The organism is Kitasatospora sp. NPDC088548, from assembly GCF_044753005.1.
Taxonomy (GTDB): domain Bacteria; phylum Actinomycetota; class Actinomycetes; order Streptomycetales; family Streptomycetaceae; genus Kitasatospora.
Genome location: NZ_JBIVMI010000008.1, coordinates 135,286 through 192,956, shown reverse-complemented (window position 1 = coordinate 192,956; position 57,671 = coordinate 135,286). Strand labels below are relative to the sequence as shown.

46 protein-coding genes, 1 tRNA gene and 2 pseudogenes (1 of these 49 running past the window's edge) are annotated in these 57,671 nt (G+C 70.7%); 13 read left to right on the top strand and 36 right to left on the bottom strand.

What is annotated here, in order from left to right:
• Positions 1 to 2,033, bottom strand: the 5' end (the start) of a protein-coding gene (locus tag ACIP82_RS13500) for an amino acid adenylation domain-containing protein (protein ID WP_400653510.1). Its footprint begins 7,603 nt before the window's first position; only the first 2,033 of its 9,636 coding nucleotides appear in the window; it begins with the start codon at positions 2,031 to 2,033; the stop codon falls past the left edge of the window.
• A 195-nt stretch (positions 2,034 to 2,228) separates the two neighbouring features.
• On the bottom strand, positions 2,229 to 3,143 hold the full coding sequence (locus ACIP82_RS13495) for a sterol desaturase family protein (RefSeq protein WP_400653508.1): 915 nt from the start codon (positions 3,141 to 3,143) through the stop codon (positions 2,229 to 2,231).
• A 263-nt stretch (positions 3,144 to 3,406) separates the two neighbouring features.
• Here ACIP82_RS13495 and ACIP82_RS13490 point away from each other — a divergent pair, with 263 nt between their 5' ends.
• The gene (locus ACIP82_RS13490; protein WP_363604138.1) at positions 3,407 to 4,171 is read left to right on the top strand and encodes a DUF4097 family beta strand repeat-containing protein; all 765 of its coding nucleotides are present in this window, start codon (positions 3,407 to 3,409) and stop codon (positions 4,169 to 4,171) included.
• A gap of 25 nt (positions 4,172 to 4,196) precedes the next feature.
• Here ACIP82_RS13490 and ACIP82_RS13485 read toward each other — a convergent pair.
• From ACIP82_RS13485 to ACIP82_RS13475, 3 genes and pseudogenes are all read right to left on the bottom strand, one after another.
• A pseudogene (locus ACIP82_RS13485) lies at positions 4,197 to 4,679 on the bottom strand (HNH endonuclease); the annotation flags it as partial.
• 42 nt (positions 4,680 to 4,721) lie between these two features.
• Entirely contained in the window at positions 4,722 to 5,624 is a 903-nt protein-coding gene (locus ACIP82_RS13480) for a phosphotransferase (protein ID WP_400653505.1), read from the bottom strand.
• 35 nt (positions 5,625 to 5,659) lie between these two features.
• Complete coding sequence (locus tag ACIP82_RS13475; protein WP_400653503.1) at positions 5,660 to 6,334, bottom strand: ATP-binding protein; 675 nt, start codon at positions 6,332 to 6,334, stop codon at positions 5,660 to 5,662.
• 17 nt (positions 6,335 to 6,351) lie between these two features.
• Here ACIP82_RS13475 and ACIP82_RS13470 point away from each other — a divergent pair, with 17 nt between their 5' ends.
• From ACIP82_RS13470 to ACIP82_RS13455, 4 genes are all read left to right on the top strand, one after another.
• Entirely contained in the window at positions 6,352 to 6,498 is a 147-nt protein-coding gene (locus ACIP82_RS13470) for a hypothetical protein (RefSeq protein WP_400653501.1), read from the top strand.
• Between the two features lie 362 nt (positions 6,499 to 6,860).
• The gene (locus ACIP82_RS13465) at positions 6,861 to 8,135 is read left to right on the top strand and encodes a helix-turn-helix domain-containing protein (RefSeq protein WP_400653499.1); all 1,275 of its coding nucleotides are present in this window, start codon (positions 6,861 to 6,863) and stop codon (positions 8,133 to 8,135) included.
• Positions 8,132 to 8,683 (top strand): flavoprotein, encoded by a 552-nt coding sequence (locus ACIP82_RS13460; protein ID WP_400653497.1) that lies wholly within the window; start codon positions 8,132 to 8,134, stop codon positions 8,681 to 8,683. The genes ACIP82_RS13465 and ACIP82_RS13460 overlap by 4 nt, the downstream gene beginning before the upstream one ends.
• A 3-nt stretch (positions 8,684 to 8,686) precedes the next feature.
• The gene (locus ACIP82_RS13455; protein WP_400653495.1) at positions 8,687 to 9,097 is read left to right on the top strand and encodes an NUDIX hydrolase; all 411 of its coding nucleotides are present in this window, start codon (positions 8,687 to 8,689) and stop codon (positions 9,095 to 9,097) included.
• 1,057 nt (positions 9,098 to 10,154) lie between these two features.
• Here the strand turns inward: ACIP82_RS13455 and ACIP82_RS13450 are convergent.
• The 3 genes from ACIP82_RS13450 to ACIP82_RS13440 all read right to left on the bottom strand — a co-directional run bounded on the left by ACIP82_RS13450 (position 10,155) and on the right by ACIP82_RS13440 (position 16,699).
• Complete coding sequence (locus ACIP82_RS13450; RefSeq protein WP_400653493.1) at positions 10,155 to 12,221, bottom strand: AIPR family protein; 2,067 nt, start codon at positions 12,219 to 12,221, stop codon at positions 10,155 to 10,157.
• 160 nt (positions 12,222 to 12,381) lie between these two features.
• Complete coding sequence (locus ACIP82_RS13445; protein ID WP_400653491.1) at positions 12,382 to 13,164, bottom strand: M48 family metallopeptidase; 783 nt, start codon at positions 13,162 to 13,164, stop codon at positions 12,382 to 12,384.
• A 4-nt stretch (positions 13,165 to 13,168) separates the two neighbouring features.
• On the bottom strand, positions 13,169 to 16,699 hold the full coding sequence (locus tag ACIP82_RS13440; RefSeq protein WP_400653489.1) for a type I restriction endonuclease subunit R: 3,531 nt from the start codon (positions 16,697 to 16,699) through the stop codon (positions 13,169 to 13,171).
• A 279-nt stretch (positions 16,700 to 16,978) separates the two neighbouring features.
• Between ACIP82_RS13440 and ACIP82_RS13435 the strand changes: the two genes are divergently transcribed.
• From ACIP82_RS13435 to ACIP82_RS13415, 5 genes are all read left to right on the top strand, one after another.
• On the top strand, positions 16,979 to 17,143 hold the full coding sequence (locus ACIP82_RS13435; protein WP_400653488.1) for a hypothetical protein: 165 nt from the start codon (positions 16,979 to 16,981) through the stop codon (positions 17,141 to 17,143).
• Between the two features lie 81 nt (positions 17,144 to 17,224).
• Positions 17,225 to 17,608 carry a hypothetical protein gene (locus ACIP82_RS13430; protein WP_363576929.1) on the top strand — a complete coding sequence of 128 codons (384 nt, stop codon included), beginning with the start codon at positions 17,225 to 17,227 and terminating at the stop codon, positions 17,606 to 17,608.
• 20 nt (positions 17,609 to 17,628) lie between these two features.
• Complete coding sequence (locus ACIP82_RS13425; protein WP_400653486.1) at positions 17,629 to 18,633, top strand: IS3 family transposase; 1,005 nt, start codon at positions 17,629 to 17,631, stop codon at positions 18,631 to 18,633.
• A 50-nt stretch (positions 18,634 to 18,683) separates the two neighbouring features.
• Entirely contained in the window at positions 18,684 to 18,920 is a 237-nt protein-coding gene (locus tag ACIP82_RS13420) for a DUF397 domain-containing protein (RefSeq protein WP_400653485.1), read from the top strand.
• Positions 18,905 to 19,366: a DUF4279 domain-containing protein gene (locus tag ACIP82_RS13415; protein WP_400653483.1), complete on the top strand. Its 462-nt coding sequence runs from the start codon at positions 18,905 to 18,907 to the stop codon at positions 19,364 to 19,366. The genes ACIP82_RS13420 and ACIP82_RS13415 overlap by 16 nt, the downstream gene beginning before the upstream one ends.
• A 14-nt stretch (positions 19,367 to 19,380) precedes the next feature.
• Here the strand turns inward: ACIP82_RS13415 and ACIP82_RS13410 are convergent, their stop codons facing one another.
• The 20 genes from ACIP82_RS13410 to bldG all read right to left on the bottom strand — a co-directional run bounded on the left by ACIP82_RS13410 (position 19,381) and on the right by bldG (position 44,842).
• Positions 19,381 to 19,980 carry a transposase gene (locus ACIP82_RS13410; protein WP_400653481.1) on the bottom strand — a complete coding sequence of 200 codons (600 nt, stop codon included), beginning with the start codon at positions 19,978 to 19,980 and terminating at the stop codon, positions 19,381 to 19,383.
• Positions 19,905 to 20,444, bottom strand: coding sequence for a winged helix-turn-helix domain-containing protein (locus ACIP82_RS13405; protein WP_400653479.1), 540 nt, complete (start codon positions 20,442 to 20,444; stop codon positions 19,905 to 19,907). Before ACIP82_RS13405 ends, ACIP82_RS13410 begins: the two co-directional genes overlap by 76 nt.
• A 165-nt stretch (positions 20,445 to 20,609) precedes the next feature.
• Positions 20,610 to 21,152 carry a transposase gene (locus ACIP82_RS13400; RefSeq protein ID WP_400653477.1) on the bottom strand — a complete coding sequence of 181 codons (543 nt, stop codon included), beginning with the start codon at positions 21,150 to 21,152 and terminating at the stop codon, positions 20,610 to 20,612.
• A complete protein-coding gene (locus ACIP82_RS13395) occupies positions 21,077 to 21,616 on the bottom strand; it encodes a winged helix-turn-helix domain-containing protein (RefSeq protein WP_400653475.1) in 540 nt (179 codons plus the stop codon). Before ACIP82_RS13395 ends, ACIP82_RS13400 begins: the two co-directional genes overlap by 76 nt.
• A gap of 138 nt (positions 21,617 to 21,754) precedes the next feature.
• A complete protein-coding gene (locus tag ACIP82_RS13390; RefSeq protein WP_400653473.1) occupies positions 21,755 to 22,963 on the bottom strand; it encodes a restriction endonuclease subunit S in 1,209 nt (402 codons plus the stop codon).
• Positions 22,953 to 25,553 carry an N-6 DNA methylase gene (locus ACIP82_RS13385; RefSeq protein WP_400653471.1) on the bottom strand — a complete coding sequence of 867 codons (2,601 nt, stop codon included), beginning with the start codon at positions 25,551 to 25,553 and terminating at the stop codon, positions 22,953 to 22,955. The genes ACIP82_RS13390 and ACIP82_RS13385 overlap by 11 nt, the downstream gene beginning before the upstream one ends.
• A gap of 91 nt (positions 25,554 to 25,644) precedes the next feature.
• Entirely contained in the window at positions 25,645 to 26,310 is a 666-nt protein-coding gene (locus tag ACIP82_RS13380; RefSeq protein ID WP_400653469.1) for an RloB family protein, read from the bottom strand.
• Positions 26,310 to 27,566 (bottom strand): ATP/GTP-binding protein, encoded by a 1,257-nt coding sequence (locus ACIP82_RS13375; protein WP_400653467.1) that lies wholly within the window; start codon positions 27,564 to 27,566, stop codon positions 26,310 to 26,312. The genes ACIP82_RS13380 and ACIP82_RS13375 overlap by 1 nt, the downstream gene beginning before the upstream one ends.
• A gap of 440 nt (positions 27,567 to 28,006) precedes the next feature.
• Positions 28,007 to 28,083, bottom strand: a tRNA-Thr gene (locus tag ACIP82_RS13370).
• A gap of 81 nt (positions 28,084 to 28,164) precedes the next feature.
• Complete coding sequence (gene leuE / locus ACIP82_RS13365) at positions 28,165 to 28,821, bottom strand: leucine efflux protein LeuE (RefSeq protein ID WP_400653465.1); 657 nt, start codon at positions 28,819 to 28,821, stop codon at positions 28,165 to 28,167.
• A gap of 86 nt (positions 28,822 to 28,907) precedes the next feature.
• Positions 28,908 to 30,611, bottom strand: coding sequence for an alpha/beta hydrolase (locus ACIP82_RS13360; RefSeq protein ID WP_400653463.1), 1,704 nt, complete (start codon positions 30,609 to 30,611; stop codon positions 28,908 to 28,910).
• 143 nt (positions 30,612 to 30,754) lie between these two features.
• Entirely contained in the window at positions 30,755 to 31,921 is a 1,167-nt protein-coding gene (locus ACIP82_RS13355; RefSeq protein ID WP_363604118.1) for a hypothetical protein, read from the bottom strand.
• Positions 31,922 to 32,175: 254 nt separating this feature from the next.
• Positions 32,176 to 33,387, bottom strand: coding sequence for a DNA polymerase III subunit delta' (locus ACIP82_RS13350; protein WP_363604117.1), 1,212 nt, complete (start codon positions 33,385 to 33,387; stop codon positions 32,176 to 32,178).
• Positions 33,388 to 33,545: 158 nt separating this feature from the next.
• The gene (gene tmk, locus ACIP82_RS13345) at positions 33,546 to 36,887 is read right to left on the bottom strand and encodes a dTMP kinase (protein WP_400653461.1); all 3,342 of its coding nucleotides are present in this window, start codon (positions 36,885 to 36,887) and stop codon (positions 33,546 to 33,548) included.
• A gap of 146 nt (positions 36,888 to 37,033) precedes the next feature.
• Positions 37,034 to 39,922, bottom strand: coding sequence for a type I DNA topoisomerase (topA, locus tag ACIP82_RS13340; RefSeq protein WP_400653459.1), 2,889 nt, complete (start codon positions 39,920 to 39,922; stop codon positions 37,034 to 37,036).
• Between the two features lie 440 nt (positions 39,923 to 40,362).
• Positions 40,363 to 40,824, bottom strand: coding sequence for a DUF3592 domain-containing protein (locus ACIP82_RS13335; RefSeq protein ID WP_400653458.1), 462 nt, complete (start codon positions 40,822 to 40,824; stop codon positions 40,363 to 40,365).
• 176 nt (positions 40,825 to 41,000) lie between these two features.
• Positions 41,001 to 42,533: a methyltransferase gene (locus tag ACIP82_RS13330; protein WP_363604111.1), complete on the bottom strand. Its 1,533-nt coding sequence runs from the start codon at positions 42,531 to 42,533 to the stop codon at positions 41,001 to 41,003.
• A 200-nt stretch (positions 42,534 to 42,733) separates the two neighbouring features.
• Positions 42,734 to 43,486: a small secreted protein gene (locus ACIP82_RS13325; protein WP_400653456.1), complete on the bottom strand. Its 753-nt coding sequence runs from the start codon at positions 43,484 to 43,486 to the stop codon at positions 42,734 to 42,736.
• A 436-nt stretch (positions 43,487 to 43,922) separates the two neighbouring features.
• Positions 43,923 to 44,342, bottom strand: coding sequence for an ATP-binding protein (locus ACIP82_RS13320; RefSeq protein ID WP_363604108.1), 420 nt, complete (start codon positions 44,340 to 44,342; stop codon positions 43,923 to 43,925).
• A gap of 158 nt (positions 44,343 to 44,500) precedes the next feature.
• Positions 44,501 to 44,842: an anti-sigma factor antagonist BldG gene (gene bldG, locus ACIP82_RS13315; protein WP_148644090.1), complete on the bottom strand. Its 342-nt coding sequence runs from the start codon at positions 44,840 to 44,842 to the stop codon at positions 44,501 to 44,503.
• 222 nt (positions 44,843 to 45,064) lie between these two features.
• Between bldG and ACIP82_RS13310 the strand changes: the two genes are divergently transcribed.
• Positions 45,065 to 47,485, top strand: coding sequence for a DEAD/DEAH box helicase (locus ACIP82_RS13310; RefSeq protein WP_400653454.1), 2,421 nt, complete (start codon positions 45,065 to 45,067; stop codon positions 47,483 to 47,485).
• 141 nt (positions 47,486 to 47,626) lie between these two features.
• Here ACIP82_RS13310 and ACIP82_RS13305 read toward each other — a convergent pair.
• The 7 genes and pseudogenes from ACIP82_RS13305 to ssd all read right to left on the bottom strand — a co-directional run.
• Positions 47,627 to 48,010: pseudogene (locus tag ACIP82_RS13305) on the bottom strand (Rv3654c family TadE-like protein); the annotation flags it as partial.
• Positions 47,998 to 48,471, bottom strand: coding sequence for a TadE family type IV pilus minor pilin (locus tag ACIP82_RS13300; protein WP_400653452.1), 474 nt, complete (start codon positions 48,469 to 48,471; stop codon positions 47,998 to 48,000). The gene ACIP82_RS13300 and the pseudogene ACIP82_RS13305, both read right to left, overlap by 13 nt.
• A gap of 10 nt (positions 48,472 to 48,481) precedes the next feature.
• Positions 48,482 to 48,694: a DUF4244 domain-containing protein gene (locus ACIP82_RS13295; RefSeq protein ID WP_363604203.1), complete on the bottom strand. Its 213-nt coding sequence runs from the start codon at positions 48,692 to 48,694 to the stop codon at positions 48,482 to 48,484.
• Positions 48,695 to 48,854: 160 nt separating this feature from the next.
• Positions 48,855 to 49,448 carry a type II secretion system F family protein gene (locus ACIP82_RS13290; protein WP_400653450.1) on the bottom strand — a complete coding sequence of 198 codons (594 nt, stop codon included), beginning with the start codon at positions 49,446 to 49,448 and terminating at the stop codon, positions 48,855 to 48,857.
• Between the two features lie 248 nt (positions 49,449 to 49,696).
• A complete protein-coding gene (locus ACIP82_RS13285) occupies positions 49,697 to 50,437 on the bottom strand; it encodes a type II secretion system F family protein (RefSeq protein ID WP_400653448.1) in 741 nt (246 codons plus the stop codon).
• A gap of 499 nt (positions 50,438 to 50,936) precedes the next feature.
• Positions 50,937 to 52,106, bottom strand: a complete 1,170-nt coding sequence (locus ACIP82_RS13280; protein ID WP_400653559.1) for a TadA family conjugal transfer-associated ATPase — start codon at positions 52,104 to 52,106, stop codon at positions 50,937 to 50,939.
• A 173-nt stretch (positions 52,107 to 52,279) separates the two neighbouring features.
• The gene (ssd, locus tag ACIP82_RS13275; protein ID WP_400653446.1) at positions 52,280 to 53,404 is read right to left on the bottom strand and encodes a septum site-determining protein Ssd; all 1,125 of its coding nucleotides are present in this window, start codon (positions 53,402 to 53,404) and stop codon (positions 52,280 to 52,282) included.
• A gap of 691 nt (positions 53,405 to 54,095) precedes the next feature.
• Between ssd and ACIP82_RS13270 the strand changes: the two genes are divergently transcribed.
• Positions 54,096 to 54,995 (top strand): HAD family hydrolase, encoded by a 900-nt coding sequence (locus tag ACIP82_RS13270; RefSeq protein ID WP_400653444.1) that lies wholly within the window; start codon positions 54,096 to 54,098, stop codon positions 54,993 to 54,995.
• 412 nt (positions 54,996 to 55,407) lie between these two features.
• On the opposite strand, the gene ACIP82_RS13265 is transcribed toward ACIP82_RS13270, so the two are convergent.
• The gene (locus tag ACIP82_RS13265) at positions 55,408 to 56,301 is read right to left on the bottom strand and encodes an oxidoreductase (protein ID WP_363604099.1); all 894 of its coding nucleotides are present in this window, start codon (positions 56,299 to 56,301) and stop codon (positions 55,408 to 55,410) included.
• Positions 56,302 to 56,527: 226 nt separating this feature from the next.
• On the opposite strand from ACIP82_RS13265, the gene ACIP82_RS13260 reads away from it, so the two are divergent.
• Positions 56,528 to 57,520: an ATP-binding protein gene (locus tag ACIP82_RS13260; RefSeq protein WP_400653442.1), complete on the top strand. Its 993-nt coding sequence runs from the start codon at positions 56,528 to 56,530 to the stop codon at positions 57,518 to 57,520.
• Positions 57,521 to 57,671 lie beyond the last annotated feature (151 nt).

The following is a 57,671-nucleotide window of genomic DNA, read 5'->3' as shown; positions in this document are numbered from 1 at the left end:
AGCGACCAGCCGGCGAGTTCGGCGAGGTGCTCGGCGCAGCGCTCGACGGCCTCGCGGTAGACCGGCTCAGTCTCGAACAGCCGGCGGCCCATCGCCCACCACTGCGGGCCCATGCCGGTGAAGACCCAGGCGAGTCGGCGGTGCCGGGCCTCACGGCGCTGGTCGGCCAGCACCCGGGGGTGCGGCTCGCCGCGCCGGTAGGCGGCGAGCGCCTCGTCCAGCGACGTGCGGGAGTCGTACACCACGGAGAGCCGGGCGTCGAGGTGCTGGCGGCGGTGGGCCAGGGTGTGGCCGAGGTCGGCCAGGGCGACGGGGGTGCCGCCGTAGCCGCCGGCCAGCTCGGTCTGGATGCCGGCGGCCAGCTCGGGCAGGGCGGCGGCGTCGCGGGCGGTGAGCGGCAGGACGGTGCAGCCGGTGGGCCGGTCCTCTCCGGACCGCTCGGCTGTGAGCCGGTCGTCGGTGGGCCGCTCGGCCGTGGGCTGCCCGGCCGTGGGCTGCCCGGCGGTGGACTGGTCGGCGGTGGGCTGGTCGGTCGGCTCGGGGGCGGCCTCCAGCAGGACGTGGGCGTTGGTGCCGCCGAAGCCGAAGGAGTTGACCCCGGCTCTGGCGGGGCCCTCGTGGGCGGGCCAGGGGGTGGGCTCGACCGGGATCCGGTACGGCAGGGTGGCCGGGTCGATCGCCGGGTTGAGCCGCTCCAGGTTGATGTGCGGCGGGATCACCCGGTGCTTGAGCGCCAGCGCGGACTTGATCAGCCCGGCCAGGCCGGAGGTCGACTCGGTGTGCCCGATGTTGGTCTTGACCGAGCCGACGTAGCAGATGTCGCCCGGGCGGCGGCCGACCGCGAGCGCGCGGGCGAGGGCGTTGGCCTCGATCGGGTCGCCCACGGGGGTGGAGGTGCCGTGCGCCTCGACGTACTGGAGGCTGCCGGGGACGATGCCGGCCTCGGCGCAGACCCGCTCGATCAGGGCGACCTGGGCGTCCGGGTTGGGCACGGTGATGCCGTTGGTGCGGCCGTCCTGGTTGACGCCGCTGCCGATGATGACGGCGTGGACCGGGTCGCCGTCGCGCAGTGCCTCCGAGAGCCGCTTGAGCGCGACCACGGCGACGCCCTCGGCCCGGACGTAGCCGTCCGCCGAGGCGTCGAAGGTGCGGGAGCGGCCGTGCGGGGAGAGGAAGCCGCCCTTGGTCTCGGCGATGGTGTACTGCGGCGCGATGTGCAGCAGGGTGCCACCGGCCAGCGCGAGGTCCGTCTCACCGCGCAGCAGGCTCTGGGCGGCCAGGTGGACGGCGACCAGGGAGGAGCTGCAGGCGGTGTCGAGGGAGACGCTGGGGCCGCGGAAGTCGAAGCAGTGCGAGATCCGGTTCGACACCATTGTCATCATGGTGCCGGTGGCGGTGTGGGCGGCCAGGGTCTCGAAGGAGAGGTCCGAGAACTGGACGATCTTGTAGTCCAGGGTGAACGCGCCGACGTAGACGCCGACATCGCGGCCGGCCAGCTCGCCCGGCTTCTGCCCGCCGTCCTCCAGCGCCTCCCAGGCGACCTCCAGCAGCTTCCGCTGCTGCGGGTCCATGTGGTCGGCCTCCCGGCCGCTGATCCCGAAGAACGCCGGGTCGAACTCGTCGAAGCCGTCGATGTAGCCGCCCCGGCCGCCCACCAGCCGGCCGGGCTTCGCCTTGTCCCGGCTGCCCAGGGTGGCCACGTCGTAGCGGCTGCGCGGGGTCGGCGTGAGGCAGTCCTTGCCGTCGACCAGGTTCCGCCAGAACGACCGGTGGTCATTGGCTCCGCCCGGCAGCCGGCAGCCGATCCCGATGATCGCGATCTTCTCCGGCTCGCCGGTGGAGACCGCGGAGGAGGCGGGGCCGGTGGGAGCGGCGGTGACGGCGGTGGCGATGACGGGAGTGGGAGTGGGAGTGGCCAGGGCGGCGGGAGTGGCCAAGGTGGCGGAGGCGGAAGGGCCCGAGGTGTCGGGGCGGCCGGTGGGGTCTGGGGAATCAGCGGGGCCGGGGGATGCCGCAAGGCATGAGTCCGTCATGGTCGAGTCCTTGTGTCGCTGCGTTTCGCGCGCGCGGAAGAGCCGTGGGAGGCCACGCGGGCATGGGGACGGAGGCCGCGCTCCGCTCCCGGACGGGCCGAGGGCCGGCCGGAGAACCGGAGAAGAGGGCCAGGAGAGAGGCAGAAAGGAGGCAGGGAAGGCGCGGACGAAGGGACGGTTCGGGGTGCGGCGCGGTCAGGCCGGCGCGTCGTCGGCCCGCGCCGGGCGTCTCCAGGGCTGGAGATGACTGGCGATCACCGCTTCCGTCCGGGGGAAGTCGGACGGGTACTGCAGCCCCACCACGATCGGCCGACGGCCGGGGTGCCAGGTGAAGCTGCCGAAGGCGTGGTCCCAGACGGAGAGATCGGAGCCGTAGTGTCCGGCCTCGGCCAGGTCGACGCTGTGGTGCAGCCTGTGCTGCTCGGGCCCGGCGAAGACGTGGTTGAGCAGGCCGATCCGGACATCGATGTTGGCGTGGACGAAGTAGCCCTGGGCCACCACGAACAGGCCCACCACGAACACCGACTCCGCGGAGAAGCCGGCCAGCGCGAGCGACAGCTGGACGACGCCCTGGGTGAGCAGCACGTCGACGATGTGGTTGACGCCGTTGTTGGCGACGTTCACCTTCTCCGGCACGTGGTGCACCCCGTGCAGCCGCCAGAGCCACGGATTGGTGTGGCACCAGCGGTGGACCAGATAGTTGGCGAGCGAGCCGAGCAGCATCGCCGCCGGGATCTCGGCCCAGAGCGGCAGTGCCGGATGCGGCGGTGCCAGCCAGCCGACGAGGGCCTGCACCGGCACCTGAGACAACCCCCCGCCGATCATTGTGAGGACGAAATAGACGCCGTACCAACCCCATTCACCGGCGCTCGGCTGCCACTCCGGCTCGTAGGGGATCATCCATTCGAGTAGGGTCAGATATCCGATGGTGCCGACCAGGAAGATCTGGCTCGCCCGGCCGAGATCCCATCGCCAGCGCAGGGCTGCGACCGATATCGACACAAGTATGATCAGCAGGATCGGGTACGCGACATGCCGCAGCACCGCTCGTAGCTGCCCGCCCATGGCGACCCCCTTCGCGATCCACCACCGAACGATCACCGAAAGCATTCGTTCTGATACTAACGGTGGCTGGAAGATGATGCGAGGGATTTCCGAAAAGAATCACAAACAACGGTAATTGTCTGATGATAAGCGGGCGCATTATTCGTCAGATAATGCCCCCTGAAAGTCTTTTACAAGAATAGTCAGATGACCGGCCCGCTCGGATCGGGCGCCCGGCAGCAGCCAGCGACTGCCGGACAGCGAGACACCGGCCGATCTCTCCCGAACGGCAGATGTCGACGCCCCGGGCCGGCCGCAAGCATGGCGGCATGAAGAAGCCGACCGCCATACCGGCCTGGGTGGCCGCACTCCCGGCCCTGGCCGCCGCCCTCACCGGCTGCGGTGTCACCGACGACCTGGCCGCCCAACCCCGCAGCGATTCCCAGGACTTCGCCGTCCACGGCGATCAGTTCACCGTCGAGACCGACCAGGACGTGACACTGCTGCCCGCCGACGGGAAGGCCGTCAGGGTCGACCGCCACCTGACCGGCCGGGCCGCCCAGGACGGCAACGCCACCTGGGTACTGGACGGCACCACCCTCAGACTCTCCGCCACCTGCAGCGGCATCGCACTCAACTGCCAGGCCGACCACACCGTCCACGTCCCGCGGAACATGGCCGTGACCGTCCGGGGCACCGGCCCGGCAGGCGTCACCGCCAAGGGGATCGACGGCAGACTCGATGTGACGACCGGGCAGGGCGGCGTGGACATCGACACCGCCTCCGGGCCACTGCGCGTGCGCACCCGCTCGGGCCACATCACCGCGAACGGCCTGACCTCTCCCGAGGTCGACGCGGCCAATGACCACGGCAGCGTGAAGCTCGCCTTCCGCACCACGCCCACCGCCGTCAGCGCCGGTTCCACCACCGGCAGCATCACGGTGTCCGTACCCAAGGACGGCACCCGGTACCGCGTCTCGGCCGCCGCCGGCTCCTCCCGCCCCCACGTCGACGTGGACCAGGACCCGGGCTCCCCCCGCACCATCACCGCCACCTCAAAGGTCGGCGTCGTCCGCGTCAACACGAAAGACTGACCGCCGGAACCCGATCCCCCACCCCTCACCCGACGGCCCGCGCCGCACCGTGGAACACCTGCCGAACGTGCCACTCCCGATGCCGGCCCGCGACCGCCGGAAGGCCCGGCTGCGGCCCGATCACCGACCGCCCGGCGAGCGCCAGCACCTGCTGCCGGCTGGCCTCGCCCCGCCCGACGAACCGCCGGGAGACCAGGATCCGGTGGTCCTCCCCCAACCCCATGACCCCCTTGTCGAAGAGCTTGTGGTGCAGCGAGCAGAGACAGAGTCCGTTGTCGACGGTGTCCGGCCCGTCGTACGACCACCAGCGCACATGCGCGGCCTCCAGCCCGACCACACTCCCGCCGAGCGCCCCGTCGTACCCGCAGAACGCACACTGGAACTCGTAGGCGGTCAGTATCAGTTCACGCATCCGCCGATCACGCTGCCGCCGCGAGCCCCCGCCCCCACCACCGGGCACCCCGGTCTCGACCCCCTCCAGATCGAGCCCGACCGCCTCGCACAGCTCGACTCCATCAGGTAGTCACGGTCGCGGACGGTGGGGACCGGCCTACCGGTGTTCAGCGGTGAACCGTTCCAGAGTGGGGAAGGTGCCGGTGTCGATCGTGTTGGACGACTCATACTGATCAAGTCCCATCGTGAAAAGGGTGCGGCGGTACTGCCACTTGATGTGCTTGTCGTGCCGTGTGGGGTCGGTGGGCCGCATGAGGGCGAGGAAGAAGAAGCACTTGACGAGCAGGAAGTCGCCCAAGTGCTCGCTCACCCGCTGACCGATCAGGGATGCGGTGGTCTCGTCTAGCGCTGCGGTGTAGGCGGCGCGCTGTTCCGGGGTGATGCTGTAGCCCTTGCCGCCGCCCTTGAAGGCCACGATGTCAAGCGCGGGGTAGACGTCGTAGCCGAGCGGGACCGGTCCGTGGTGCTGCCAGTCGATGACCCCGGCATGGAGGACGTTGGGCAGTCCGTAGTCCAGGTGCCCGTGCACCATCGGGAGCCGGGCCAGCCGACCGAGGGCGTGCCTGACCGCCTCGTGGACGCGCGGGGTGTCGAAGTCCGGGTTCTCCTCGAAGACCTCGGCCGCGAAGGCTGCCTTCTCGAACCACGGCGCAGCAGGGAGGGGGTGCCTCGCCTGGGCCTGCAGGAGCTTCGACGCGACGGCAGCCGCCGTGCTGATCACCTGGTAGCTGACCTGACCGTCCCGCCCGGCGTCGGCCAGCGCCTCCTCGTGCAGCGAGGTGTCGCCGATGGCGCGCTCGACGACGAAATAGCGCCCGTCCTCCGAGCCGCTGTCGACGATCTCCGGCACCGGGTAGCCGAGGCCGGCGGCCAGCTGCTGGAACTCGGCCTCCGCCCGCAGATCCTCGCCACCGGTCCGCTTGTAGAGCAGGCCATCGGCCGACCTCCACACCGCGCCTTGAGTGGCGGTTCTGTCCTTCACGAACTCCCAGTCGCTCATCCATCCATCCTTCCGTAGTGCCGAGTTGGCGTGGATCAGATACGGCGGTGTCGGGCAGGTCGCTCGGGGTTAGGCCGGCCGCCCTCGGGGGAAAGGGCGACCGGCCCCGTCACCGCCCGGCCGGTGTGCCTGCATCCGTACGGGCGGAGTCGGTAGGCACGCGGCGAGCGGTGCTGCGAGAACCACCTGTACGCGCGGGCGCTTGGCCAGGCGGGCGCGTGGGGACGGGGCCTGGGACGGTCGGTGCGGACGAGGCTCGCGATGAGTGCCGCCCTGCGGGCCGAGCGAGGCTGCTCGGGTACCGCGACAGCGGGCACCGCCAGTTCAGCCCAGACCTTCTTGCCATGGGTCGTCGGCTCCGCGCCCCAGGTCTCCGACAGGCCCTCGATGAGCAACATGCCTCGACCGGTGGTCAGTTCGTCGTTGCCGAAGTTGGCGGCCCCGGTGGGCATCCGGCGCGACGGGTCGTAGACCTCGATCACCACCCGGTCGCCGTCCGGGGAGAGGTAGATGCCGACCAGCAGTCTTCCTGGCGCGTGAATGACCGCGTTGGCGAGCAGCTCGTCGGCGACCAGCGCGATGTCGCCCAACGAAGTCGGGTCGATCCCCCACGAGCGGGCGACTCGGACGACGGCGTCCCGGGCCGGCGGGACGTGGTCGCGCCTGGTGCCGATGAACGAAATACGTCGGGCGTGAGTGGAGGCGATCACTGGTCACCATCGCAGGCTTGGACCGCGTCGACAACGCTGTTGCACGGCCAGGGGCCGCAGCCGTCGCTGCACCGGCCATCCTCGAACTGGTGGCGGTCGAGGACCTCTCGGGCGTGGCTGCTGGCGGTGGCGAGGCGCTCGCGACGCGCGGCGGCGCGGCCTGAGGGGCTCGCGGTTGTGTTCGACGCCCGGCCGTCTTCCAAAGCGCGAGGAACGGCCACTGCGTCCCGCTGGTGCGCGGTGTCGCCCCTCTGTGCGTCCGAGCGGAGGGTCATCGGCACTTCTCCTCAGCCACTGGGTGGAGCCGCGCATGCGAGAGTCCGCAGATGGGCCTCGGTCATGCGGGAGCGGGGAATCGCGACCTGCGAGGGTGGCGAGCTGCTGACGACCAGACAACTCCGTCTCGATGCACCATGGTTAGGGCATGGGCTCCGCGTGCGTGATCCATGCAGATCGTGCATGCCGGGTTGTCCTGGTGTGGCTACGCTCGGCTCACCAGGCAGGATCAGCATTGGCAGGGGAAGCCATGTCGCAGACGGCCAAAGGACACTCCGCAGCGGGCGGGATCGGAGAGGTGATCCGCCGCGCACGGGTGTTGAGCGGGCGGTCGCAGGCGGACGTGGCCACCGAACTGGGCTACCACCAGTCGAAGATCAGCCGGTTGGAGAGCGGCAAGGGGACGCAGGACATCGACGTCCTGCGCGCTGTCGCAGCCGTGCTCGACATCCCGCTGGGAAGCCTCGGCCTGTCCTCCCATAGCAGTGCGGACAGCAGGACGGACGACATGCACCGTCGCAACTTCCTGGCCGCGAGCGTCGCCGCGCTCGCGACCCCGATGCCCCGCCCCCGCGTGGGGATGGAGCTGGTCCAGGCGCTGCTGCCCGGACCCGTTCCAGCCGAGCACGCGCCACAACCCCAGGCCGCACTCACGGCCCGGCTCGCCCAGGCCCGGAGGCTCTTCTACACCTGCCGGTACGCCGAACTCGAAGGCGCGCTGCCGTCGCTGATCGTCGACCTTCGCCAGGCCCAGGACGCCTCCCGCGGCGGCGATCAGGCCCTGTCCGGCCTCCTCGCGACGGCGTACCAGACTGCGGTCAGCCTGCTGCTCAAGCTCGGTGACCACGGCAACGCCTGGCTGGCGGTCGGCCGTGCCATGGCCGAAGCCGAACGGAGCGCCGACCCCGTCGTGATGGCCTCCAGCGTCCGCGTCCAGGCGCACGTCCTCGCGCGCGACCGGCACACCGCGCCCGCCGTCACCCTCATCCGGCACACTGCCGACCAGCTCTCCGGCAGCTACGACCGACGCCCGCCCGAGTACCTCGCCGCATTTGGGCTCATGCTCCTTCGCGGCGTTACGGCGGCGAGCGCCGGCGGCGACCGTGCAACCACCGCCGAGTTCCTCGCCGAGGCTCATGAGGTCGCGCGCTACGTCGACCTCGACGGCCCCGAAGCCTGGGCGAACTTCAGTCCGGCCAACGTCGCACTTCACTCGGTGAGCGCCTCGGTCGTCCTGGGCGACGCCGGAGCGGCGCTGGAAGCCGCCCGGCCCCTGATGCACAGGCGCATCCCGGTCCCCGAGCGCCGGGCAGCACTGTGGGTGGAGGCTGCACGGGCCTACAGCCAGCAGAGCAGACTGGCCGAGGGATACAAAGCGCTCAGGATCGCGGAGAGCTGTGCCTCGGAGGACATCCGCCGACGGCCCAGCGTGCTCGAGCTGGCCGATGACATGGCCGCTCGCGACCGGCGCGGCGCCGTCCCGGAGCTTCGCCGTTTCTGCCAGGAGTTGGGAGTCCAGGTTTGACCGAGCACCGCGAGCCGTTCCTCTACGTCGTCGTCTGCGCGTCGGGCATCGCCGACGGAGTGGGCGAACTGATCACCGCTGCCCATGCCGAGGGCTGGGGAGTCGGCGTGATCGCGACCCCGAACGGGCTCGGATTCATAGACCAGGAAGCCGTCGAAGCCCAGACCGGCTACCCGATCCGCTCCGCCTGGCGCACGCCGAGCATCCCCCAGCCGCTGCCCCCGGCCGACGCCATCGCCGTCGCCCCGGCCACCTTCAACACCATCAACAAGTGGGCCGCCGGCATCTCCGACACCCTCGCACTCGGCATCCTTTGCGAGGCGTACGGCCTCGGCATCCCCGTGGCCGTCCAGCCCTACGTCAACTCCGCCCAGGCTGCCCACCCCGCGTACGGGGAGAGCCTGGCCCGGCTCCGGTCGATGGGCGTCCTGATCGGTGACTACGTCCCCCACAAGCCCAAGGCCGGCGGGGGCCGCGACAAGTACAACTGGACCCACGTCCTCGACCTGCTCCGCCCCGTGGCGGCCTCAGTGACGGGGAGGGAGTAGCCGATGCTCCCGGCTTCGGACGGACCGCCAGGTGTCGCTGCCGCGGTCGTGATCCGAGAGGGTCGGGTGCTGATGGTCCGGCGCCGGGTCAGCGAGGGCCAGCTCTTGTGGCAGTTCCCAGCGGGCAAGATCGAGCCCGGCGAGTCTCCCGAGGAAGCGGCTGTCCGCGAGACCGCGGAGGAGACGGGGATGAACGTGGCTGCCATCAAGGTCCTCGGCGAGCGCGTTCACCCAGAAACTGGCCGGTGGATGTCGTACACGGTCTGCGAGATCATCAGCGGCGCCGCTGCCGTCGGTGACCCACGAGAACTGAACGCACTGGCGTGGGTGGCGCTTCCAGAGATCCCCGAGTACGTGCCGTACGGGATCTTCGAGCCGGTGCAGGCATATCTGAACGCCACGCTCAAGAACTGACGGAGCCCCTGCGGGCGGCCATCAGCTGGTGGCCGCCCGCAGCGCTGTCGGCGCTCGGGCGAGGCCCGGCGTATCTGCTTCTCCTTGCCGGGTTGGCGTTCGGCGGGTGCGGTTGTTGGCAGCCTTGGTGTCGGTCGGCACGGCGGGTGTCGTGAGTGCGGTCGTCGTGGTGGCGCGACGGCCGCTGCGAGTGAGCGCAATGCGGGCGCGTTGGTCGATGCGGTCGTTGGTGGCGTGGTGCAGGCACCAGAAGAGGACTTCGACGGGGTCGGTCGGCGCCGGTCAGCTCCCATTGCTGGGCGGCTTCGGTGAGGGCTCGGCAGGGCGATTGGCCAGCGGAATTCGACCTGGGCGAGGACGGTGGCCTGCACATGGGCGGCGAAGCGGTCAGTCGTCCTGCGCGCGAGGGTGCGGCGGCTCGCAGTTCGGCTCGGGCGTGGGTAGGGGTGGTGAGGGCGGAGAAGTACCAGCGTCCTGCCCGAGATCGCCAAGGATGCCGCCGAGGCCGCCGCGAAGCTCGCCCCTCTCCAGCGGAAGGCCGCGAAGAAGGAGAAGTCCAAGGCCAAGAAGGCCAGGGGTTGGACCGAGATCAACACCCGTGCTCACGCATCGCTCACGCAAGCGGTCCTGTGAAGCGTCGCTGACGCCTGCCCGCATGCCCGAAAGGCCCAGGTCGCGGGCTATATGACCTGGGCCTTCACTGAGCCGCCTATGGGATTCGAACCCATGACCTACGCATTACGAGATCATGAGCAATCGTGTTAGGTGGCGCCGCGCCGTACCGTCTCGTGACGTTCTGGCTGATCAGCGCATGCGCGGCGGGTTGGACTGTGCCACCCCGTGCTGCACCGTCCAAAGGCGTCCGTCCACCGGCTGTCCACCGGAGGCATCCGGTAGGGACTCGACGATGGCTTGGAGCGTCTTTGTCGATCCCATACAAGAGGCCGTGCTGTTGACACCCCCTGCGGTCTACGACCGGCTGCCCATAGCCAGAGCAGCCCTACCGCACAGACCTCGCCAGCCCGGCGCTGTGTCTGGGCAGCCAGCCCGGCCAGGCTCAGTCGGACTCGGCGTTACCATCCTGCAGAGCGAAGGCCAGGGCCGCCAGAGTGACACCCTCCGATGTCTGCCAGCGGGCCGTCCCCTGATTGGAAACCGGTCGTTCATCCCATCTCGCTTGCCCCCACATCAGGGTGACCAGCCCTGAAGGCGAGTACCGGCGGCCATCCACCTCCCAGAGCAACGGCTTCGTCCGGTCGTTGACCCAGGTGGCGCGGGGACGCCGGTCATCCTCCGCCAGCCACTCAGCCAGGGCCTCTTGCTCGATGGGGTTCATCGGCACGAAGCGCAGCGGCGCCCCTTCCTTGATCGCCTGGTGATCGACCAACGTGGGCACGGCATTGGGCCGCCGCCGCTTCCGCGCTTGGGCCTGCTTACCGTATCGGTCGGCCAGTTCGCCCGCAGCCCCGCCCGCGCCACCGAGTGCGGCAACCTTCGCAGCGAGTTCTCGGCACTTGTCAGGATCGCTGAGGAGTCCTTGGACCCGGGACGTATAGCCCTTTTCGAGTACGTCGACCAGCGCGGCGAGCTGCGCCCCGACGGCCGCCGGCACCTGGGGCAGGACATCGTTCTCCCAGTCAATGTCCGGTTCGTCAATCCGATCCGTGCCCAACTGGCGGAACACCAAGTGGCACATCAGATAGGTGCCGTGCTCCAGAACAGCAGCCGGGAGCTTCTCATACGCTGGCCGCAGCCGGTGCAGCTCATCGCGAACCAGACGCATCGTCACAACAGAGCGCCATACCTGGAACGCGCTCGGCTGCGGTCGAAAGAGGATGTCGTAGGTCTCCTTGCGACCTCGGTCCCACAAAGTGTCCAGTGAACTGGCCGTCCTGCCCGCGTACTCAGCATTCGGGTGAGCGCACGCAAGAGCGGCCGCTGCCTCGTCCAGCGAGCATCCCGTCTCGGGTGAGGGACTCAGTTCACCACGCTTCACCGAGTACGACTTACCCAGTTCGGCCCGTAGATCGGCACGAATCTCCGCCTGAACCGGGTCCAGTGCAGCGAAGTCACGCGGCCCCACCTGGTTCTGCCGGTTGGTGGCCCGGGTGGTACGCGAGGAGAAATCACTCGCGCCACCAGTCACGATCACCCGGACGCCTACTCGCGCTGTCGCAGGATCATCGGAGGACTCGAGCGCTCGTTGGACCGCCCTGACGGTCTGAGCACCGTTAACGACGCTCGCCCCTGTGAGCTGAAGAGTCACCGGTCCGCCACGTGGGTTGCGCAACGAGCTGTACTGCGGATCCACCGTGTCACAGAGAACGGTGATTCCGTTGTTGAAGTACCAGAACAGCGAGGGTTCGTCCGTTAGCGTCGCAACCAGCTCTTCATTCGTGAGTGTGCCGCTCAACGGGTTTCGAATATTGAGTTCGAAGAGCCGGGCGCCGTGAGTGTCCAGCCAGTCAGCAACCTTCTCCGCTTGGACCACTCCCTGGAACGCCTGGTGAGGTACGTCGAGCGAGAACCACGGATCCATCTGCACCGACATGGCCACGGGCGCAGGCGCGGCGTCCGCACGCGCCCAGTTCCACACGTCCGAGGCGTGCAGGAAGCGATGATCGACCCTGTCGCCATGGGTATTGAACTCGCGCTCCCCGTTGCCCAGTTCATTGAGGACTTCCCTGGAGGGCGGCTCGGCACCCATCAGAACGGTGACCAGCGTGACCCCGACCGCCCGCTCGCTCATTGCCTCCTTGGCCTGCTCGGCCAGCAGCTGGCCGCGCGGGTTGAACTGACTGCTCTCTTCCCCGTCGATGAGCCTCAGCCCGGCAAACATCTTGAGGATGGCATCGGTTCGAGCCGTCGCCCGCCCCTGGTCGCTCCACTTCGCCTGCACCAGGTATACATGCGGAGGTGTGCCCGTGACGGCGATGGCGTCAATGCCTTGGTCGTCCCGCCCATCGATGACCGCTTCCGCTGCATCCGCGTTCTGCCAGCCAGTGACCATGCGCACTGCCAGGGCTGCCAGGGCTCGGGATCGGAATGCCTTTTGACGCTGATCCTCGGAATTGCTTTCGAAGTCGGACATGTCGATAAGCCCGTCGAATGCCGCGTGCAGCATCCGCCCAACCTGTCGAACTGCTGTGAGGTCGCCGTTGTTTGTCCTGCCCATGCCCACCCCAAACGTGCCTATCCCGGTTTGCTCCGCTCGACCGTAGCGCAGACGCGGACATCATCGTGATCGAAGTGAAGGATCCAGCACCGCCACCGAGTATCCCCTGCTAAACCACGTCCCCCATCCACATGCGCCGCCCCAGTTCATCGAGCTCCGCGCGACGGGACTCATATTCGGGGAGGGCCGACTTCAGCAGTCGCCAGTAGTCTGGCCCGTGCCCAGGGATCCGCACATGCGCAAGCTCATGGGCAATGACGTAGTTCACCAGGTGCATCGGTAGTTGGAAGAGAGACCAACCGAGGCTCATACGACCCGGCCCGTTGTTCTTCGGCTCGGGCCGATACATGCCCCACCGCCTGCCGAGATCGCGTACGTCCACCACCGGCGGGGTCACAGACATCCGAGCTGCCCAGGGCTGTAACCTCCCTGCCGCCCAGGTGTGGCCAGCCCGGCAGTACCAGTCGACCAGCGCCGCCCGTCCACAGACCGGGTCTTCGGCCTGTTCCCTGCCCATGACCAGGCGCCCGGCGATCAAGCGCACTCTGCCATTGGCGGGTGGGTCCGCCACGATCGCCAGCCGGTAGGTCCGTCCCAGGTAGCGGAAGACCTCGCCCTCGATCAGCCGCTTCGCGGGATTCAGCGGGCGGGTCCGCTCACGCACGCCGACCTTGGCCACCAGCCAGGCCTGGTGCTCGCGGACGAACCTCTCCCCGTCCTCTGCCGGCCGACCCTCGGGCGCATGCAGCGTCAGTCCGGCGTCCGCCTCCACCGTCAGCGCGAACCGCTTACGACGCGCGCTGACCCGCACCCGCAGCGCCAGGTCGTCCACGGTGAGCCGATCCCCTTCGGCAAGGGCCGGGAGAACGCGGTTGTCAGCGAGAGCGGTCACCGGCCTATTCTCCCCGCAACCTGCCCAGGAACTGCCGCCGGTTGCCCGCCGCATACGCCGCGAGTCCCTGCGCGATGTCCCGCAGGGGCGCCCAGTCCGCGCTGGCGGGCCGTAGGCCGCCCTTGATCAGCTGATTCTGGATGCTGTTCGCCAGTGTGTCGAGGTCCTGGTGCTGTCCCTGGAACGATGCCTTGACCATGATCTGCGCGGCCGTGTCGCACACCACGTCGACAAGTGGCCGGGTAGCCCCGTCCCTCTGCACGACTCCAGGGCTTTCCCCGATCAGTTGGTTCAGCAGCCGGTACACCCGCTGTTCCAGCGGGCTGAGCCCGGCAATCTCCGGGTCTTCCTCGTCCTCTCGCCGAGCTTGCTCGATCAGTGGGCCGAACACCTCGATCTGTTCCTCGAAGCGTCCTGCCAGCTCCCGCAGGATCTCCTCTAGCCGCTCCGAGAGCCGGGTGTACTTCTCCGGGTCCTCCCGCTTGACCCGCTCCTCCAAGTGGAAGCGGAGCGCGTGTCCCATCTCCGCCGCGGCCTCGCGCGGCGGCAGAGCACTTACCACGCCGTCGAAGACGGGCGAAGCGAGCGAGACCGGCGCGATGACCTGCTCGATCTCCGGACCCTCCAGGTGATCAGCGATCATCGCTCGGACCTTGCGCCCGTAGTGCCGCAGAGTGAAGGTGCCACCGGGCGCGTCCCGGTAGAGCCTGCGGATGCGCTTCTGGAGCATCCCCCAACGCCGGGCGTCGGCGACGTAGTCCAAGGCGTGCTCATGTGGCAGAACGCGTTCCAGTACGGCGAGGAACTGGTGCAGCACCTCGTCGTACCCGAACCTCGCCGCTTCGTCCTCGAAGGCCAGCGCGGCAGAGCGGAGCCGCGCGATATCGGCGAGATCCGCCTCCGTGACACCGTGCGCACGCAGGTAGGCGCGCACTGCCTGCGCCGCCGGCCCGAGGCCGCCGATCTCCTCCGACAGGCTTCGCATCGTGTCGTCGACATCGGCCTGCTGGTAGGCGGCCAGCGCGCCGGACAGGTGCTCGAAGACGCCGTGGTAGTCGACGACATAGCCAACGTCCTTGCCTGGCATCGGCCGATTGACCCGGGCGACGGCCTGGAGGAGCTCGGCATCACGGATCGGCCGGTCCAGGTAGAGCACCTGCTCGCGCGGGGCGTCGAAACCCGTGAGCAGCATGGACTTCACGATGAGGAAGGCGATCGGGCTCTCGGGGTGCACAGGATCAGGTACGGTCGTCGGCTGGCCCTGCAACTGCTCGGCAGCCTCCTGGGACCAGGGGTTGTCCCCGACGACGCTGTTCTCCGGTACATCCGGCGCCGGTACGTGGAAGGGAGTGATCGAGACCCACTCCGGCTCGGGTGGCAGGTGGGGGAAGGCCTGGTGGAAACGCTCGATGTACGCCTTCTGCCGGTCCCTATCCGTCCAGTGCAGCCACTGGCGGCGCTTGCGCTCCGCACCGGGGGAGATGATCGGCACGAAGTCGATGCGGCGCAGCAGGGAACGGTATTGGTAGGCCTGGTGGAGGTAGCGCAGTCGGCGGGGCAGTTTCTCCGGCGGGAGACCGGCCACCGACTCCGGGTCGAATCCGGCGAGCTCAGTCAGGAGGGAGTCCCGTGCCAGTCGCAGCGCGTGGTGGTACTCGACAACTGCCTTCCGGCTGACCGCCGCGACCTGGGCCTTGAAGCCGCCGCCCGGCAGCACCCAGGTCACCCAGTGCTCCAACATGTCCTCGGCCTTCGCGCGGATCATAGGCTGGGTTTCGGCGACATCGCGCGCGGTGGGCGAGCGGCGGAGGGCCCTGCGCTCGTCATCCGTGAGGTCGCGGACGAGGTCCGCGAAGTTTCGGTCGAGGCCGTCCTTGTCGAAGACCTTGCCCTTGCCAGTACGGCCTTCGTACCGAATGCGTACGACGACCCCGTCGTACTCGGCTTCCGCCATTCGGTAGGTGTCGAGGAACCCGCCGAAGATCCGACGGGTGTCCTGCAGCCGGCCCGTCATGATCGGCGTGCCCGTGAAACCGATCTTCACCGCCCTGGGAATGGCCTTGCGCAGGGCGGCGTGCAGCGTGTTGGTGTGCGAGCGGTGGGCCTCATCGACCAGTACCAGGATGTCGGACGAGTTGTTGCACTCAGGGAAGTTCACCGCTGGAGGCTGAGTGTCGGCTTGCTGCCCCGCGCCGGCCCGCTCGGCGTCCTGGTACTCCTCCGCCAGGTCTCGGTCGTCCTCGTCGTCCGCCGCCTCAGCGGCGAAGGTGAGGCCGGTCCCGTACTTCTGGATCATCGCGAAGACGACCCGCCGCCCGCCGTCCCTCAGCAGCCCCTCCATCTGAGTGCGGGTCTCGGCCGTCTCGACGTCGGACTCGCTCAGCTTCAGGGTCTTGGAGAGCTGGTCCTGCAACTGGGTACGGTCAGTGACGACCACAACCATAAACTCGCTGAGCCGGTGGTGCAGATGGATCCGGCGCACGAGAAAGCTCATGGTCAGGCTTTTGCCGGAGCCCTGCGTGTGCCAAATGATCCCGCCGCGCTCGTCGTCAGCCACGGAGCCACCGCGCATCCTCCCGGTGAGCAGCTTGTGTATGGCTTTCTCCGTCGCCCGGTACTGCTGGTGCCGGGCGACGGCCTTGACCGTCCGGGTTCCCCCGGATTCGGTCTCGACTGGAAGCGGGATGACGTAATGGCGGATGACGTTCAGGAGCGCGGCAGGGCGCAGAACGACCCCGATGAGCTTGTGCCGCTCGTTCAGCTTGCCGGTTTTGCCCGAGAGTTCTGCCCTGAGGGTTGTCTCACTTTCCGGCTCGATGCTCCGCCAAGGGTGAAAGTGGTCGGGTGTGGAGGTGACGGTGCCCAGATACGCGCTCTCGCCAGTCGCGGCGACCAGCAGCTGCACGGTCCGGAAGAGCTCCGGGACACCGGCGGGCACGAACAGAGTGGCGTCGTCGCGTTCGTCGTCGGCGACGGGGTCGCCGGCGTAGTGCCGCAGATCGAGCACTGCGCTGCGGATCGGGTCGGCATGGTCGGGGCTCTTGCACTCAACAGCGACGAGCGGGATGCCGTTCACGAACAGGACGATGTCGAGGACCGACACCTCCCCGGACCGATTTCTGACACGGAGTTGGTCGACGACAGTGAAGTCGTTGAGCTCGACCCGCTCCTCGTGCCATTCGATGTACTGCACCGTGGCCGAGGCGCCGCCATGCGCGGCGGACGGGCCGGTGAGGACGTACCCGCTGAGCAGCAGGTCGGTGGCATCGAGGTTGGCTTGCGCGACGCCCTTCCCGAGGGAGACGGACGCCAGCTCCGTGACGGACCGCTTGACGTCGGTCCCGTCCATCCACGGCTCGCGGTCCGCCGCCCGGACGTTGACCCGCCGCAGGGCCGCTTCCAGCTCGTTCACGAGCAGAGGCGTCTCGGCGTCGAGCGTACCAATCTCCGTACCGGGGACGTGCCGCCATCCCATCGCCTGGAGCTGCGCGACGACGGGCCGCTCCACCTCATCCCGCTCGGTCTGCACTGCCATCCCCCGCGCCTTCCCACCGATCATCGCCCAGTTGATCCATTCTGCGCCATGGGAGCGGTGCGGCGGGAGTGATCAAACGATCGGGAGTACGGCGGGTCGGCGGGTCAAGCTCCGGCGGTTACGGTTCACTCGCCTCGTGGCCGTCGTAGGCGGGTACGGTAAGGTAGACGCCCTGACTCTCCGCGATCCGGTGCCCGTCACGCAGCGACTCTGTCAGGCTGGCGGTGAGGTAGCGGCGCTACGCCGGGTGGACTGACGGTCGGCGATTATGTTGGCAGCGTGGCCGACCGGTTCAGCGGCCACGCGGAGCTGAATGTGCCCGATCTTGTGGGTGGTCCGGGAGACCCGGCCGGTCCCACCGCCGACGAGGTAGCCGCTACCCATCCCGAGCGCTTCATCACTGAGCGGCTGGCACAAGTCATCCTTCAGCGGCTCCCCGGCTGACCCCTCTCTGTCAGCCTTGGGTGAGACATCCCGCTTTGTCGGGTTAGCCTGAGAGGGCCCGAGGTAGGAGTTTCGCCCCTGATGACCAGCACCAATCCGTCCGCAGCCGACCCGGCTCCCAGGCCGAAGCGCCGCACGTTCAGTCCCGAGTACAAACTGCGGATCGTCGCCGAGTACGACGCCGCGCCCGAGGGCGAGAAGGGTGCGGTCCTGCGCCGCGAGCGCCTGTACCACTCGCACGTCACCGAGTGGCGGGCCGCACGCGATGCCGGGGCCCTGGAGAACCTGGCCGACCACCGCACGAGCCCGGCCCGCCCGAAGAAGTCCGCCGCCGAGGTCGAGAACGAGAAGCTGCGTCGACAGGTGGAACGGCTGGAGAAGGAGCTCGCCCGGAACAAGGCCGCGTTGGAGGTCCTGGGAAAAGCGTCGGCGCTCTTGGAAATGATCTCCGAGAGCGCGGACTGAGGCACGCCGCCGATCCCGTTGTGGACGAGGCGTTCACCGGCGTCGAAGACGAGCTGGGCACCACGGCCGCGTGCCGGCTGACCGGCCGCTCCCGGGCCACCCACTACCGCAGGCTCAAGCCGCCGCCCGTGCGCGGGCCCAGGCCGCCGCAGGTCCAGCCGTCGGCCCTGACAGCCGAAGAGCGTGATGCGGTATTGGAGTTGATGAACAGCCCCGAGTACGCGGAGCTGGCGCCCGCGCAGATCTGGGCCCGTGAGCTGGACACCGGGCGCTACCACTGCTCGGTCTCCACGATGTACCGGATCCTGCGCGAGCGGGGGCAGTCCGGTGAGCGCCGCCGCCAGGCCACCCACCCGGCCAAAACGGTGCCCGAACTGGTCGCCGACGGACCCTCCCAGGTCTTCACCTGGGACATCACCAAAGCTGCCGGCCCCAGCAAGGGCATCTGGTACCACGCCTACGTCATCATCGACATCTTCAGCCGCTACATCGTGGGCCACACCGTCGAGCCGGCCGAATCCGCGGAACGGGCCGAGGAGTTGATCCGCGAGACCATCGCGTGCAACGGCATCGCCCCCGACACCGTGCACGCCGACCGCGGCACCTCGATGACCAGCAAGAAGGTCTCCCAGCTGCTGATCGACCTCGGCGTCACCAGAAGCCACTCGCGCCCGAAGGTCTCCAACGACAACCCCTACAGCGAGGCCCAGTTCAAGACCACCAAGTACATGGCCGACTACCCCGAACGGTTCGACTCCCTGGCCCACGCCCGCGAATGGTTCGACGCCTTCACCTCGTACTACAACCACGAGCACCGGCACTCGGGCATCGGACTTCACACCCCCGCCAGCGTCCACTTCGGGACGGCGGAGGAGATCCGCGACCAGCGCGCCGTCACCCTCGCCGAGGCCTACGCGCGGCACCCCGAACGCTTCGGCCGCCGCCCCAGACCACCCCAGATCCCCAAGACCGCGTGGATCAACGACCCCGCCAAGCGCCGCGAACCCACACCACAAACCTCATAGCGTCACGACCGTCTCACTGGACTTGAAATCTTCCGGACAGCTGCGTCGAAGTGTTGGACGGCTACCCGTCGGGCGTCCCCGTCCGGGACGCCAAGGACCTGCACGACCCTGCACTGATCTTTCCAGCGGATTCTTGGTCATCGATTGTTGCATCCGTCAAGACTACTGAACTTGAACTGGTGGTGTCGGGTGGGCGAGGGCAGGCTTCGCCTGATGGGGCGCTCGGAAGAACTCGCTGGCTTTGGACGGTGCTGGCTGCGATCGTGAGGATGTGCCAGATGATCTGACGATGCAGCCGCCGATGCCGGATACGAAGTGGTCAGCCGGGTCGTTGCGGATCACAAGCCGCACGATCAGTGCCGCCGACATCTCGGCTCGGCTCGGGATCATCCCAGATCAGCAGTTCGAGCAGGGGAGCCTGACGAGCCCACGCAGTCCGAACAGCCTCCGGCGGGAGGCGAGCGTGTGGATCCGAGGGAGCGGTCTGGGGAACGACCGCTGGCTGGATGAACATGTTGCGGCCCTGCTGAGCTTGGTCGACGGGCACCGTGAAGAGCTGCTGCGGCTATCAGCCGACTGCGATCTAGTGTTGTTTCTCGGCTTCGGGAGTGAGGACGGTCAAGGGGGCTGTGTCTTGCCAGCGCGCATGCTCGCGGAGATCGGCGCTCTGGGAGTCGATGTGATTCTGGATCTTTATCCGCCGGCACCGGAGGTTGCGGCCATCGAGATGTGACCGCCGCAGCCCAATCAGCCGTCCAAGGCGAGGCCGGTGCCGGCGAGGCACCCATCGACCAGGTGCGGGCGATATTGGATCTGCTTGAGCTTGTGCTTGACGGCTCGGGTGAGCTGACCGAGGTTGGCTGCGGCGAGGTTGCCGATGTCGCGCTTGACCAGCGACCAGATGCCCTCCTGCGGGTTGAGGTCCGGGGCGTACGTGGGCAGTTGGAGGACTGTCAGCCAGTGCGCGTTGGCCTCGAAAAACTCCGTGAGCGGCGGCACAAGGTGGATGCGGGCGTTGTCCCAGATGAGGACGATCGGTCCACCGAGCTGGATTCGGGCGCGGACGATCAGATCCCGGAAGTCGCGCCAGGTGAAGCCCTTCGGCTTGCCCTTGCGGCCCCGGTACTCGCGGATCCCGTAGATCAGTCGGGAGCGTTCGCCCGACTTGTAGCAGGCCATGCCCGCCATCGAGACCCGGCCGGAACCGCTACCACGCACGCGGACGACCGGTGTTCGCCCGACGCGGCCCCAGGTCCTGGCGCGCGGCGGCGTCATCGACTGCCCGGCCTCGTCCTCGAAGACGATCCAGGCGCCGCGACCCGCCGCAATGCTTTTACCTGCGGCCACACCTCCTTCCTCCACAACTCCACCGCCGCGTCGTCGCGCTCGATCGCCCGCCGGGCCGGCTGCTGCCATGACCAGCCGTGCCGTTTCAGCAGCCGCCACGTGCCCTCCACCGTGTAGCTCACCTGGAACAGGCGCCCGATCAGCGCCTTCACCCGGGCCAACGTCCATCGCTGATCCGTCCAGCCGTGGACCAGCGGGCCGCGCTCCAACTCCCGCTCCAGCCTGGCGATCTGTCGATCACTGAGTCGCGGCCGCCCCGGAGATCCCTTCGACAGAACCCCAACCTCACCGCGCTCGCGCCACTGCCGACGCCATCGCTCCACCGAGCGCTCGCTCACCCGCAACGCGGCAGCGATCTCCCGGTTCTTCTCTCCGCCCTCGAACCGTTCCACGGCCTGCAACCGGACCCGCTCCCGCGCGGCCCTCCCAGCGTCGGTCAAACCGCCACCCTGCGCGTATCTCACAGCACAGGGCTACCGAATCCGGCTGGCCGCTGTCAGGCAAACGGCCCCGACATCACCCAATCAAGTTCAGTACTGAAGTTGAATTCGTGATGTCGGTCTGAGATGTGGTCAGCCATCCATGATCAGGCCGGTGGTGGCGAGGCATCCGTCGATGAGGTGAGGGCGCTACTGGAGTCTCTTCAGGCTGCGCTTGACGGCTCGGGCGAGTTGGTCGATGTCGGCGGCGGCGAGGTTGCCAATGGTGCGCTTGACCAGCGACCAGATGCCCTCTTGCGGGTTGAGGTCGGGAGCGTACGAGGGGAGTTGGAAGACGGTCAGCCAGTCCTTGCTCGCCTTGATGAACTCCTGCATCGGCGGCATCAGGTGGGCACGCAGGTTGTCCCACACGAGCACGATCGGACCGCCGAGCTGGATGTGCGCCCGGATGAGCAGGTCCCGGTAGTCCTGCCAGGTCAGGCCCTTCTTCTCACCTTTGCGGCCCCGGTAGACGTGGAAGCTGTAGAACATCCGCGAGCGCTGACCGGGTTTGAAGCAGCTCAGCCCCGCCATGGAGACCCGGCCGCCTCCTCGGCCGCGCACCCGAACCACGGGCGTGCAGCCGACCCGGCCCCAGGTCCGGGCGCGCGGCGGCCTCATCGACTGCCCGGCTTCGTCCTCGAAGACAAGCCAGGCCTCGCGGGCCGCCGCGGCGCTTTTACCCGCGGCCACGTCTCCTTCTTCCACAACTCGACGGCCGCGTCATCACGCTCGATGGCCCGGCGGGCCGGCTGCTGCCAGGACCAGCCGTGCCGCTTGAGTAGGACCCACGTGCCCTCCACGGTGTAGGAAACGTGGAACATCCGGCCGATCAGCGTCTTCACCCGAGCCAAGGTCCACCGCTGGTCGTCCCAGCCGTGGGCAAGCGGCCCACGCTCCAACTCCCGCTCCAGCCTCATGATCTGGGCATCGGAAAGCTTTGGACGACCCGGCGAACCCTTCGGGGCGATTCCTGCCGCGCCGTCCTCGCGCCACTGCCGGCGCCAGCGCTCCACCGAACGCACGCTCACCCGCAGTGCGGCCGCGGTGTCCCGATTCTTCTCACCGCCCTCGAAGCGATCCACGGCCTGCCGTCGGATCCGCTCCCGCGCGGCCCTCTCCGCGTCGGTCAAACCGCCACCCTGTGCATACCTCACAGCACACGACTACCGGGACCAACCCTCCAACGGCAGGCGAACGCTACTGCTTCACCCATCCGAGCGACATCACGAATTCAACTTCAGTAGTGAGTTTCCAACCTGAACCATCCACCAATGGTCGCGAACGGCCAGCCCTCAGGAGCACCCAGCCAGCAGGTCGTCCGCAACGCCGAGTTTGAGAACGCGCACCTTCTCCAACTTCGCCTGCTCACCTTGGATCTGTTCGTCACACAAGCTGAGCACGTCAATAATCCGACGCTGCTCCGCCCGATCAACCGGCATATCAATTTCCAACTCACGCAGCCGGGCTGGATTGACATTCACCTGCTGAACCGCGACGGTGGCGATCGACTGAACCCGTTGGCGAATCAGTGGGTTCATTAGCCATTCGACCAGGTATTCTGGAGTCAAGCGTGTCTCATCCGGATTAATGCGCACCAGATACGAGGCAAACGTTGCCCGAGGAAGCTCAGTGCGCCATATCGCGGCCTTTCCAACATGATCAATACTGTTCGTTCGGTTGAACAGCACATCCCCGCGCCGAAGCTCAAGCCTGCCAGGAACCGGCATCGAGCTGTATCTCAAGTCCGACAGTTCCGGCCTGCCGTTGCTGAGATTATTCATCCGCAAAACTGCAATACCCGGGGGGTCCTGATCGAGAGCGTTGGAGATGCCATAATCGACCTGGGGCACCACGTCCTTGAGAGGAATCCGAGCCCACCCTCGCGGGAGCTCTCCGCCTCCGATAGATGCCATGGAAGCCAGCAGGAAACCCTGCCTCACGCTACGCAGCTTCGCGATCGACGCCTCGATGGCACGTTCGTGCGCCGACACGGCATCGATCACCTCGACAATCCGCCGCTGCTCGGAAAGCGCCAGGAGGGGGAAGGCCAATGATGCGAATCGCTCCCCGCCAAGGTGGGCAATGCTAGTCGTCTGCTTGGCAATAGCAGCGAAAACTCCATTGGTCAGCCAGCGCTCGAAGATTACTTGGGCATACGCCGAGAGAACCAGACAGCTCGGACGGAAGCGGACCAGCGTGTTCTGGAAGAAGAATTCACCTTCGACGCCATCGTAAATAGCACTGCGACCAACCAGCTCCAGGCTCTGCCCCTCGTTCAACAGGATATCGCCCGGCTTGAGGCTGTAGGCCTCACGTTCGGCGTCACTGAAACCCATTGTTTTCACATCCGCGTAGTCAATGCGCCCTTGAAGAACATTCGCAACACGCAGGTATGGGCGCTGCCCCGACGCATCCCTGCTCGCAGGCGAAAGCTGCTTGCCCATACGGACGTCGCCGACTTCGCGCACCGGGATCCATCGAACCTCGACATCAGTCCGCATAGCCCAGCTCCTTCAGGAACCCGTCCAGCCTAGAAGCCGTCTCTTCCCGCTCTGCCCGGATCTCGCGCAGCGACACCGCATACTTGCCCGCCCACACCTCGTACGCCTCCGCCAACTCCCGGCGCCGACGCACGACATGCCCACCCAGCTTCGCCACCAGATCGTCCCGGAGCAACACCAGTACCACCCGGCGCTCCCCCTCCGGGTCCAGTGCCTCCCTCGCCCGGGACAGTCTCGGCGGTCCCTCGCCCAGCTTGGGCGGGTCGCTCGGCCACGGGAACCAGAAATCCGCCTCAAGGCGCTTGATCAGGGCGCCCACCTTAGTGCGCTCCTTCTTCACCGACGCCAGCTCCGCCAACTGCTCGGCGCTCAGCGCGACTTCCTCACGCGTGGGGGCGTAGCCGTCCTCGTCGTCCCCACCCTCACCGTCCTCCGACGGCTCCGGCTCCGCGTTCAGTTCCTTCCACCGCGCGTCCAGCTCCGCCTTCCGCGTGTCCGCCGCCGCCAGCTCCTCCAGGAAGGCCGGAGCGATAGCCGCGACCACCTTGTGGCCGTATGCCTGGCGCCGCTCGGCTGCCGTGCGCTTTCGCAGCTTGCGAGTCTTCGGGTCCTGCTCGGGTGCGAGCAGGGTCTCGACGTTCTCGACCCAGCCGTCCAGGACGCCCGCGAACCCGTTCTCGGACAGCGCAAGCAGGTCGTACTTGGCCTCGTACCACCAGCCGGCAACCGCGCCTGCGAGCGCGTACCGGTCGAGCAGCCCCACCCGGCCAAGGCGTTCCACGAACGACTCGATCAGCTGGCCACGCACCGCCATCAGCGCGGCCTTGCGCTCCGAGGAGGTCAGATCAGCAAGGCGCTCGGGCGTCGCGGCCACCGCCTCCAGGCGCCGGAGCTCCGCCTTCCACCACTCCTCGAACGCGCCCCGCAGGGCGTCCTCGCGCGAGCGGGCAAGCTCCGCCAGCCGAGCCGCGTCCGGACGCTGCCCTCCCGGAAGGAAGTCCACGTACTCCGGGTCCACCGGGTCGCGCTCGGCAAAGAGGTCGGCCAGGCCCACCCCATACGCGTCGAGCAATTCTTTCTTCGCCTCGATCTCCACCCGCGGCACCCCACCCACCAAGTGCGCCCGCACATCCTGCGGCTCCGGCGGCGGTGTGTTGTCCACATAGCGGCGGATATTGAGGTTGTCGCCGTTGTCTCGCAGCTCCTCACGGCTCACGAGCCGCGAGAAACCCGGCACCTCTGCATAGGCATGGAAGGTGGAGATGATCTTCTCGGCGTGCTCTGGCAGCAGGACGTTCTGCGCCGACTCCTTTCGGTACTCCCGGTCCGCGTTGATGAACAGCACCTTGTTCGCCAGCTCGGCGTCCTTCTTGTCCGGCGGGCGCAGGACAAGGATGCAGGCGGGGATGCCGGTTCCGTAGAAGAGGTTCGGGGCGAGGCCGATGACTGCCTCGATCGCGTCCTCGTCGAGGAGCTTCGTACGGATCTCCTGCTCGCCGCCACCGCGGAACAGCACCCCGTGCGGCATGACCGTGATGACCATGCCTCCTCGCCCCTCCCGTTTGGTCTCCCAGAGCATGTGCTGGAGGAACATCAGGTCGGCCTTGCCACGCTCGCTCGTGGCCCCGTACGCCGCACGCTGCACACCGAACATGAGGTCGCCGAGCACGTAGTCCATCGAGAACGGCGGGTTGCTGAGGACACCGTCGAAGCGGTCCGCGTCGGACTTCGGCACGTGCGCCGGCTCAGCGAGGGTGTCACCGGTCTGCAGGTCGAAGCGGCGCACGCCGTGCAGCACCATGTTCATCGTCGACATGATCCAGGAGCCGCTGTTGGCGTCCTGGCCAGCGAAGAACATGTCCGTGGTGTCGCCGCCGTGCTCCTCCACGTACTCCTTGGCGTGGATGAGCATGCCGCCAGAACCGACGCACGGGTCGTAGATGCGCATCCCCTGCCGGGGGCCGAGAAGTTCGACCATCATCCGGACGACGGCACGCGGGGTGTAGAACTCGCCACCCTTGCGGCCAGCCGAGTCCGCGAACTCCTTGATCAGATACTCGTACGCGGCGCCGATGAGGTCGGGGAACTCGAAGTCGTCCGTCCGCAGCCGGACGCGCCCGAAGTGGGCAATCAGCAGCTTCAGGCGCTGGTCGGCAAGCTTGGCCGCGCCCGCCGCCGCCCCAGAACCACCGATGCGGTTGAAGTCAAGGTGGTCGAACAGGCCCTTGAGCTTGTCGTTCTGCGCCTCCAGCGCCTGGAGAGCTGGGCGCAGCCGTTCCTCGGTGATGTTATGAGTAGCCGAGGAGATCCGCTTCCAGCGAGCCTCCGGCGGGACGAACAGCACGTCGCGCTCGCTGTAGGTTGACTTCTCCTCAAGGTAGCCGTCCAACAACTCCCCAGAAAATTCGAGCTCGCTGGCAACGGACTCCCTGATCTGGTCGCGAGCGGCCTCGAACTCGTCGTTGGCTCGCTTCAGGAAGAGCAAACCGAAGATGTAGTCCTTGTACTCAGAAGCGTCCATAGTGCCGCGGAGGATGTCCGCAGCAGCAAACAGATGTCGCTCCAACTGCGCGAGCGTGAGCTTGGCCAACGTACGACTCCCTACATCCCGGTCTGACGTAGAAACCCTACGGGGGCGGGGGGCGCAGCGGAAACCGTTGATCAAACAAGTCGGGCCATGCTCAGTACGAGGCGATGCCGAGCCCCTTCTCGACGAACTCGAAGACGTCGGTGTACGGGTCTCGCAACGACAGCGGCAGGTGTGCGCCGTGCTCCCCGTTCATCTTCTTGGCCCGACCCTTCGCATCGACGAACTTGTTCCGGATCTGCTCCGGCAGCACCACCTTGATGTTCCCACCGTCCTTTGCGAACGGCAGTCGGTCTGCCACGTGCCCACACATGCCGCCAAAGGTGCCGGTCACCGGCTTGTGGTGCAGCAATCGCCACACCTCGAAGCACGGGTGCGAGAACGCGACCTGGACATCACCTTCACGGGCCTGTTTGAGAGCCTCATCCACTGACTCGTGCTCGTCCCGGTCGAACAGGCACCAGACCTGCGGCCACAGCTCCTTCTTCACTCCGGTGCGCTTCGCAGTCCGGGCCTCGTCCCGCATGAGCCGTACCGCCGCCTCGACCAGCTTGATCGGCTTACGCTGGGAGCCCGGGGCGTTCGCGTTAGCGATCCGCACCTCAACTCCCTGTTCATGCAGACGGACCAGGCCCGAGACCGCCTCGATGTAGTTGGGCTCGGTGACCCGTCCCTCCGTGAAGACGTGGACCACGCGGCGGCGTCGGCCGCGCTGCTGCTTCGCCGGCCCCAGCGATTCGTTCCCCCTGGTGCGCGCCATCAGTTCCGCCCCACCCCTTCCTCACGTTCCCGCTCCCTTACGGTCAGTAGCCGACGGGCGATCTGTCCCTCCAACAGTGAGGGAACCCCACCGAACGCACCAACCAGGTAGGACTTCATCAGGTCCTCGTTCTCCCCGGGGGACGCAGCGGTCAGCGGGTACAGCTCGGTGGCCCCGTCCTCGTCTTTCTCGGTCAGCCATACCTGGACCGGTTCCAGCAGGCGCCCACCGCTCGGAGTGGTGAGAACCGACGGGTCGTGCGAGGTGAAGAGGAGCTGCGCTCGTCTGGGGTTGGCCTGAGGGTCGTGGAACAGCCGGACGACCTCGGCGGCAAAGCGCGGGTGCAGGCTGGCGTCAAGCTCGTCGACGAGCAGTACGGCACCTTCATCAAGCGCCAACAGGAGGGGACCGAGCAGCGCGAACCATGAACGGGTGCCGAGTGACTCGTCACGCCAGTCGAAGGCCACATCACCGGCCGTGGACCGATGGGTTAGCCTCACCGAGATCTGACCCTTGTCCTCCTGGACGACTTCCGCTCCGGTGATCCCGAGGTCGGCAACCCGCAGCAGTTCGTTGATGCGGCCAGCCTGGCCACCGGAGAGGGCAGTTGTCGTGAACCGTTCCCGTTGCTCCCGTTCCTCCTCCGGATTGATGATCCAGAGGTTCCGGCGGAACCAATGGAAGAGCGCAGAGAGCTGGGGGTGGTTGTCCGTGCCCGCCGTGGACAGGAGAAGGGCATTTGGGCGGGTACGCCGGGCCAACTGAGCACGGTCCTTGACCCGGCCGCCTGGCCACTCGTACACGTCGGACCGCGACGCATCACGGTCGAGCCAAACCTGGCGATGACCACGCGGATAGCTGTGGATCCACTCGGACTCAACGCGCGTCGGCCCCAGTTCGAACCCGTACGTCCAGCGCACCTCGTCAATGACAACATCGACTTCGAAGAAGCTGGGTTCGTTCTCGTCCTTGAGGTTCAAAGCGAAGGGCCTGCGCGGGATTCCTTCGTACGAAGCCCAGCGAGCGTATGAGTTGAGAACAGCCGTCTTCATGTCGGTCAGAGCAGTCAGGACGTTCGACTTGCCCGAAGCATTGGCGCCGAAGATCCCGACAAGAGGGAGCACGGCTACCGAGCGGTAACCGCCGGTTCTAAGCTCTCGCGAGGCAACCTCAGACTCGCCCTCGGGGACAACAAAGGACAGCTCCTGCTCGTCGCGTAGTGATCGCACGTTCGCGACACGGAAACGGAGCAGCATCCCGTCCCCCTCTCTCGTCGATGCGATCAGAGTAGCGGCGCAGGCTCGGTTGGACCGCCCGAACGATGATCTCTGGCCCACTTCCCAGGAACGATTCCCGCACCGCTGCAGCGCGCCCTCCAAGTCCTACGCTTGTCGGAACGGCACAACTAGAGCACGCGGCGAGCCTTTCCCTGGCCACCAGATCACGCCCTCCTGGCGATGGCTCACGCACGGTTGTCCACCGGCCGTCCACCGGGGCCACTCCGCAGCAACTGGCTCCACGAGCCACAATCGATGAAATCGCAGGTCACAGGCGCCACCCAGAGGACCAGTCACTCCGGTGGACCAACCGACCTACGCATTGCGATGCATGGAGCCCAGGTGCCCGATTTGACCGATTCCCATGGTCAGCGAAACGAGAAAACTCCAAGTCAGAAGCTCGACCTGGAGTTTCACTATGGAGCCGCCTATGGGATTCGAACCCATGACCTACGCATTACGAGTGCGTTGCTCTGGCCAACTGAGCTAAGGCGGCACCGTTGACGCAGTGCAGCGGCAACGGCGGCAAGTCTACACAGGTTCGGAGGTGATCCGTACCGGGTAACGGTGGCGGGGCTCAGGCCGAGGAGACGGCGAGCTTGGCGGCGAAGCCGGCGAAGAGGACGGCGACGCCGCTGGTGAGGCCTGCGGAGAGCCGCTTGCGCCGGCGGAAGGCGGTGGCGAGGGTGGTGCCCGCGAAGATCAGCATGGAGAGGTAGAGCAGGCTGAAGGTCTGCAGGACGCCGCCGAGCAGGGCGAAGGAGAGGGCGGGCCGGCCGTAGGACGGGTCCACGAACTGTGTGAAGAAGGAGAGCAGGAAGAGGATCGCCTTCGGGTTCAGCAGGCTGATCACCAGGGCCCTGCGGAACGGGCGCTCGACGGCCTCCGGGGCGGGCCCGGCAGCGGTTGCGGCGGGGTCGTCGGCACGGCGTTCGCGCCAGAGCTGGCGAGCGGCGCGAAGCATGCCGATGCCGATCCAGAGCAGGTACGCGGCGCCGCCGAACTTCACCACGGCGAAGACGGCCGGGTTGGCCTCCAGCAGCGAGGCGGCGCCCAGCGAGGTGAGGCTGATCAGAGTGAGATCTCCGACGAAGACGCCGGCGGCCGCGGTGTAGCCGGTCCGGACGCCCTTGCGGGCGGCGACGGACAGCACGTACAGGGAGTTGGGGCCGGGGAGAAGGACGATGACGAGGGCGCCGAGGACATACGTCGCCAGGTCGTTGACTCCGAGCACGGTGCGCTCCGATGAGGGTGTGGGGTGCGGCAGGGGGTGGCGGGCGCTCATCGTAACTTCGCACCGGGCGGCGGTTGAAGCGAATATCAGCCCCCGCAGCGCTTCCCCTTCTCGGGCGGCCCGCCCCCCAGCAGATAGGCGTTGACGGCGTCGTCCACGCAGGCGTTCTGGCGGCCGTACGCGGTGTGGCCGTCGCCGTCGTAGGTCAGCAGGTGGCCGGACTGCAGCTGCCCGGCCAGCGACTGCGCCCACGCGTACGGGGTGGCCGGGTCGCGGGTGGTGCCGACGACGACGATCGGGGGGGCGCCGGCGGCCCGGACTGTGTGCGCGGCGCCGGTGGCCTTGACCGGCCAGTAGGTGCAGGTCAGCGCCATCCAGGCCATGTCGCGGCCGAAGTGCGGCGAGGTCCGCTCGAAGGCGGGCACCGCCTGCTGGGCCTCCGCCGGGCCGGTGAACGGTGCGGGCAGGTCGAGGCAGTTCACCGCCGTGTTGGCGAACATCAGGTTGGGGTACGAGCCGTCCGGGCGGCGTCCGTAGTACGAGTCGGACAGCTTCAGCAGACCGGTGCCGTCGCCCGCCTTGGCCTCGGCGAGCGCGGCACGCAGATCGGGCCAGAGGAAGTCGGCGTACATCGCCTGGATGACGCCGGTGGTCGCCCGGGACTCGGTCAGCAGGCGGCCGGAGTCGGGGGTGACCAGCGGCTGGGTGTCGAGCGACTTGAACAGGGCGGTGAGCTGCTCGCCGACCTGCTGCTCGGTCCGGCCGAGCGGGCAGTCCTCGTGCTTGGCGCAGTCCTTGGCGAAGGCCGCCCAGGCGGTCTCGAAGCCGCCGGCCTGGGTCAGGTTGCCGTCGAGCGAGTCGAGCGACGGGTCCATCGCGCCGTCCAGCACCATCCGGCCGGTCCGGGTGGGAAAGAGCCCGGCATAGGTGGCTCCGAGGAAAGTGCCGTAGGACTTGCCGACGTAGTTCAGCCGCTCGTCGCCGAGCAGCGCCCGCAGCACGTCCATGTCGCGGGCCGCCTCGACGGTGCCGAGGTGGCCGAGCTCGGCACCGGCCCGCTCCTCGCAGCCCTCGGCGAACTCCTTGTCCGCGGCCACCAGGGCGTCCGTCTCGGCCTGGTCGTCGGGGGTGGTGTCGACGGCGGTGTAGGCGTCCATCCGCTGATTGCTCAGGCAGGTCACGGGGCTGCTGCGGCCGACCCCGCGCGGGTCGAGGCCGACCAGGTCGTACCGGGCGCGCACACCGCTGTCGTACGTCCCGGCGACGGCCTTCACGTAATCGACCGCCGAGCCGCCGGGGCCGCCGGGGTTGAGCAGCAGCGAGCCGAGCCGGCGGCTTGATCCCACCGATCCCTCGGGTCCCTTCGACACCCCCGACGCGCCCGGCGCCCCCGGCTCGACCGACTCGGCCCGGACCCGGACGGCCGCCAGGACGAGGTCCCCGCCCGCCGGGTGGTCGTAGTCCAGCGGCACCCGGAAGGTGGCGCACTCGAAGCCCTCGTCGCACGGCTGCCAGGCGAGCCGCTGGCCGTAGTACGACGCCAGCGCGGCGGGCACGGCCGCGGGCAGCGGCTCCAGCGGCGTGACCCTGGGGCGGGACGCCCCGGCGGAGGGGGAAGCCGGGCCGGAACCGGAGCCGGCGGCAGCGGGCCCGGCGGCGGCCGAGGGGGGCGCCTCCGGCCCGGAGGAGGCGGAGCTGCACCCCCCGGCCAGCATCCCGGCCGCGGCCAGCACGGCCGCCAGGGCGTGCCTCGCCACCGGAACACGTCGCACGGCCGGAACGCGTCTCATGCCCGGAGCACGTCCCACGGCCGGGGCCTGCCTCGCGACCGGGGCGTGCTTCGTGGCCTTCATCTGGTCCCCTCAGGTGTTCGAGTCCGGTGGCCCCGGGACCGCCCGGGTACCGCGAAGCGTGGTGGCCGCCGCAGCGGTGATCAGGATGCCTTGGCCAGCGTCTCGGCCAGGTACTGGGCCGCCTGCCGGACCAGCCGCAGCCGTTCCCGCTCCGGCGAGTAGTCCTGCACATTGTCGGAGATCCGCACATCGGCGCGGGCCGCCGAACCGGTGCCGCCGCGCAGCGCGGCCTGGAGCTTGCGGGCCGCGTCCAGCCCCGCGCTGTCCGCCTTGGCGGCGGCCAGCAGCAGCCGGGGAGCGGCGTCGGCGGGCGCCTCGGCTCCGGTCCGGGCCAGCGCGGCGGTGTCGTACCGCCCGGAGATCGCCGCGGCCGCGCCGTACAGATCGGGGCGGGCCAGCCCGGCGGCCGCGGCGCAGGGCGCGCCGCCCTCGACGCCGAGGGCGGCCCAGGAGGCCGGGCCGGGCGGCAGGGTCCGGAAGGCGGCGGCGATGGCCGAGCGCAGCGTGGCGTCGTCGGCGACGGCCTGCGGGGCGGCGGCGACCAGGTCGCAGGGGTGCGCGGTGCCGTTCGGCGCCTCGGGGGCGACCAGGATGAACGGGCGGGCCTTGCCGGTCTGGACGGCGGAGCTGAGGCCGTCGAAGACGTCGGGGACCTCGGCGTCGGCGGTCTTGCGCGGGGTGGCGGCGTGCATCACCACCACCGGGAAACGGGCGTTCTGGTCATTGGCGTACTGCGCGGGCAGCCAGACCCGGACGTTGCGCGGCTGCCCGTCCGGGCCGAGAACGACGGACTGCAGCAGTTCGCCGCCGCTCGGGTGGCCGACGCTGTCGAACCGGCTGACCACCTGGGCGGCGGCGGGCGGAGGAGCGGCCTCGGGGACCGCGGCGGGGTCGGGGGCCGGGACCCCGGCTGCGGGCGGCGCTGCCTGCCGGGCGCCGCCACCGACGGTCCCGGCGCCCCAGTCGGCCTCGTCCTCGACGGCGAGCTGTGCCCCTTCCTGCCCCGAGTCCGGTCCGCCGAGGCTGCCGAGCACCCCGAAGGCCGTCAACAGGGTCAGCGCCGTGACGCAGACCCCGCACGCCATCGCCCCGAGCGTCCGAAGCAGCATCGGCCGCCGGTCGCTGGTCAGCTCGTACGTCTCGGCGGCCCGCAGGTCGCGCCAGCGCAGCAGCGCACCGCGCGCCAGCCAGACACCGCCCACGGCGGCCGCGGCCAGCAGGGGAACGACGAGGAGCGAACGGACCATGGGACGCACCACCTCGGGACGAGGGCCGGACACCGGACCGGCCGGCGCCGTACGGGACGCGACGGCCCCGGCGTCGGGGCGCAGTCGGCCCCCAGCGTGCAAGACGACCCGACGGTCACACGCGGGTGTGCCCGGCGCGTACCGCCCGTTCACTCGAAGGTGGGACAACGGATAGGACGTGAAGCCGTACCCGGCGGCCCGACGGCCCAGCAGCCCGGCCGGACCGGCGAGGGCCCGGCGGTCCCGGACCGGCCTCAGCCCGCCCGCAGGGCCACCGTCATCGCCTCGACGGCGAGCAGCGGGTCGACGTTGCGGTCCAGCGCCCGCCGACAGGCGAGCACCGCCTCGATCCGCCGCAGCGTGCCCTCCGGCGGACCGGCCGCCGCGACCCGGTTCAGGGCCTGGCGCTGGTCCTCGTTGGCCAGCGCACCGGTCGAGCCGAGCTGGAGGGCGAGCACATCCCGGTAGAAGCCGAGCAGGTCGAGCAGGGCGACGCCGAGCGTCTCCCGGCGGGTCCGGGTGGCACGGCTCTTCTGCCGCTTCTCCAGTTCCTTGACCGCCCCGGCCATGCCGCGCGGGGCCTTGCTGCCCTCGGCCGCGCCGTACGCGGCCTTCAGGTCGTCGGTCTCCTTGGCGTCCTGCGTCTCCGCGAGCGCCTCGGCGTCGGCCTTGGCGGTGTCGACCAGGCGCTGGGCGGCCGCCAGGCAGCCGCCGATGTCACCGACCTCCAGCGGGATGCGCAGCACCTCGGTCCGGCGGTTGCGCGCCTGCTCGTCGACGGCCAGCCGGCGGGCGCGGTCGACGTCCCCCTGCCCGGCGAGCGCGGCCAGCCGGGCCGTCTCCGGGTCGACGCCGTCGCGGCGTACCAGCGTGTCGGCGACGGCCTCGGCGGCGGGCGTCCGCAGCACCAGCAGGCGGCAGCGTGAGCGGATGGTCGGCAGTACGTCCTGGACCGAGGGCGCGCAGAGCAGCCAGACGGTGCGCGGGGACGGCTCCTCCACGCCCTTGAGCAGGGCGTTGGCGGCGGCCTCGGTCAGCCGGTGGGCGGCGTCCACCAGGATCACCGACCAGCGGCCGCCGGTCGGGTAGCTGGAGGCGCGCAGGACGAGGGCGCGCATGTCGCCGACGCCGATCGACAGACCGTCGGTGCGGACGTACTTGACGTCGGCGTGGCTGCCCGCCATCACGGTGTGGCAGCCGTCGCAGAACCCGCAGCCGGGCGTGCCGCCGAGCGCGAGGTCCGGGCTGGTGCACTGCAGGGCGGCCGCGAAGGCGCGGGCGGCGGTGGTCTGGCCGGCCCCGGGCGGGCCGGTGAACAGCCAGGCGTGTGTCATCAGGGAGGCGTTGGTGCCCGGCTCCGGTGCGGCACCGCGCCCGGCGGCGACCGCCGCTCCGGCCGCCCGGGCGGCGGCGGTCAGCTGTTCGACCACCCGGTCCTGACCCACCAGGTCGTCCCAGACGGCCACTGCTGCTCCCAAGCTCGGTACGGCTGCGCTCCCGGCGCTCTTCCCCGCCGTCGAGCATACGTGCCCGCCACGACAGCGGGCGGCGCCGCCGGAGACCCGCTCCGACCGCACCGCCCGCGTCCTACGCCCAACGCCCCGGGGGCCGACCCCCGGCCGGGTCAGCCCCGGCGGCCCCAGCGACGGCCCTTGCCCTTGCCCTCACCCCTGTCGCCACTCCGGGCCCCGCCGCCCTGACCACCCTGGCCGCCCTGGCCGCCGTACGGCGCACCCTGGTCCTGCGGGCCCTGCTGGTCGGCCGGGCCGCCCTGGTTCCAGCGGGCCCATTCGTCGCGCGAGCCGAGCAGGGTGTCGGTGAGGCTCGGCAGGTCGTCCATCGGGGTCTCCTCGGCCCAGGACGGCCGGGGGCGCGGCTCGGTGGCCGGCGGCTGCTCCTCGACCACCGGCAGCTCGCGGGTGCTGTCGGCCGGTTCCTCCCGCCAGAGGCCCGGCGGGAGGCGGTCGGCCGGGCGGTCCGGCTCGACCCGGGGCAGCACCGCGGTCCGGTCGGCGTCCGCCGAGGGCACCCGGGGCAGCACGGTGGTCTCGTCGCCCGCGGCGGCGGGAACGACCGGCAGCTTCGCCGTCTCGTCGGCCGCGGGGGCCGCTGCGGCCCTCGCCGCCTCCGCCTCCTCGGCCGCCCGGGCAGCCGCCCGGCGGTCCCGCTCGGAGATCTCCTGGGTGGCCTCGTCACTGTCCTTCACCACCCGCAGTTCGGTGGTCACCGCGTCCCCCGGAGCCGTCCGGTCCGCCCGGTCGGCCGCGCTCTCGGCGGCGGCAGCGGCAGCGGCGAGCGCGGCGGCCTGCGCCAGCCGGGCCTCCTCGGCCCGCTGCAGGGCCTCTTCGGCCCGCCGCCGCTGCTCCTCGCGCTGAAGATCGCGCTGCCGCTGGAGCTCCGCCTGGACGGCGGCCTCCTCGGCACGCCGCTTGCGCTCGGCGGCCTCGGCGGCCAGCCGGGCCTCCTCAGCGGCCCGCAGCTTCGCCTCCTCCTCAGCCTGCCGGCGGGCTTCCTCCTCCGCCCGGAGCCGGGCCTCCTCGGCCGCCTTGCGGGCGGCCTCGGCGGCGACCCGCTCGGCCTCCTCCTTGGCCAGCCGTTCCTTCTCCGCCTGCTCGGCCCGGAGCTGCTCCAGCAGCTCCAGCCGCTTGCGCTCGGCGGCCTCCGCCTCGGCCTTCTTCCGGGCCTCCTCGGCGGCGCGGCGCTCGGCCTCCTCGCGGGCCAGCCGCTCCCGCTCGACGCGGGCGGCCTTCTCCTGCTCGGAGAGCGGCAGCTCGCGGTCGAGCCGGTGCCGGATCGCGGTGGTGACGAAGGCGGGCTGCTGGCTGCCGTCGACGACCAGGTAGCGCGCCGGGTCGGCGGCCGCCAGGGCGAGGAAGCCGGACCGCACCCGCTGGTGGAACTCGGTCGGCTCGGACTCCAGCCGGTCCAGCGCCTCGGTGAACCGCTCCCGGGCCTTGCTCGGATCCACGTCCAGGACGACGGTCAGGTCGGGCACCAGTCCGCCGGTCGCCCAGCGCGAGATCCGGGCCACCTCGGTCGCGGCCAGGTCGCGGCCGGCGCCCTGGTAGGCGATGGAGGAGTCCATGTACCGGTCCGTGATCACGACGGCGCCGCGGGCCAGCGCGGGCCGGATGACGTTCTCGACGTGCTCGGCGCGGTCGGCGGCGTAGATCAGCGCCTCGGCGCGGTGCGACAGTCCGGTGTTGCCGACGTCCAGGACGAGGCCGCGCAGCCGCTGCCCGACCGGGCTGCCGCCGGGCTCGCGGGTGAGCACCACCTCGTGGCCCTTGCCCCGGATCCACTCGGCGAGCGCCTGGGCCTGGGTGGACTTGCCGGCGCCGTCACCGCCCTCCAGGGCGATGAAGAAGCCGGTGCCGGTGGTGCGGTGCGAGGCGAGCCCGGTGCCGCCGCGTACGGCGTCCACCAGCTCACGGACGAAGGGGGTGGTGCCCCGGCGGTCGTCGGTCTTGAGCAGCACGACGGCCGCGAGGACGAGGGTCAGCAGCCCGGTGGTGGCCACCGCGAGGGCCGCACCGCCGTGGATGAAGGTGAACGAGCCGGGCTCGATCCGGCCGTACTCGACGTCCCCGTAGGCGGCGGCGATCAGCGGGACGGCAACCAGCGCGGTGCCCACCACGGCCCGCAGCACCGCGTGCAGGTGCTCGGTGACCTTGGGCAGCCGGGCCTCCTCGACCTCCTGGGCGAGCAGGGTACGCCCGGCCGAGACGGTGATCCCGGCGGCCAGCCCGGCGAGCACGGTCAGCAGCAGGACGAGGACGAAGTCCAGCACCAGGCCGGCCAGGATCAGCGCCACGCCCTCGGTCAGCAGCGCCAGCGCCAGCAGCCGGCGGCGGGAGAGCGCGGGCAGGGTGGCCCGGGTGAGCCGGGCGCCGAGCGCGGGCGTGGCGGCGGCGACGAGCACCAGCAGGCCGTAGCCGATCGGCCCGGCCCGGTGCTCGGCGGCGGTCAGCAGCGCCAGAGCGGCGACGCCCGCCATCGAGGCGTACCCGGCGGCGACGGAGAAGGTGAAGTACGGGGCGGAGCCGGTGCGGCCCTTGTTCAGGGCGGGGCCCGGCGTCGTGTCGGTCGGGGCGCGCAGGCCCTGCAGCGGCGAGTGCGGGGCGACCGGCACCGGACCACCGGACAGCTGCTGCAGGTACACCCGGACGGCCGAGGCCGTGAACAGGGCGGCCGAACCGAGGGCGGCGAAGGTGAGCTGGTGGGCGCGCAGCCAGTCCGAGCCGAGGGCCGCGAAGATGTTGCCGACGAGGGTGAGCGCGATCAGCGCGGCGGCCGCGACCGGCACGGTGGCCCAGCCGGTGCGCCGGTCCAGCGTCCGGACGGTCTCCAGGTTGGCGGCGGACGGGCACTGCTCGGCGGCCGGAGCGTACGGGTTGCCCGGCGGCAGCAGGCCGGGGACGGCGGCGGCCTTGGCGATCGCCCAGACGCGTTCGGCGGCCCCGGTCAGGAAGACGGTGGCGAGCAGGACGTACGTCGCACCGCCGGAGGGCTTCGGGCCGGAGCCCAGCCAGACGACCCACCACGGCGCGACGCCGATCAGCACGGCGCGCAGCGCGTCCGCGCCGAACAGCGTCCAGCGGCGGTCCAGCGGGCCGGTGAGCAGTCGGTGCACCGGGCCGAGCAGAGCGGCGCCGACCAGCACGGTGGCGGCCAGCCGGGCGGCGAAGACGGCGGCGACGGCGAAGCCGAGGCTGCGCGGCAGGTCGCCGAACTGGCCGCCGAGGGCGGCGGCGGTCACGGTGAGCGCGAGCAGCACCAGCAGACCGAGCCGGTCGGCGGTGCCCCCGATCAGCTGGGTGGTCCAGAGCCGGCGGTACGGGCGCGTCCGCAGCAGCGCGCGGGCCCGTTCACCGGGGGTCCCGGCGGGCGCGACCTCGGGAAGGTCGGGCGCGCCGGCTCTGGCGGCCGGGGCGGCGCTGGGGGTGGGCTGCTCCTCGCTCGTCATACGGTCAGCGTAGCGGTCGGCGCTTGCCGCAAAAGGGTGAGCGGGGTTCCGGATCCCGGTCATTGCACGGTTGTGACGCTCCGCGCACACGGCGCGGGCCCGCGCCTCCGGAGCGGAGGCGCGGGCCCGGTGCCACTGGCGGAGGGTCAGCCCTCGTCGGTGACGGTGGTCTTGCCCGCGGCGGCCTTCTTGGTGGCCGTCTTCTTGGCCGCGGCCTTCGCCGTCGTCTTGGTCGCCGTCTTCGTCGCCGTCGTCTTGGTGGCCGCGGTCTTGGCCGCCGCCGTCTTGGTGGCGGTGGCCTTCTTCGCGACCGTCTTCTTCGCGGTCGTCTTCTTGGCCGGGGCCTTCTTCGCCGTCTTCTTCACCGGTCCGCGCGCCCGCTTCTCGGCGAGCAGCTCGTAGCCGCGCTCGGGCGTGATGGTCTCGACCTCGTCGTCCTTGCGGAGCGTCGCGTTGGTCTCGCCATCGGTGACGTACGGCCCGAAGCGGCCGTCCTTGACCACCACCGGGCGCTCGCTGACCGGGTCGGTGCCCAGCTCCTTGAGCGGCGGCGCGGCGGCGGCCCGGCCGCGCTGCTTGGGCTGGGCGTAGATGGCCAGGGCCTCCTCGAGGGTGACCGTGAACATCTGCTCCTCGCTGGTCAGCGAGCGCGAGTCGGTGCCGCGCTTGAGGTACGGGCCGTAGCGGCCGTTCTGCGCGGTGATCTCCACGCCCTCCGGGTCCACCCCGACCACGCGCGGCAGCGAGAGCAGCCGAAGCGCGTCCTCCAGGGTGACGGTGTCCAGCGACATCGTCGTGAGGAGGGAGGCGGTGCGCGGCTTGACGGCGTTCTTGCCGGTCTTGGGCGTGCCCTCGGGCAGGATCTCGGTGACGTACGGGCCGTACCGGCCGTCCTTGGCGACCAGCATGTTGCCGCTGACCGGGTCCGGGCCGAGCTCGAAGTCCCCGCTGGGCTTGGCCAGCAGCTCCTCGGCCAGCTCGACCGTCAGCTCGTCCGGCGGCAGCTCGTCCGGGATGTCGGCGCGCTGGCCGGGCTCGCCGTCCACCACGGAGGCCCGCTCGACGTACGGGCCGTAGCGGCCGACCCGCAGCGTGATGTCGTCGCTGACCTTGAACGAGCTGATCTCCCGGGCGTCGATCGCGCCGAGGTCGGTGACCAGTTCCTTCAGCCCGCCCAGGTGGTCGCCGTCGCCGTTGCCGGCCTCGGCGGCACCGCCGGTGGCGTGGCCCTCGCCCTCACCGAAGTAGAAGCGCTTCAGCCACGGCACGGACTGCGCCTCGCCGGCCGCGATCCGGTCGAGGTCGTCCTCCATCTTCGCGGTGAAGTCGTAGTCGACCAGCCGGCCGAAGTGCTTCTCCAGCAGGTTGACCACGGCGAAGGAGAGGAACGACGGCACCAGCGCCGTCCCCTTCTTGAAGACGTAGCGGCGCCCGATGATGGTGTCGATGATCGAGGCGTAGGTGGAGGGGCGGCCGATCTCGCGGTCCTCCAGCTCCTTGACCAGCGAGGCCTCGGTGTAGCGGGCCGGCGGCTTGGTGGCGTGGCCCTCGGGGGTGAGCTGCTCGGCGGAGAGCGGATCCCCCTGGGTGACCTGCGGCAGGCGCCGCTCGCGGTCGTCCAGCTCGGCGTTCGGGTCGTCGGCACCCTCCACGTAGGCCTTGAGGAAGCCGTGGAAGGTGATGATCTTGCCGGAGGCGGAGAACTCGACGTCCCGGCCGTCCGAGGCGGCGCCACCGACCTTGACGGTGACGGACTGACCGACCGCGTCCTTCATCTGGGAGGCGACGGTCCGCATCCAGATCAGCTCGTAGAGGCGGAAGTCGTCACCGCTCAGGCCGGTCTCGGCGGGGGTGCGGAAACGGTCGCCGGACGGGCGGACCGCCTCGTGCGCCTCCTGCGCGTTCTTGACCTTGCTGGCGTAGGTCCGCGGCGCGTCCGGCAGGTAGTCGGCACCGTAGAGCTGGGTGACCTGCGCGCGGGCGGCCGCGATCGCGGTGTCCGACAGCGTGGTGGAGTCGGTACGCATATAGGTGATGAAGCCGTTCTCGTACAGCTTCTGGGCCACCTGCATGGTCCGCTTCGCGCCGAAGCCCAGCTTGCGGCTGGCCTCCTGCTGGAGCGTGGTGGTGCGGAACGGCGCGTACGGCGAGCGGCGGTAGGGCTTGGACTCGACGGCGCGCACCGCGAAGGCGGTCTGCTCCAGGGCGGCGGCCAGCGTACGGGCGGCCTGCTCGTCCAGGTGCAGCGTGTTCGCACTGGCGCTCTTCAGCCGGCCGTCCGAACCGAAGTCGCGGCCGCTGGCGATCCGCTTGCCGTCCACGGTGGCGAGCCGGGCGCCGAAGGTCTCCGGGTTGGCCGCGTCCGCGGGGGTGCGGCCGGTGCCGAAGGTGCCGACCAGGTCCCAGTAGGACGCGCTGCGGAAGGCCATCCGCTCGCGCTCGCGCTCGACCACCAGACGGGTCGCGACGGACTGCACGCGGCCCGCCGACAGCTTCGGCATGACCTTCTTCCACAGCACCGGCGAGACCTCGAAGCCGTAGAGACGGTCGAGGATGCGGCGGGTCTCCTGGGCGTCGACCAGGCGCTGGTTCAGCTCGCGCGGGTTGGCCACGGCCTCCTGGATCGCCGTCTTGGTGATCTCGTGGAACACCATCCGGTGCACCGGCACCTTGGGCTTGAGCACCTGCTGGAGGTGCCACGCGATGGCCTCGCCCTCGCGGTCCTCATCGGTGGCGAGGAAGAGCTCGTCGGACTCCGCGAGCAACGACTTCAACTTGCTGACCTGGGACTTCTTGTCCGCGTTGACCACGTAGATGGGCGCGAAGTCGTGGTCGACGTCCACGCCGAGGCGGCGTACCTCGCCGGTGTACTTGTCCGGTACCTCGGCCGCCGTGCTGGGCAGGTCGCGGATGTGCCCGACGCTCGCCTCGACGATGTAGCCGGGGCCAAGGTAGCCCTTGATCGTCTTCGCCTTGGCCGGCGACTCGACAATGACGAGTCGCTGTCCGTGCGCGGTCTCGCTGCTCGGGGACACCTTCGCTCTTCTCTCCCGGTCGTTATGTGAGCTGGTCGGCGCTGGCAGCACGGGCTGCGCTCCGCCCGACCCCTCCACCGTCCCGGGGCTGCCGCTGTACGACGACCCCACCAGCGGAGTGTGACCGTACCCCGGCCACCCTTGTCAAACGGACGGATCCCGCTTTTTCACCGGCTAGGCCGACCGACGCCACTCGAACGGTAACCCGATGATGGAGGATCGCGCCCCGTGGAGGGGGGCTTCGGCGGGTTCCGAAGGATGGAATGACGGATTTCAAAATCTGTCAACAAATAATCGGTGGGCCGCCCGTCACCCGGGACGGCCGGTGCGACAGCCGTCCACCGGCCTGTGACGGATCGTACGACGGCCGCCCGCCGGACCGCGCCGGCCCCCTGCGACGGATGCCCACCGGACGGGCCGGACCGTACGACGGATGCCTGTCAGACCGTGCCGGCGACAGCCAGCAGGCAGGCGCCGGCGGCCAGGCTGCCGACGCCGAGCGAGCTCCAGAGCAGGTCCGTCAGCGCGACACGGCCCGTCTCGGCCGCCGCCAGCACCGCCCGGGACGGGCGGCGCGGATCGTACGAGATCCGCACCGCGGTGCCGGGCGAGAAGCGGACCGGGCGGCGCAGCGGGGTGTGGCCGCGCGGCCGGGTGAGCACCGCCTCGGCGCACCGGCCCGCCCCGGGGCCGCCGACCGATGCCATCGCGGAGAAGGAGAGCAGCGGCGCGCTGTCGAGCTCGCCGTGTGCGTGGGCCTCGACGACCACGGTGGCGACCGCGGGCACGCCCCGGCGGCGCACGAGGTGGCGAAGGCGCACTTCGGCGGCGCACCAGAGAAGCAGGGCGCTGCCGAAGAGGGCGAGCACGATGCCGCCCACCGTCGCCGTCGTCGTCTCCAACCCCGCGCCCCCAGCTCTGTCCACAGCCTGTGGACAGAGCCTCACAGTCGGGGGCCAACGGGAGGCAGCCGCTCGGCGGCCGACGGACGAACCAGGGGGTACGGCGAGGTGAACCGGCCCCCGGTCCGAGCGGCCGGCCCGGGCCGGGGACCGCGGGACTCGTCAGTCCACGCTCGTCAGTCCACGGGCCGGATGAACCCCTGCTCGGTGAGCAGCCGCAGCGACTCCGGTACGCGGTCCCGCAGCACCACCCGGTCCTCGCCGAGCAACTGCGCGATGGCGTCGACGATCTCGCCGGCCGACAGCGTCCCGTCGCAGACCCCGACGAAGCCGGCGCCCACCGTGTCCACCTTGGTGGCGCGCCGCATGCCCCGGTTGTGCCGCAGGATCACGTGCTCCGGGTCCTCCGCCCCGGGCGCGCCGACCTGCTCCTGGACGACCTCGTCGGCCAGCACGTAGTGGGCCGCGAGCAGCCCCGCGTCGTCGTGCGTCCGCAGGTAGTCCTGCCGGTCGAACCACTCCTCGATGTGCGGACCGAGCGGCTGCTCGACCGGGTGCGGCCACTCCTCCACCCGGACGGTCGGCCGGTCGGCGCCGCCCGCGCGCAGCGTGATCCAGCCGAAGCCGATGCCCTCGACCCGGCCCGCCTCGAAGGCGTCCAGCCACTCCCCGTACCGGGCCTGGTAGTCGCCGCCGGGGCCGCGGTGGTCGCCGCCGTCGCGCAGCCACAACTCGGCGTACTGGGCGACGTCCTGAACCTCCCGCTGGACGATCCAGGCGTCCAGGCCGGTGCCCGCGACCCAGCCGGCCAGCCGGTCGTGCCAGTCCTCGCCCTTGACGTGCTGCCAGTTGGCGAGCAGCTGGCAGTAGCCGCCGGGCTCCAGATGGGCGGCGGCGGTGCGGACCAGGCTGCGGCACAGGTCGTCGCCGGCCATCCCGCCGTCCCGGTAGGTGAAGCGGCCGGCGGGCGAGATCACGAACGGCGGGTTGGAGACGATCAGGTCGAACTTCCGCTCCCCGACCGGCTCGAAGAGGCTGCCTACGGCGGTCTCGGTGTTGTCGAAACCGGAGAGCGCGAGGGTCAGTTCGGTGAACCGCAGGGCGCGGGGGTTGAGGTCGGTGGCGGTGACCCGCTGGGCGTGCCGGGCGGCGTGCAGCGCCTGCACACCGGAGCCCGAACCGAGGTCCAGGGCGGCCCGGACCGGCCGGCGCACGGCGAGGTTGGCCAGCGTGGTGGACGCGCCGCCCACCCCGAGCACCAGATCCTTGCGGGCCACTCCCTGCGCGGTCTCACCGGAGCCGATCCCGCCCGCGCCGCCGACCGCGCAGCCCAGGTCGGAGACCACCCAGGCGTCCGAACTCGGCAGGCCGGCGACCTCATTGGCGTACGGACGGATGTCCACGGTGGCTCGCACCAGGTCGCCGTCCGGACGCAGCCAGCCGTCGGCCAGGCAGTCCTCGACGGGCAGGGCGGCAGCGGCCGCCCGGTACGGGACGGGCTGCTGCAACAGGAAAAGCCGCACCAGCGTCTCCAGCGGGCTGCCGCCGCGGGTGGCGCGCAGCGCCGGGACCGCCTCGCTGCGGGCCAGCGCCGCGTACCCGGTGGGCCCGAGCAGGCCGAGGCAGCCGTCGGCGGTGTACGAGGCGGCGAGCAGTGCCTCGCGCAGTTTGGCGAGGCGGGTCTGGTCGAGAACGGGGCTACTGATCACCCCGCCATTGTCTCCCGACCCGCCGCCGCCGACCGCTCGCCGGGCCACGCCCGAACGGGCCCGCCTGGGCAGGCCTCAACGGATCTCCATGGGTCTCAGTGAGTCTCAGTGAGTCTCAGTGAGTCTCAGTGAGTCTCAACGGGTCTCCGCAGTCAGCGGCCCCGGCGGCCCCGGCGAGTCTCGACAGGTCCCCAGCGGCCTCAGCTCGCCGAGGGGGCGGGTGCGGGCGGGGTCGACGCCGCACCCGTGTCCGTCCCGGTGGGGCTCGTGGCCGGGCTCGTGCCGTCCGTGGCGCCGGGGGCGGGCGTTCCGCCGGCGCCGTCGGTGGCCGGGGCACCGCTCGCCGGGGCGTCAGTGGCCGGGGTGCCGGTGGCCGGGGCGCCGCTCGCCCCGGTGGTCGGGGCCGCACCGGCCGCGCCCGGCTTGCAGCCCTCCTGCTTGGCCATCGCGGCACCGAGCTCGCCGCGCTGCAGCTTGGCCTGCGCCTGGGTGGACAGCGAGGCCAGCTGCTGCACCTGGTCGGCGACGCTGCGCAACCCGTCCGCGAACTTCGCCTGGTCCGTATTGGGCAGCGCGTCCACCTTCTTCTGGACGTCCAGGTAGCCGTCCGCCGCCTTGTTGAGCTCCGCGACGGTGTCCTTCTGGAGGTTCGCCCCGTCGTCCACCTTGGGCGCTCCGGCCGAGTTGATGGCGGCGGCGATGTCCTGGTTGGTCTTGGCCAGGCGGCCTATGTCCGTCGAGAGCCGCTTCTGCAGGTCGCCCGGGGCCTCGCCGGTCTTCACCTGGCCGGTGTCCGCGAGTGCCGTCTGCGCCTGGGCGATCGGGTCCTTGGCCGCGCCGCAGACGTTCGCCGCCCAGGACTCCAGCTGCTTGCTGTTGTCGTCGCCGCAGCCGACGGCGCCGAACGCGAGCAGCGCGCCGAGCGCGGGTACGGCCAGCAGTCGCTTGTTCACCGGAGAAGCCCTTTCGGTTTCGGTCGTCGAACTGCGAACCTACACGGCCGCCGCACCGCCCCCGGTTCCCGCCCGTATTCGGCCACCCGCTCCGCGCCGGGCGCCGGTTCAGGCCCGCCCACCCCGGATTCGGACCGCCTGCCCAGTCGTCTGCCCCGCCCACAGCCCCCGGGCACCGGTACGGACGGCAGCGCGAGACCGTCCCGGTCCGGCCAGAACGCCGAGCAATGGCATCAGCGCCGGGGAGGCGGTCGAGAGCAGGCACCGGCTCAGAGCAAGGCAAGGCACGACAGCGAGCCGTGAACAGATACCCGGGACCAGCACTCGGCCGGCCGGTACCCGGCAGGTCGGCGTTCGGCGGGTCAGTGCTTCGCGAGCCGGTACTTGGCAGGCCGGTGCTTGGCGGGCCGGGACCCAACGAGCCGACGTCGCTGGATCAGACCGTCACCGCGTCGACCGAAACCGGCCAACTCATCCGGATCAGGCCGCCACCGGCTCCGCTGGTGACCTCCAGGTCCTCGACCAGGCCGGTGATGACGGCGAGGCCCAGGGTGTCCTCGTCCGGGTCCGCGCCCTCGGTCGCACCCGGAGGCGGGACGGTAGCGGGACCGGCTTCGTCCTCGACCTCGATGAGGAAACGCTTCTCCTGGTCGGTGAGCGCCACCCGGACCGCGCCGGTGATGCCACCGCGCTGGTGCAGGCCGACGGCACGGGAACACGCCTCACCCACGGCGAGCCGCACCTCGTCGAGCACCGACTCGTCGACGCCGGCACGTCTGGCGACTGCCGCGGCGACCAGCCGGGCCGTACGCACGTGCTCGGGAAGCGCGCTGAATCGAAGTTCGACGGTTGCCATCTCTCCCCCTCGGGGTACTCCGACCGGGGCCGACCATGCGGCCCGTACGGGCCGGTCTCCACCGGCCCCGGGGCGACCGGAGGCGACCGGGGCACAGGGCCCCGGGCACCCCGGACGCGTGAATCGGGCGGGCCGGCCGCAGGGCCGGCCCGGCCGCGTCAGTCGGTCGAGTTGACCGCGTCGTCCACCGAGGTGTGGATCGGGAAAACCTTGGTCAGGCCGGTGATACGGAAGATCTTCAGGATGCGCTCCTGGTTGCACACCAGGCGCAGCGAGCCCTCGTGAGCGCGCACTCGCTTGAGACCGCCCACCAGCACGCCCAGACCGGTCGAGTCGAGGAAGTCCACGCCCTCCATGTCGACGACGAGGTGGTAGTTGCCGTCGTTGACGAGCTCGACCAGCTGCTCGCGCAGCTTCGGGGCGGTGTACACATCGATCTCGCCGCCAACCTCGACGACCGTGCGGTCGCCGACTGTACGGGTCGACAGGGACAGGTCCACGGAACCTCCAGCACCTTGCCTTGCTACGTCATTGCGATCCTCGGCCGGACGGCCGTCACCGCATGGTCACGAACGCCGGACACACCCAGCCAACGCGTGGCGAGCCTCAGCGCTGCGACCCCCGGCCGTACGGCCGTCACGGCCACATTCAACCACCTGCGACCATGCCCGCACGATGGCTTACGACGATTCTGCGTCACGCCGGTGACACACTGGGTCCTCATGCCGCCCCGACACAGCCTGCCCGAGGCACTGCTCACGACCCTGTCCACCACCAGGGGGCGGTCCGACCGACTCACCCATACGGAGCACCTTCCCGCCCGACCCGCCCGTTATTCGCCGTGGCCCGACTCGATCCGGCCCGAGATCGTGGCCTCCGCCCTGGCTCTGGGCGTGGAGCAGCCCTGGGCTCATCAGGCAGAAGCGATGAATCTGGCCAAATCCGGCCATACTGTGGTGATCGCCACAGGCACCGCTTCGGGCAAGTCGCTCGGCTACCTGGCCCCGGTGCTCAGCGACCTGCTGGACGGCACCGAGGCCCGCAACGGGCGCGGTGCCACCGCCCTGTACCTGGCCCCCACCAAGGCGCTCGCCGCCGACCAGCGCCGCCGGGCCGCCGAGCTCGCCCCGCCCCGGGTCCGGCCCGCCCTCTACGACGGCGACACACCGCCCGAGGAACGCGAGTGGGTGCGCCAGTACGCCTCGTACGTGCTCACCAACCCGGACATGCTGCACCGCGGCATCCTGCCCGCCCATCCGCGCTGGGCCTCCTTCCTCAAGGCGTTGCGGTACGTGGTCGTCGACGAGTGCCACAGCTACCGGGGCGTGTTCGGCTCGCACGTCGCCCAAGTGCTGCGGCGGCTGCGCCGGATCTGCGCCCGGTACGGTTCCACGCCCACGTTCCTGCTCGCCTCGGCCACCACCGCGGACCCGGCCGCCACCGCCCGACGGCTCACCGGACTGCCCGCCGAGGCGGTCACCGAGGACGGTTCTCCGCGCGGCCCGGCGGTCTTCGGGCTCTGGGAGCCGCCGCTCACCGAGAACGTCGGCGAGCACGGCGCGCCCGTCCGGCGGACGGCCACGGCCGAGGCCGCCCACCTGTTGACCGACCTGGTCGAGAACCAGACCCGCACCGTCGTGTTCGTCCGTTCCCGCCGGGCCGCCGAACTCGTCGCGCTCCAGGCCCAGGACCGGCTCGGGCGCCCGCTCGCCGACCGGGTGGCCGCCTACCGAGGCGGCTACCTCGCCGACGAACGCCGGGCCCTCGAACGCGATCTGCACACCGGGCGACTGCTCGGACTCGCCTCCACCTCCGCTCTCGAACTCGGCGTCGACATCTCCGGTCTGGACGCCGTCCTGATGGCCGGCTACCCCGGTACCCGGGCCTCGCTCTGGCAACAGGCCGGACGGGCCGGGCGCGAGGCTCAGGGCGCGCTCGCCGTCCTGATCGCCCGTGACGACCCGCTGGACACCTATCTGGTGCACCACCCCGAGGCGCTGTTCGCCACACCTGTCGAGGCCACCGTGCTCGACCCCGACAATCCGCACGTCCTGGCCCCGCATCTGTGTGCCGCGGCCGCCGAACTTCCGCTCACCGATGCCGACCTGGACCTCTTCGGCCCCTCCGCCGCCCCGCTGCTGCCCGTCCTGGAACGGCGCGGGCTACTGCGCCGGCGCAGCGACGGCTCCTGGTACTGGACCCGCCGTGAACGCGCCGCCGACGCCGTCGACCTGCGTGGCAGCGGGGGCAACCCGGTGCAGATCGTCGAGTCCCCGACCGGCCGTCTGCTCGGCACCGTGGACGCCTCCGCCGCCCACACCACCGTCCACACCGGAGCCGTCCACCTCCACCAGGGGCGCAGCTACCTCGTCCGGGAGCTCGACCTGGAAAGCTCGGTCGCTCTGGTCGAACCGGCCGACCCGCCCTACACGACGGCCGCCCGCGACATCACCTCCGTCTCCGTGCTCTCCACCGACACCTCGGTCGAGTGGGGCGAGGGCCGGCTCAGTTTCGGTTCGGTGGAGGTGGTCAACCAGGTGGTCGGCTATCTCCGCAAGCGGATCTCGACCGGGGAGATCATGGGCGAGACCAAGCTCGACCTGCCGCCCCGCACACTGCGCACCCGCGCGGTCTGGTGGTCCGTCACCGAGGACCAGCTGCTCGACGCGGACATCCCGCTCGACCAGCTCCCCGGTGCCGCCCACGCCGCCGAGCACGCCTCGATCGGCCTACTGCCGCTGTTCGCCACCTGCGACCGCTGGGACATCGGCGGCGTCTCGGTGCCGCTGCACCCCGACACCCAGTTGCCCACCGTGTTCGTCTACGACGGCCACCCCGGCGGGGCCGGCTTCGCCGAACGCGGTTTCCAGCGGGCCGTGCAGTGGCTGACGGCCACCCGGGAGGCGATCGCGGCCTGCGAGTGCGAGCGGGGGTGCCCGTCCTGCGTGCAGTCGCCCAAATGCGGCAACGGGAACGACCCGCTGGACAAGGCTGCCGCCATCCGGCTGCTGGACGTGCTGCTCGCCGGAGCCCCGACGACGGACCAGGACGCCGGCACCGGGAGAGCCGGGGCCGGCAGCAGGACGCACGACGGGGAGGGCGAGAAGGACGGCGGGGACGGACGCCGGGAAGCCAGCCGGTAGGCCCGGTCCGGCGCCAGGGGCTCGTGAGTCACCCGCCTTCGCGTCGAGGCTCTCCTCCGCCAGACCGGTCACCGCCCGGACCGGTCCGGCGCGGGCCCGGGCACGCGCCGGACCGACCGGCAGATGCACAGGCACTCCCCGGACCGGCACCTCTGCCACCACCTCAACGGCGTCCGCCTCCCGGTCCACCGCGCAGAACACCACCGTGGCCCCCTGAGCGGCGGCGATCCCGGCCGCTCGGCCGCATCCGCCGTCCTGGTCCAGGAGCAGCCGGTCGGCCGCCGCGAGGGCAGCCAGATCGGCGGCGGCCTCCGCCCGGTGCCGGGCCCCGACCACCGCGCCGACCGAGAGGATCGCGGAGAACACCGCGCAGCCGAGCACCGCGAACGCGACCAGCCAGACCGTCGCGGAGCCTGTGTCCGGCCCGCGACCTGCCGCCGCCGCCCGGGCGGCACAGGTGGTACGGGCCCTGCGGGCGCACGCACCGCGGCGCACTGTTGCCGCGACGCGGCTCAGGACGGCCATGACCCGGCACCTCCGCCGCCCACCAGGGTGTCCTCCCGCGCCGCCACAGCGGTGGCGCTCAGCCGGACGGAGAGCACGGCGGCGAGCCTCCCAGGGCCCGCGCACGGCGCGTCCACGGTGACCCGCACCGTGTCGGTCTCCACGCCGACCTGCACCGCCGCCCCGGGTGGGGCGGCCGAGCGGGCGATCGCGGCAGCATCCGGCTCGCCGCGCGCGGCCGCCCTGGCCCCGACACGAGCCGCGTCCACGCAGCGGATCTGGGCGGCCGCCGCGAGTACACCCCAGATCAGCATCGCGGCAAGCAGTACCAGTGCCGGCAGCGCCACCGCGGTCTCTGCCGTGGCGAAGCCCGCGTCGCCACGACCGCGTTGCCGACGAGCCCGCCCAGTCCGGGGACGGGGACGGGGTTGGTGCCAGGTTCGGGTTCGGGTTCGGGAACGGCGGGGGAGCGGCCAGGCCACCGATAGTCCGTCAGGTCGCATGAAGCGCCCGGTCCAGGAGCTCGGTCAGCGCGCCGATGACGGCCGAACTGGTCACCACCTTGTACAGGCCGGCGGCGAAAGCACACGCCCCGAGCGTGCCGACCGCGTACTCGGCCGTGGTCATTCCAGCGTCCGATCCGGCCCTGGCGCGAACCGCCCGACGGATCTGTCCGGTCGCCCAGCGGCCTCTACGGCGGCACATCTCCAGCAGGTCCCGATGCGCGCGTCCGACGGCGGGCCTGGGAACGATCACTACAGCCATGAATCTCTCCTTGATGATGATGGATTGGCACGAAACCGCGCTTCAGAACGAACAGCCTCGACCAACAACTCGAATAGAAATAAGCACTCTTGAGGTCTCGTCACATCGACTGCGCAAAGCGCGCGGTGAGCCCGATAACCACCGGAACAACGCTGATCAGTACGAACGCCGGCAGGAAGCAGAGCCCGAGCGGCGCCGTGGCGAGTACTCCGGCGCGGCGGACACGGACGTGCGCCGCTCGCGCGGCCGCTTTCCGGTGGCCGTGCGCGAGCCCGACGAGCGGCTCGGCCACCGGCGCCCCGCTGAGGCTCGTCCGGGCCAGGCAGCGGGCCAGTGGCGCCAGCGCCGGGCGCTCCTCGCCCAGCCTGCTCCAACAAGTCTCCGGCGGTGCGCCCAGGGCCAGTTCGGCCGCGATCGCGCCCAACCGGGGCCCCATCGGGGCACCCACACTCCGGCCGACAGCCGCGACCGCCACAGCCGGCGAAGCAGCCGATCCGAGACAAGCCGCCAGCAGCTCGGCCGTCAGTGGAAGTTGCCGGGTGAGCCGCTCCTCCTCCAGTACGGACCGCCGCTCCACCGGGGACCGCGCCCGAGGCAGCCACCGGTTCAGCCCGAAGGCCAGCAGGACGCCCGCCACCAGGCCGATGCCACCGCCGACCATCAGGGCCGCACCGAGTGCCGTGCAGCTCACCACCGCCAGGTGCTGTGCACGGCCGGCGGCATCGGGACTTCGCGCCGTCGCCCCGGCCCGGCGGCCCGGGCGGCTCCCGGCGAGTCGCCCGGCCTGTCCGCTACGCGGCCGGGCCCGAGGTCGAGGCCGCCCCCGGGGCCGGAACCACACCGCCGCCCTCCGTCGGCCCCGGTGCCGAGCCACCCGCCACCACAGGAGCGATGCTCCCACCGCCATGGCCGACCCCCAGCCGGCCCATTCGGCTTCCCTGGTCACCCCGACATCACCTCCGCCCGGAACGATCCGCTGGGCCGGCCGGGACGGGCTCGCGTCCGCGAGATCCCACACCGCCATCCACCGCCGTCCCGCCGCTCGTCGGGCCCGGGCCTCGCCGCGGCCCGGCCACCGTTCTGGGGAGCCTCCAGAGCGCCCTGTGAGGCACTCCGGACGATGCGCGACGTCCACGCCAGGCCCAGCCATTCCAGCACCGCGCCTACGGCCAGACAGGCGAGCCCGGCGGGGGTGTGGAGCAGAACGTCCACCGGCCGGGCCCCGAGCGCCACGCCGAGCAGCAATCCGGCCGCAGGCAGGACAGCCAGAACCGCGATCGTCGTCCGCGGCCCGGCCAGCTCGCCGGCGATCTCCTCGGCCAGCGCGCGCTCGCCGCGCAGCGCCTCGGCGACCCGGTCCAGCCCGGTGGCCAGGCCCGAACCGCTGTCGGAGGCGACCCGCCAGCAGGCGGCGATCGCGGTCGCCCCACTCCCGCCCGGCAGCTCGGCGAGCAGTTGGAACGCCGAGGGCACGTCCCCTCCGTATCGGCCGGCCGCCAGCCGCGCCACGGGCTCCTCGCCGATCCGGCGCAGCATCTCGCGATCGGCGGCGATGCGCGCGGTGACCACGTGCAGCGCCTGCTCCAGTGTCGCCCCGCTCCGCAACTCCCCCGCCAGCCCGGCGCAGAGCTCCACCACCGCCCCGGCCCGCTGCCGGGCCTGCGCCTCCGTGCCGCGCCGCAACCGCCATCGTCGAAGCGGGAGGACAGCCAACGCGGCGGCGAGCGGTGGCACGGGCGACGCCGTCGCCTGCCCGGCCGCCAACCCTCCTGGCAGAAGAAGCAGTTCTGGTGTCAGCCAGGCCCATCGGCGAAGCGCCGGCACCCCTGATCCGGGGGCGGCCGAACGTCGGCGAGCCACCATACGACCGCCGCCGTCGCCCCCATCTCCTCCCCCTCCTCCGCCAGGATCGCCGGCCAGCAGAAGCCCGTGCCGCCGGACGCCCGCCACCTGTCGCTGCAATGAGCGCCAGCCCGCCAGCGCCACCACACAGAGCACCAACGTCCAGCACAAGGCGATCTGATGTATCGTCATGTCAAATCCCTCTTTCTTCCGGGTCGGCCATTCCTGCCCCGTACCCCGAGCAGCGTCAGGGCGCCGGCCACACATCCGCACAGCAGCAGGACGAACGCCACCTCCGCCGGCCGGACGCTCGCACCCGCCAGCGCCGCCGCCTCCGCCGTCACGGCGGACCGTCCGTGAGCGTCACCCCGCGCGTCGCGAGCAGCCGGACGAGCCGCTCCCAGCCCGCCCCGGGCACCGTGGCTCCGTCCGCCGTGAACGTCACCGCCGGGGTGGTGACGGCCAGACCTTCGCGGTCGCCGGCCAGTGTGTGGATCTCGGCAACCCTCCGCCGGCCGGTTCCCGGGTCCCTCACCAGGTGCACCACCACGTCGAGTGCGGCCCGGAGTTGGCTGTGCAGCGACGGCCGGTCGAGCCCCGCGAGCGACCCGAGCGCCTCCAGCCGGACCGGGACGTCCGCCGCCGTGTTCGCGTGGACGGTCCCGCAACCGCCCTCGTGCCCGGTGTTCAACGCAGCCAGCAGATCCGAGACCTCAGCCCCTCGGACCTCACCGATGACCAGCCGGTCGGGGCGCATCCGCAGCGCCTGGCGGACGAGATCCCGCAGGGTGAGTTCGCCGAGCCCCTCCTGATTGGGCGGCCGGCTCTGCAGACGGACCACATGCGGATGAGCCGGTTGCAGCTCGGCGGAATCCTCGGCGACGACGATCCGCTCGGTCGGTTCGGCCAAGCCGAGCAGTGCCGCCAGCAGGGTGGTCTTGCCCGTCCCGGTGCCGCCGCTGACCAGCAGGGACAGCCGCGCCCGCAGGATCCCAGCCAGGAGTTGGACACCGCCCGCCGGCAGTGCCCCACCGGCCACCAACTCGTCGAGCGTGAACGGACGGGGCCGGCAGACCCGCAGGGAGATGTGGGTGCAACCGGCCGCGATCGGCGGCAGCACCGCGTGCAGCCTGGTGCCGTCCGGCAGTCGGGCGTCCACCCAGGGCCGGGCGTCGTCGAGCCGCCGCCCGGCCGCGGTGGCGAGCCGGTGGGCCAGCCGCCGTACCGCGTCCGCGTCGACGAAGCGGACCCCGGTGGCCCGCCGTAGGCCGCTACCCCGGTCAACCCACACCTCGTCCGGGCCGTTGACCAGAACATCCGTGACACCGGGCGCCGACAGCAGCCGGTCCAGCGGGCCCGCACCCACCAGTTCGGCCCGCAGCGAGCGCACGGTGTCCAGGACTTCGCCGCCACCGAGCGGGGGCCGGGTGGCCCGCAGTGCGGCCGCGACGGACCCGGCCGTCGGAGCGGCCCCCGACTCGGCCAAGCGCAAGCGCACGGCGTCCACCAGCGCCGCCGTCCGTTCCTCCCTGGCCGTCCGCCCATAGGGGTGCGGCTCCGGCCGCGATTCCGGCTCCGGCGGCCGGGCGTCCGCCGCCACGCTCCTGAGCGGCCGGTGCTCGCGCACATAGCCCCGGCGGCTTTCAGCGCTGCCCACGACGCGGTTTCCACGCAGACGGACCATCAGTACACCCCTCCTCCGGCCACCGGCACCGGCGGCAGCACCTCGTCCAGAAAGGTCTCGCAGAACCGCGCGAGCGGACCGTTCTCACGGATCCCGGGCGGCACACCCTTCTCGACATCGGCGGCCAGCCCGGGCTCCGGATCCAGCTCTCCCGCGAGTTCGAGCCGAAGCCCCCGGGCGATCCGGCGGGCCGGGAGGCCGAAGGGCCGCAGCGGGCGCACCACCACCCGTACGTCGCCGAGCCGCATGCGGGCCGCTGCCGCGACCCGGTCGGCGGCCGCCACCGCGCGCAGTTCGGCCGGCACCACCAGCAGTGCCAGGTCGGACTGTTCCAGCGCCTGCCCGGCCGCCGGATCGAGGTGGCGCGGTACGTCGATCACCACGAGGCCGCCGCGTCGGCGGGCGGCGGCCAGCACACTGCGCATGGCCTCGGGCGGCACGGTCAGGGTGTCGCCACGGTCCCAGGACAGGCAGGACAGGGCCGTCAGCCGCTTCAGGACCGGCAACGCCTTGGCCAGCTCGGCACCGCTGACCCGGCCCCGCGAACCGGCCAGGTCGGGCCAGCGCAGACCCACGGCCGCCTCCCCGCCGAGCAGGATGTCGAGCCCGCCGCCGAGCGGATCACCGTCGATGAGTATGGTCCGGCGGCCGGTCCGCGCGGCCGTGGCCGCGAGCGCGCAGGCCAGGGTGGAGGCACCGGCACCGCCCCGGCCTCCGAGGACCGAGAGGGTGAGCGCCGGTGTCCCGACGCCTTCGGCCGCGTCCGCGATCCGGTCGAGCAGCCAGGCCTCGGCGTCGGGCAGGAACAACACGTGCTCGGCGCCGAGTTGGACGGCCCTGACCCACACCTCGGGGTCGTCCAGGTCCAGTCCGAGCAACAGCACCCCGTTGCGGCGGGGCAACCCGGCACACCGGTCGGCCTGGTCGTCCCCGACCAGCACGAGTGACGAGCCCTCCCAGAGCCCGCGCGGCGGCGAGGCTCCCCGGATCAGCTGGGGTTCGGTGCCGGCGGCCGCGCAGAGCCGCAGCAGGTGCTCTGCCAGGCCCTCGTCCTCGGTGACGACGAGCGGGCCGGTGGCCTCGGGGCCGTCGGCGGCGGTGTGGTCGGCGGTGGGTGTCGACATGGCGCTCTCCCCTGTGCGGCGCCCGTCCGCACGGAGCGGTCCGGGCGCACATCCGGATGGTCCCGGCAGGCGGTTGCCCGGCCCGCCCCGCAGGACGAGCCCGGCAACCGCTGCCGACCACCACGGTGGAGCGCGATCGGGGTTGCGTCAGCCCGGTTCCGAATCCCTGTGGACAACTCGGAGCTGTGGATAACTACGTTCACCCGGGCGGGGGGCTATTGAGCAAAGAATTGACGAAACGGGCTCACCGAGAAGAACCGGCACGCGGCTCACACGATCCCCGGCCGACGTCGGCCGACCTCACTTCGGGACGTCTGCGAGGCCTATTCGGCGCGCCGCCGGGCCATCGACAACTGAGAGTAATCAGCAACGCAGAGTGACGAAATCAGATCCCTGGACGCCCGCCCCGACACCCCTTGTACGTGCCGCCCGGACCATCGGCGGCATCCTCGGAGCGAGGCTTTCAAACCCTGAAAATGGCCCCGGACGTGCGACGACCCCCGCCGGGGGGGAGAGCGGGGGTCGTCTATCCACAGCCCGACTCGGGGGGGAGGAGCCGGACCGGGTTAGCACGGTCGCGAACGATCCGTGACTTCCATGGTGTACCCGAGCGGCCAGAAACACAAACCCGCGCGCTCACGAGTACACCGAATGGCGGGGTGTTTTGCGGTGCCCTCTATCCTCGGTTCCCGTGGACACCACCGAGAACGCCGACGAGTACGCCGACGAGTCCCCGAACGGCACCACCAGGACCGGTGGGGCCTCCTCACCCGCCCATCCGCGGACGGGCGGCCCGCGCACGGCGGCCTTCTTCGACCTGGACAAGACCATCATCGCCAAGTCGAGCGCGCTGGCTTTCAGCCGGCCTTTCTACCAGGGCGGTCTGATCAACCGTCGGGCCGTACTCCGCAGCGCGTACGCCCAGTTCGTCTTCCTGGTCGGCGGAGCGGATCACGACCAGATGGAGAAGATGCGCGAGTATCTCTCCGCGCTCACCCGGGGCTGGAACGTCCAGCAGGTCCGCGAGATCGTCGCCGAGACCCTGCACAACCTGATCGATCCGATCATCTACGACGAGGCCGCCTCCCTGATCGAGCAGCACCATGCGGCCGGCCGCGACGTGGTGATCGTCAGCAGTTCCGGTTCCGAGGTGGTCGAGCCGATCGGCGCCCTGCTCGGCGCGGACCACGTGATCGCCACCCGGCTGAAGATCGAGGACGGTTGCTACACCGGCGAGATCGAGTACTACGCCTACGCCGAGAACAAGGCGGCGGCCATCCGGGAGTTGGCCGAGGTCGAGGGCTACGACCTCGCCGCGTGCTACGCCTACAGCGACTCGTCCACCGACCTGCCGCTGCTGGAGGCGGTGGGTCACCCGTCGGCGGTCAACCCGGACCGCGCCCTGCGCAAGGAGGCGGTGGCCCGCGAGTGGCCGGTACTGGTCTTCGACCGCCCGGTGGAACTGCGGCGGCGGCTCCCGGAGTTCTCGGCACCGAGCGGCTCCGTCCTGACGGCCGTGGCCGTCGGCACGGCCGTGCTGACCGCCGGGGTGATCTGGTACGCGGCCAGGCGTCGGCGGCCGGCGGCCTGACCCCTCCGGGCCTGACGCCCGCCGCTCCAGGACGGCAGGGCCGGCCCGCCTAGGACAAAACGGTCAAAAGGCGAAGACTTCTCATTTCGGGTTCCCCTTTCGCCCAAAACGCGATACAAATGAAGCACGGCCCGCGAGACCCGGTCAGGACCTAAGAGGTCAAACCGACAACGCAGTTCAGGCCACACGGACCGCGCGTACGGATAACTGAGCACCCACATGCAGCCGACCCGCTGTCGGGCCGCCGCACCAGACGAACGGGCAGGATCCCCGTCTGATGGGCACTTCCGGTGCATGCATGGTCACCCGGCATCTGTACCAGCGGCGGCACCCGGCAGGATCGAGTGCCGCCGCATCTTCCGCCTCCTCGGACCCGGGCCTCACGGCCCGGGTCCGTCGCGTCGGGCCCGGCTCAGACCATGCCGCGCTGCATCGCCTCGCAGACCGCCGTACTCTCCCGCACGCCCAGGCGCAGCGCCCGGCCGCAGTGGCCGATCCAGTCCGCCAGCCCCTCCGGGGTGCCCGCCAGATAGCCGGCCAGCGACCGCCGGTAGGCGTCCGTGCCCAGTTCCGCCAGGCCGACCTCGACCGGACAGATCGCCTTCGGGTCGAGCCCCTCGGCGATCAGTACGATCCGCTGCGCGGCGCGCGCGATCACGCCGTTGTGGGAGGCGAACGGCCGCAGCGCCAACAGCTCCCCGTGCACCACCGAGGCCACCACCAGGGCCGGCGTCCCCACCCCCTGCCCCTCCCCGCGGGCGATCAGCAGCCGGGAGAGCTGGTCGAGCCGGGCGGCCACCTCGTCGGCCCCGGGGGCTGGAGACAGTTCGGCCACCGGCCCGCCGGTCGCGGCCTCGACCTCGACGCTCTCCACCGGCTTGAGCTCCAACGGGAACAGCGCCTCGGCGGTCTCCCCGGACTGTCGCGGCCGCCCGGCCGACGCGTCGGCGTCGCCGACCGCCAGCAGGTGCAGCCGGGCCAGCACCTGAAGCGGCGAGTGCCGCCAGGCGCTCAGCAGCTGACCGGCCTCGGCGGCGATCCGCAGGGCCGCGCCGACCGTCCGGGCATCGGGGTCCGCGCCGAAGTCGCTGCGCCTGCGAACCTCCTCCAGCGGCCAGTCCGCCCCGGCCAGTGCCGCCGAGGCACGGGCGCCGCGCAGCGCCGACTCGGAGGTGACCTCGGCCGCGCGGCGGCGCATCACCCGGTGACCGTAGAGGCGGTCGACGGCCTTGCGCACCTCGGCCACCGCGTCGGGCACTCCGGGGAGCTGGGCCAGCGGGGCGAGGGGATCTGTTCCAGTGCTCACCTACCCGAGAGTAATGAACGGAGGGCATTTCCCGGAACAGCAACCCCATATCACCCGTTCGAGGCAATCCTCACTTCCCTTCGACGAGGAACCCGAAACCCTGGATAGCATGGCCACTATCGGAGACGATAACGGTTTCCAGGTTTGGGGACCGTCGACCTCGGCGCACGAGGCCGCGAGCAAAGAGGCCCGGAGCGAGGGCCCAGAGCGAGAGCCGGAGTCCCAGATGAAGATCGCCTTCGTCGGCAAGGGCGGCAGCGGCAAGACCACGCTGTCCTCACTGTTCATCCGCCACCTGGCCGCCACCGGCCGCCCGGTCCTCGCCGTCGACGCCGACATCAACCAGCACCTCGGCCCCGCACTCGGACTGACTGACGCCCAGGCCGCAGAGCTGCCCTCGCTCGGCGCACGCCTGCCGGAGATCAAGGAGTATCTGCGCGGCAGCAACCCCCTGATCGGCTCCGCCGCAGAGATGATCAAGACCACGCCGCCAGGCCGGGGTTCGCGACTGCTCCGGATCGTCGAGGAGAACCCGGTGTACACGGCCTGCGCCCGCCCGGTCATGCTCGACGAGGGATCCGTGCGACTGCTGGCGACGGGCGCCTTCACCGAGGAGGATCTCGGGGTGGCCTGCTACCACTCCAAGGTCGGCGCGGTCGAACTGCTGCTCAACCACCTGGTGGACGGGCGGGACGAGTATGTGGTCACCGACATGACGGCGGGCTCCGACTCCTTCGCCTCCGGCCTGTTCACCCGCTTCGACCTCACCTTCCTGGTGGCCGAACCGACTCGCAAGGGCGTCTCCGTCTACCGCCAGTACAAGGACTACGCCCGCGACTTCGGCGTCGAGCTGCACGTGGTCGGCAACAAGGTGCAGGGTCCGGGCGATCTGGATTTCCTGCGCCGCGAGGTCGGCGACGACCTGCTGGCCACCTTCGGGCAGTCCGACTGGGTGCGCCGCCTGGAGCAGGGCGCCGAACCCCCACTGCGGGTTCTGGAGCCGGCCAACCGCGCCGTCCTGGAGCGGCTGCGGGTCGAGGTCGACGCCGCCTACGACCGCCGGGACGCCCGCCGCTACACCGAGCAGGCCGTCCTCTTCCACCTCCGCAACGCCGAGAGCTGGGCCAACGCCAAGGTCGGCCTCGACCTCGCGAGCCAGGTCGACGGCGAGTTCCTACTCGGCGGCGAGCAGAGCACAGCGGCCGGCGCACGCGCCTGACCGGCGGCCACAGGGCACATCCGACACCGAACGGGCCGCGGGCGCCCCCCCCCCCGGGGGGCCCCGCCCCCCCCGCCCCCCCCCCCCGCCCCCGCCCATTTGCCCGAGTTTGTACCCCCACCCCAAGGGGGAATGGGGGGCACCGGGCCCA

Coding starts and splice junctions, on each gene's coding strand:
- ACIP82_RS13495 (WP_400653508.1), bottom strand. CDS start 3,143: ATGCTTTCGGTGATCGTTCGGTGGTGGATCGCGAAGGGGGTCGCCATG.
- ACIP82_RS13490 (WP_363604138.1), top strand. CDS start 3,407: ATGAAGAAGCCGACCGCCATACCGGCCTGGGTGGCCGCACTCCCGGCC.
- ACIP82_RS13480 (WP_400653505.1), bottom strand. CDS start 5,624: ATGAGCGACTGGGAGTTCGTGAAGGACAGAACCGCCACTCAAGGCGCG.
- ACIP82_RS13465 (WP_400653499.1), top strand. CDS start 6,861: ATGTCGCAGACGGCCAAAGGACACTCCGCAGCGGGCGGGATCGGAGAG.
- ACIP82_RS13455 (WP_400653495.1), top strand. CDS start 8,687: ATGCTCCCGGCTTCGGACGGACCGCCAGGTGTCGCTGCCGCGGTCGTG.
- ACIP82_RS13450 (WP_400653493.1), bottom strand. CDS start 12,221: ATGCTGCACGCGGCATTCGACGGGCTTATCGACATGTCCGACTTCGAA.
- ACIP82_RS13440 (WP_400653489.1), bottom strand. CDS start 16,699: ATGGCAGTGCAGACCGAGCGGGATGAGGTGGAGCGGCCCGTCGTCGCG.
- ACIP82_RS13430 (WP_363576929.1), top strand. CDS start 17,225: ATGACCAGCACCAATCCGTCCGCAGCCGACCCGGCTCCCAGGCCGAAG.
- ACIP82_RS13390 (WP_400653473.1), bottom strand. CDS start 22,963: ATGCGGACTGATGTCGAGGTTCGATGGATCCCGGTGCGCGAAGTCGGC.
- ACIP82_RS13380 (WP_400653469.1), bottom strand. CDS start 26,310: ATGGCGCGCACCAGGGGGAACGAATCGCTGGGGCCGGCGAAGCAGCAG.
- ACIP82_RS13375 (WP_400653467.1), bottom strand. CDS start 27,566: ATGCTGCTCCGTTTCCGTGTCGCGAACGTGCGATCACTACGCGACGAG.
- ACIP82_RS13360 (WP_400653463.1), bottom strand. CDS start 30,611: ATGAGACGCGTTCCGGCCGTGCGACGTGTTCCGGTGGCGAGGCACGCC.
- ACIP82_RS13355 (WP_363604118.1), bottom strand. CDS start 31,921: ATGGTCCGTTCGCTCCTCGTCGTTCCCCTGCTGGCCGCGGCCGCCGTG.
- tmk (WP_400653461.1), bottom strand. CDS start 36,887: ATGACGAGCGAGGAGCAGCCCACCCCCAGCGCCGCCCCGGCCGCCAGA.
- ACIP82_RS13320 (WP_363604108.1), bottom strand. CDS start 44,342: ATGGCAACCGTCGAACTTCGATTCAGCGCGCTTCCCGAGCACGTGCGT.
- ACIP82_RS13310 (WP_400653454.1), top strand. CDS start 45,065: ATGCCGCCCCGACACAGCCTGCCCGAGGCACTGCTCACGACCCTGTCC.
- ACIP82_RS13295 (WP_363604203.1), bottom strand. CDS start 48,694: ATGTGCCGCCGTAGAGGCCGCTGGGCGACCGGACAGATCCGTCGGGCG.
- ssd (WP_400653446.1), bottom strand. CDS start 53,404: ATGTCGACACCCACCGCCGACCACACCGCCGCCGACGGCCCCGAGGCC.
- ACIP82_RS13260 (WP_400653442.1), top strand. CDS start 56,528: ATGAAGATCGCCTTCGTCGGCAAGGGCGGCAGCGGCAAGACCACGCTG.